Below are 56991 nucleotides of genomic sequence, written 5' to 3' on the forward strand. Positions count from 1 at the left end.
CGGCCGGCGATGGCCTTGCCGACCATCTCCTCCGACTCGCCGGCGCCGTACATGTCGGCGGTGTCGATGAGGTTGACGCCGGCGTCGAGGGCGGCGTCGACGATGGCGGTGGCCTCGTCCTGGGTGGTGCGGCCGATCGCGCCGAAGTTCATGGCGCCGAGCGCGAGGGTGCTGACCCGGACACCGGTACGGCCCAAGGTGCGGTACTGCATGAGGGGTTCCTGACGTAGGAGGAAACGATGCGGCTCTGGCATCATGGATAAGCGGAACGTTGTTCCGATACCGTTCACGATAAGGAACCGTGTTCCGTTTCGCAAGTCGAGAAGTGGAGGAAGGGGCGCGTGAACGACAGCGACGACGGCAAGGGCCGGGCGGCCCCGCGCAAGCGGGCCGACGCCCGGCGCAACGAGCGGGCGCTGCTCGACGCCGCCGCGGCGGTCTTCGTGACCTCGGGCGTCGAGGCGCCGATCCGCGACATCGCGGCCAGGGCGGGCGTCGGGGTGGCCACGATCTACCGCCACTTCCCGACGCGGGCGGAGCTCATCATCGCCGTCTACCGGCACCAGATCGAGGAGTGCGCCAAGGCCGGGCCCGTCCTGCTGGCGAGCAGCACGAGCCCGCACGCCGCGCTCGGGCGGTGGATCAACCTGTTCGTCGACTTCCTGGTCACCAAGCACGGGCTCGCCGCCGTGCTGCAGTCGGACGACGCCGGCTTCCAGCAGCTCCACGGCTACTTCCTCGAACGCCTGCTGCCGGTGTGCGCGGAGCTGGTCGCGGCGGCGGTCGAGGCCGGCGAGATCCTTCCCGATCTGGAGGCGTACGAGCTCATGCGCGGCGTCGGGAACCTGTGCATCGGCGCGGAGAGCGACCCCCGCTACGACGCCCGGCGCCTCGTCGGCCTCCTGGTGGAGGGGCTGCGCCGCCGCTAGCCAATACCCGGAATCACGTTCCGGATCCGGTCAGCTCCTGGAGCTCGGAGTCGAAGAACAGCGCGGCGTCGAAGCCCATCCCAGCGAAGTGGCCGGCCAGCTCCAGTGACAGCACGCCGTGCATGCGCGTCCAGAACGCCAGGGCGCGGCGCAGGACCGGAGCGGGGGCGGGATGGCCCGCCGCCCACTCGCGGTGGCTTTCAAGGTGCTCGTCGAACGGCGCCCGCTCATCGTGGAGCTCCAGCGCCGCGCAGGCGTCGAGCAGGACCTGCATGATCTCGTTGGCGATGAGCGTGACGTCGTCGGGCGCGTGGTAGCCGGGCACTGGCGTGCCGTACATGAGGAAATAGCGCTGCGGGTCCTCCAGGGCCCAGCCGCGCAGGGCGTGCGCCAGCCCGGCCAGGCCGGCGCCGGAGCCGGCGGCCGTGCGGAAGGTGTCGGCGAGGCTGCGGTAGGCGTCCCTGATGAGCTCGGTGAGCAGGTCGTCGCGGCCGGCGAAGTACCGGTAGAGCGCGGGGCCGCTCATGCCCATCCGCTTGGCGATCGCGTTGAGTGACAGCGCCGAGGCGCCGGCCGAGGCGATCTGCTCCCACGCGTGCTGCTTGATCTCCGACCGTACCTGCGTGCGGTAACGCTCGCGCGGAGCCTTCGCACCCGTGTCCGCCATGGGCTCTCACCTCTCAGGAGCTACATCTTCAAGCGTTGGTTAGAAGCTATCACGCTTCCGCTTGACCTCCCGGCTCGCGACGTTATAGCTTCTAACCAACGCGAGAGCTTGTAACGCAACGGAGGTCGCCATGAAGGAAGGGCTCGTCGAAGTCGTGCTGCCGGGCAAGGTGGAGCCCGAAGGGCTGCGGATCCGGCACGGAGCCGTCCCCGCCCCCGGCGCCGGCCAGGTCCTGATCCGGATGGAGGCCACCGGCGTCTCCTTCGCCGAGCAGCAGATGCGCCGGGGCCGCTACTACGACCAGCCGCCCTACCCGTTCGTGCCCGGGTACGACCTGGTCGGCACGGTGCTCGCCACCGGCGAGGGCGTCGACCCCGGCCTGGCCGGCACCCGCGTGGCCGCGCTGCTCAAGGTCGGCGGCTGGGCCAGCCACGTGCTCGTCGACGCCGCCGACGTGGTTCCGGTGCCCGGCGGCCTGCGCCCGGCCGAGGCCGAGACCGTGGTCGTCAACGGCATCACCGCCTGGCAGATGCTCAACCGCAAGGCACGGGTGCGCGGCGGGCAGACCATCCTGGTGCACGGCGCCAACGGCGGCGTCGGCTCCGTCCTCGTCCAGCTCGCCCTGGCCGCCGGCGTGCGGGTCATCGGCACCGCGTCCGCGCGCCACCACGACGCCCTGCGCGAGCGCGGCGTCCTGCCCATCGACTACCGCACCGAGAACGTCGCCGTCCGCGTCCGCGAGCTCGCCCCCGGCGGGGTGGACGCCGTCTTCGACCACGTCGGCGGGCGCGGCGTCGTGGACTCCTGGCGGCTGCTCGCCCCCGGCGGCACGCTGGTCTCCTACGGCAGCGCCTCCACCCGCGACGACGAGGGCTCCAAGTCGTGGCCCGTGCTCAAGCTGCTCGCCAGGACGTGGCTGTGGAACGTCCTGCCCAACCGCCGCCACGCCTACTTCTACAACGTCTGGGGCGGCCGGGCCCTGGCCAAGGACCGGTTCCGCGCCCGGCTGCGCGCCGACCTCACCCAGGTCTTCGCGGCGCTGCAGCGCGGGGACATCACCGCCCAGATCGCCGCCGAGCTGCCGCTCGCCCGCGTCGCCGACGCCCTGCGGCTGGCCGAGTCCGGCACCGTCGCCGGGAAAGTCGTCCTGAACCCGTGATCAACCATCCCGAGAGGATCCTCATGTCCAGCACCGCCGCCGTCACCGTCTTGCTCGCCGCCGGCCTCCTCGTGAGCCCGGCCGCACCCGCCCAGGCCGCCGATGCCCAGCAGTGCCGGGGCCAGGGCGTGGATCCCGGTGCCCGCATCCGCTACCAGGCCGACATTGTCATCAAGGCGCCGCTGAGCAGGGTCTTCAAGGTGCAGACCGACGTCGAGCGCTGGCCGGAGTGGCAGAAGCCGGTCCTGACCGCGAAACGGCTCGACCACGGCGCGCTGCGCGCGGGCTCGCGGTTCCGCTGGACCACCCCCGCGCCGGCCACGCCCACGACCCCGGCCACCACCCTGAAGATCACCTCCACGGTCCAGCAGCTCAAGCGCGACTCCTGCGTCCTGTGGACCGGGCCCGCGATCGGCGCGGGGCTGCGCATCGACCGAGGCGTCCACCTGTGGACGTTCACCAAGGTCAAGGGCGGTGTCCGCGTCCACACCGAGGAGACCTGGACCGGCGACCAGGTCGAGGCCGACATCCCCACCGCCACCCGGGCGCTCGGCGCCGGGCTCGACGCGTGGCTGCGCGACCTGAAGGCCGCCGCCGAGTGATTCTGCCGCCCGGTCAGGCGTCGCGGCCGGGCCAGTCGCGATAGCGGATCTCGCCCAGGACGGCACCGTCGTCCGGCACCAGCGTGTGCTCGCCCACCTCCGTGCCGAAGTAGCGGGCGTGCGGGTCGGTGACCACCTCGCGCGGGTCGCCCCAGGACGCCAGCGCCTCCCGGAAGAACTCGTCCATGCGGAACCGCTCCGGCCCGGCCACCTCGATCCGCCCGTTCAGCGGCGGCCCGGCCGCGACCCGGCCGACGGCCCTGGCCACGTCGTCGCCCGCCATGGGCTGGAAGAGGACGGGCGCGATGCGTACCTGACCGTCCTGGGTGGACTCGTCGGCGATGCCGCGGACGAACTCGAAGAACTGCGTGGCGTGCACGATCGAGAACGGCAGGCCCGACTTCTCGATCAGCCGCTCCTGGGCGAGCTTGGCGCGGAAGTAGTCGTTCGCGGGCGTGCGGTGGGTGCCGACCACCGACAGCGCCACGTGGTGGCCGACGCCGGCGGCGGACGCGGCCTCGATCAGGTTGCGGGTGGAGGTCTCGAAGAACTCCATCACCGCGCCGGCCTCGAAGGACGGCGAGTTCGACACGTCGGCCACGACGTCGGCGCCCGCCAGCGCCCCGGCCAGGCCCTCCCCGGTCAGGGCGTTCACGCCGGTCCGCGGCGAGGCGGCCACGGCCTCGTGCCCCTGCTCCCCCAGCCAGGAGACCAGCTTCGACCCGATCAGGCCGGTCCCTCCGATCACCACGATCTTCATGGCGGCACCTCCTCGTCACTACGGAGGCTAGGCACCCCCGAAGTGGAGGAAAAGCGGGTCAACGATAGTTTTCCCGACGAGAAGATGGCACCTGACCTGGGTTTACTCCAAGCATTCGCTCAGGTTGACACCGTAGCGTGACCGGGTGTCCATCAACCTGGCAGACCTGAGAGGCGACGGCGGGCCGCGGGCCGGCGTCCTGACGCAGCCACCGCCGTCGGCCGGCAGGCAGACCTGGCTGGACGCGCTGCGCGGCGTGGCCGTGCTCGCCGTGCTCTTCGAGCACCTGCTCGACCCCCTCTTCCCCGAGGTCCGCGCGGCCGTCAGCCCGCGGTTCGACTTCGGCCAGTACGGCGTCATGCTGTTCTTCCTGGTCAGCGGCTACGTGGTGCCGGCCTCGCTGGAGCGGCGGGGCAGCGTCACCGGCTTCTGGATCGGCCGCGCGTTCCGCCTCTACCCGCTGTGGGCGGTCGTGGCGGTCGCCGGGACGGTGTTCGGCCTCGCGCAGGTGTACGCCGGGCTGCCGGTCGCGCTGGCCGAGCACCCGGTCACCGCCGGGCTGGCCCACCTGACCATGCTCCAGGACTTCTTCCAGGTCGTCAGCGTGGTCAACGTGTTCTGGACGCTCTCGTACGAGATGGTGTTCTACCTCCTGGTCACGGCGCTGTTCGTGGTCGCCCCGCACCGGCCGCGCACCACCGGCGTGCTCGTCGTCGCGGTGGCGGGGGTGCTCGCCGGCGGGCTGCTCCCGGCCGGCGCGCTGTCACACGCGCTCGGCGGCGACGCCGTCGTGCTGCTCGCGACCGGCGTGCTGGTGGCCGGGATGGCCGCGATCCTCGGCGGCACCCCTCGCGTACGGGTGTGCGGCGCGATCGCCGTCGCCGTCCTGGCCGTCGTGCTGCTCGGCTGGAACAGCCGGGTCGGGGCATGGCAGAGCCTGGCCATCGTGGCCACCATGTTCGCGGGGACGGCGCTCAACCGGCTCGACCACGGGCGGCTCCACCGCGGGGCCCGGTGGGTGGTCGCGATGGTGCCCGTCGTGTGTGTGGTGGCCGCGCTCTGGTTCGGGCCCGGGTGGGGGATGTCCGAGGAGGAGGCGGTGGCGTTCAGGTGGAGCTGGTCGGCGGCCGTGGTGGCGGCCTGGCTGACCTTCCTGGGATTCCGGACGCTCCGGCCAGGCTCTCTTCGCGTGCCCCGACCTGTCCGGCTCCGCCTGCCGCGGCCGGCCGGCTTTCCCGCGCCGGGGCCGGCCGCGCTGCTCGTGCGGCTCGGGGTGCTCAGCTACTCCGTCTACCTGCTGCATCCGCTCGTCGTGCAGGTGCTGCGGCGGCTGGTGCCGGACCCCGCGCAGGTGCCGCTGACCGGGCGGATCGGCCTGTCGCTGGCGGTGGCGTCCGCTGTCGTCGGCGCCGCCACGCTCACCCACCGGTTCGTGGAGCTGCCCGCGCAGGCGCTCGGCCGTCGCGTCGTGCGCGCGCACGCCCATCGGGGCTGAGGCTCACCCCGTCAGGCCGGACGCGGTGGCGACCAGGCCGCCGTCGATGACCAGGTCCTGCCCGTTGACGTACGACGCCTCGTCCGAGGCGAGGAAGGCGACCGCGGCGGCGACGTCCTCGGCGGTGCCCAGGCGGCCGGCGGGCACCGCGGCGAGCACGGCGGCGGCGGCCTCGGCGGAGATGTTGTCGTGGAACATCGGGGTCTCGATGTAGCCGGGGCTGACCGAGTTGACCCGGATGCCCCGGGGCGCGAGGTCCGCCGCGAGCGTGTGCGCCAGGTTGTGCACCGCCGCCTTGGTCGCCGCGTACACGGAGGCTCCCGGCAGGCCGCGGTGCAGCGTCCACGACGCGTTGATGACGATCGCGGCGCCGTCCGCGAGCAGTGGCAGCGTCTTGTGGACGGTGAAGAACACCCCCTTGAAGTTGGTGTCCACGATGCGGTCGAACTCGGCCTCGCCCACCTCGCCGACTGCCCCGAACGAGGCGACGCCCGCGTTGGCGAACACCACGTCCAGCCGCCCGTGCCGGTCGCGGATCGCGGCGGCCAGCGCGTCCAGGTCGTCGAGGTCGGCCACGTCGGCGCGCACCGCGACGGCGCGGTCACCTCCGTCGAGTTCCTTGAGGGCGGTGTCCAGCCGGGCCTGGTCCCGGCCCGTGATGACCACCTGGGCGCCCTCGGTGAGGAACCTGTGAGCGGCGGCCAGGCCCATGCCGCTGGTGCCGCCGGTGATGAGCGCGATCCTGCCGTCGAAACGTGTCTTCGTCATGGGGCTCAGCCTGCCGACCGGCCCGCCGGCCATACAGTGCGTGCTCAGCCTGGGTCTGTCACCACCACCTTGGCCAGCCGGTCCTCCGTGCCGGGCAGCGGGTTGTACAGCTCCAGGTGCCAGCCCGGCCGGTCGGCCACGGTCAGCGTGGTCATCTCGAAGAACAGCTCCCCCGCCTCGGGGTGCCGCACCGCCTTCACCGCCTGGACGGGCGCGCCCACCTCGTGCCGGGCCCAGAGCCGTGCGAACTCCGGGCTCACCGAGCCGAGGTCGGCCACCAGCCGCGCGAACTCCGGATCTCCGGGCGCGCGCCCCGCGTCGGCGCGGAAGGCGGCCACCACGGCCGGCGCGACGGCGTCCCACTGCACGTGCATCCCCCGGTAGCGGGCATTGGTGAAGAACGAGACCAGGCAGTTGTGATCGACGTCGTCGTAGCCGAACACCGCCCGCGTCGCCGCGTTGATCGCCAGCAGGTTCCAGCGGCTGTCGCGCAGGATCGCCGGGCGCGGCGACCACGCGTCCACCAGGCGCCGCAGCTCCGGGGTGACCTCGCCCGCCGGCGCCTCGCCGGCGGGCGGCGGGTTGAGGCCGGCCAGCAGGTACAGGTGCGCGCGCTCGGGCCCGCTCAGGCGCAGCGCCCGGCCGATCGCGTCGAGCACCTCGGACGAGACGTTGATGTCGCGGCCCTGCTCCAGCCACGTGTACCAGGACACGCCCACCCCGGCCAGCACGGCGACCTCCTCGCGGCGCAGCCCCGGCGTCCTGCGCCGGCCCGCGCCCACCATGCCGACGTCGGCGGGGGCCAGCCGGGCCCGGCAGGCACGGAGGAAGTCGCGGAGCTGCTCGCGGCGGTGCCGCCGCGTCTCAAGGGACTCGCTGGTCATAGGTCACGGTAACGGAGCCGGGTTATAGTCGGGGCAATTGCCGTATCTCGCACTGTCGAGCTTCTGCTGGCGAAGGTGACGGTCATGTCCTTGGGCGATCTGTACGAACCGCTCCACCAGCACCACGCCGACCCCTACCCCTTCTACGAGCGGGCCCGCCGCGAGGAGCCGCTGTTCTACTCCCCCGCCATCGGCGCCTGGGTCGTGACGAAGATGGCCGACGTGCGCCGGATCCTGCGTGACGGGGCCCTGTTCTCCTCGGCCAACACCCTGCGTCCCTACTCGCCGTTCCCTCCCGCGCTGCTCGCGGAGCTGGAGAAGGGCTACCCGAACCTCGGCTCGTACATCACGATGGACGGCGAGGAGCACCGGCGGCGGCGCGCGCCCGCCGCGGCGGCGCTCACCCCCGAGCGTGTCGCCGCGATCGAGCCGTACATCACCGAACGCGCCACCTCCCTCATCGACGGCTTCGCCAAGGACGGCGGCGTCGAGTTCATGGCCGGGTACGCCAACCGGCTGCCCGTGGACGTGATCGCCCGGCTGGTCGGGTTCGCCGAGCAGGACGCCACGGCGTTCGGCGACGACAGCCGCGCGGCGGCGGCCATGGGGATGGGGCACCGGTTCGGCTCCGAGGAGGAGCAGATCGCGTGCGCGCAGGCGTGGGTGCGCTTCCAGCGGCTCATCGAGCGGTACGTGACCGAGCGCCGCGCCGCACCCAGGGACGACGTGATCAGCGACTACGTCGCCGCCTTCGCCCCCGGCGACGAGCCCCTGGCCTTCGAGGAGATGGCCGAGCTCATCGGCATGATCCTCGGCATCGCCCTGCCCGGCCACATCACCACCTCGGCGCTGCTCGGCAACGGCCTGCTCCGGCTGCTGTCGGAGCCCGAACAGTGGCGGCTGCTGTGCGAGCGGCCCGACCTCGCGCCGAACGCGACCGAGGAGATCGCCCGCTACGACACCCCGACGCACATCTTCCTGCGGGTCTCCACCGCCGAGGCCACCGTCGGCGGTCGGGACTTCCCCGCCGGCACCGAGTTCGCCCTCTGTCTCGCCTCCGCCAACCGGGACGAGGACGCCTTCGAACGGGCCGAGACGTTCGACATCACCCGGCCCCAGCACGCGAACGTGGTCTTCGGCCAGGGCGCCCACTACTGCCCGGGGGCCGGGCTGGCGCGCCGCCAGGTCGAGATCTCGCTGCGCCTGCTCGCCGAGCGGCTGCCCGGGCTGCGCCTCGTACCGGACCAGCGGATCGAGTACCGCGGCACGCTCGACCACCGCGGCCCGCTCACCCTCCAGCTGGAGTGGTGAGGATTCAGGGCTTACGAGCGGTTCGGGGCTTGCGAGCGACCCCGCCCGCGATGCAGATGCCCGCCAGGTCGAGCGGCCGCTCGACGGGCTCCTCCGGCCGCCACTCCGGCAGGTGCACCACCCCCGGCTCGACCAGCTCCAGCCCGTCGAAGAAGCGGGTGATCTCCTCCAGGTCGCGGGCCCTGCCGGTGCCCAGCATCGACAGCAGGACCCCCTCCAGCGCCCGCACTTCGGGCGCGCACGAACAGAAGTGCGTGAGCTGCAGGTAGCTGCCCGGAGCCAGCCGCGCCTTGTACGTGTCCACCAGCTCCGCCGGCCGCTCGTCGTCACCGAGATGGTGCACCACGGCCACCAGCAGCAGCCCGATCGGGCGCGAGAAGTCCAGGAACCCCTCCACCTTCGGATGGTGGAAGATCGCCTCGGGCTCGCGCATGTCCGCGGTGATGACCCGCGTCTTGTCGTTGGTCTGCAGGAGCGCGCGGGCGTGCGCGAGCACGATGGGATCGTTGTCGACGTAGACGACGCGCGCGTCCGGGTTGATCCGCTGCGCGACCGAATGGGTGTTGTCCATCGTCGGCAGCCCGGAGCCGACATCGAGGAACTGGTCGATGCCCTGCTCCGTCATGAACTTCACACCCCTGAACAGCATCGCCCGGTTGTTCCGGGCGCCCCCGCCGCCGTCGGGGAAGTGCTTCATGCCCTCCATCGCGATGGCCCGGTCGACCGCGAAGTTGTCCTTGCCGCCGAGGAACGCGTCGTACACGCGGGCGATGCTGGGCTTGCTGGTGTCGATCTCCGGAGGCAGGTAGTCCGGGTCCTGGTGGGTCCAGATCCGCTCCATGGACGCCTCGCTCATGGTCACCTTCCGGCCGTGACTCAGTGATCGACATCTGACGCGTTTCGGGAGCATAGCGAGCATGTCGTGAATGCACAGCTTCACGTGAAACTTTCACCGCACGGGCCACTTCCGGGCCTTGGGAACGAAAGTGCCGGGCCGGGCAGGCGAGCTTGGGAGCGGATCATGCCGGGCAGGCGAGGCTAGGCGCGAAACGTACCAGGTCGGCGGGCCTGGGCGCGGAAGGTGCCGGGCGGGTGGCCCGTCCAGCGGCGGAAGGCCCGTCTGAACGCGCTCGCCTCCGAGAAGCCCAGCCGCCTGGCCAGCTCCTCGACGGACTCCTCGCCGCGGCGCAGGCCGTCGAGGGCGGCGTCCCGCAGGAGCTCCTCCTTGATGCGCCCGATCGACGTGCCCTCGGCGCGCAGCAGCCTGCGCAGGTGCTGCGTGCTCACGTTGAGCTGGGCCGAGACGTCGTCGGGGCCCGGCCAGCGGCCGCGCAGCCCGCGTTCGAGAATCGTGCGCACCCGGTCGGCGACGGACGAGCCGTAGTCGCGCGTGGCCAGCCACACGTAAGGCTGGTCGCCCAGGTAGCCGGCGAGGTCCTCCTCGTTCCTGATGACCGGCGCGCGCAGCAGGTCGCGGTCGAAGGCCAGCGCGAGCCGGTCGGCCCCGAACACCGGATGCCGCCCGAACACCGCCTCGTAGTCGGCCGCGTACGGCGGCGCCGGCCAGGGCAGGCGCAGCTCCCGCAGGCCGACCCGCCGCCCGGCGAGCCAGCCGGCCAGGCGGTGGACGAGCGCGGCCAGCAGCTCGGCGGCCAGATGGTCGGGGTCGTCGAGCCCGCTCACGTCGATCTCGACCTCGGCGAGCGCCCCGACCGCCGACACCCGCAGAGGCGGCACGCCGGGCAGGGTCACGCTCGCCTCGGCCAGCCGCAGCAGAGCCCCCTCCAGGTCGGGCACGTGGATCGCCGAGCGCAACACCAGCCGGAAGGTGCCCAGCGGCACGGGCGCGCCCAGCCCGAACAGCTCATCCCCCGTCAGGATCCACAACTCCTGCGTCAGCTCCGCCACTTGGGCGAGCGTCACGTCCTCACACCGGGCCGCGCCCGGCCGGATGCCGGTACGGCGCAGCAGCGACCCCACGTCGAGGCCCTGCCGCTCACCGACACGCACGAGCCGCCTGACCACGTCGCCCGGCTGCGTCGAGCTGCTCACCGGCCCACCCTACGTCGCCGGCCGCCGCACGCGGATCGGTCGCGCTTTCCCCGCCCCCTCACGTCCCTGGCCGCTGTGCGCGGATCGGTCATGGTTCTCGCGCGCGACGGTGCTGGGGCGGACCCGGTGCCCGTTCGTACCGTTCGGGCATGACGATCTCATCTCGCTCTTCTCGCCACCGGCTGCTCTGGCTGGGGCTCGGGCTGGCGTTGCAGGTGTTCGCGGTCGGGGGGCGGTGGGACCTGCCGTTGGCGGCGTGGGGCTTCCAGGTCTTCCTGGTGAGGTTCGTGCGGACGGGGCGCCCGTGGCCGGGGCTCGCGCTGGTGTGGTTGGTGGGGGTGGCTGGCGGGTTGTTCTGGGCCGTGCAGCTCGCGGTGCCGATCACGCCTCTGGTTCTGGCGGGGGTGGTCGTGCTCGGGTCGGCGGCGGTCGTGCCCTTCGCGGTGGACCGGCTGGTGGCGGCCCGGTTGGGGCCGTTCTCCAGGTTGCTCGCCTTCCCGGCCGCGTTGACGGCGGTCGCGTTCCTGATGGGCACGTACAACCCGTTCGGCACCGCGTACGGGCTGCTGGCCGTCACCCAGCACGACGACCTGGCGCTGCTTCAGGCGATCTCCGTCGCCGGGCCCTACGCGATCGCCTTCCTCATCGGCGCCGTCGCGACCGCCGCCAACCACCTGTGGGAGCGCGGCGGGCCCCGGCCGGCCGTCGCGGTGGCGGCCGTGCTGGCGGCGGTGGTCGTGGGCGGCCAGGCGCGGCTGGCCTTCGCCCCCGCGCCGAGTTCGCCGACCGTACGGGTCGCGGGCATCAACCCGGCCACGGCCTCCCTCGACGCGGCCCGGCGGCTGCTCGGCGCCGAGCCGACCGACCTGCGGGCCGTGTCCCGGATCGACGCGGCCACGGTACGGGCGGCCTCGGCCCTGGTCAGCGGCCAACTGTTCGCCGACACGCGGGAGGCGGCACGAGCGGGCGCGAAGATCGTGTTCTGGTCGGAGAACGCGGCGAAGATCCGCGCCGAGGACGAGCCCGCGTTCTTCGCCGAGGCCGCCCGGCTCGCGCGCGAGCAGGGCATTTACCTGAACCTCGCCATGAACGTCTACCTGCCCGCCGCCCCCTACGGCCGCGACCAGACCGTGCTCATCGGGCCCGGCGGGAACGTGCTGTGGACGTACCAGAAGCACCACCCCATCCCCGGTCTGGAGAGCTACCGTGCCGGCACGGGCCCCGTGCCCGTCGTGGACACCCCGTACGGCCGCCTGTCCAACGTCATCTGCTACGACGCGGACTTCCCCGCGACGATGCGCGTCGCCGCCGACATCATGCTCGTCCCCGGCGGCGACTGGCCGGAGATGGGCCGCATCCACACGAAGATGGCGAGCCTGCGGGCGATCGAGAACGGTTACGCGCTCGTCCGGCAGGACTTCAACGGCTCCTCCCAAGCCTTCGACCACCAGGGGCACGTGCTGTCGCAGCAGGACACCACGCCTGGCGACAACCGCCCGTGGATCGTGGACGTTCCCATGCGCGGCGCGGCCACGCCGTACCGGATGGTGGGGGACATCTTCGCCTGGCTGTGCGCGGCGCTGACGCTCGGCGTCGTCGGGGCCGGAGTGCGGCGATCGGTCGAGCGCCGCCGTCAAGGCGTGCGACGGTCGAGGACCGTCGCCGGAGCGGGGGTGGGGTGATCGGAGATCGCCTGACTCCTTGCGTCCGGGCTGATCACTCTTCTAAGTTAGGCACCCTAACTTAGGAAGGCTCACCCATGAAGACCGGCGGGCGCACGGCCAGCTTCACGCTTCGTGACGTGATCGAGGCCGGCACCCGCATCGGCCTCGAACGGCTCAGCATGCAGGGCGTCGCCGACGCGCTCGGCGTCACCACGGCGGCCGTCTACCGGCACGTGCCCAGCCGTTCCGCGCTGGAGAGCCTGGTCGGGGAGGCCATCCTCGACGAGCTGACCCTCGTCGACGATCCCGCCGAGCCGGCCGCCGCCCACCTCGCGAGCTTCGCCCTGCAGCTGCGCCGCTTCACGCTCAGCCGCCCCGGTACGGCCCAGTACATGCAGCGGCTGTTCCCGCGCGGGCCGTCCGGGCTGCGCCTGCTGGAGCACCAGATCAACGCCCTGGGCCGACGCGGCTACGACCCGCCCGCCGCCGTCGCGCTCTCCTCCGCCGTCGCCACCCTGGCCATCGGCGCCACCGTCGCCGAGCAGGAGCGGGCCGCCCTGCTCGGCACGCCCGCCGTGGAGGAGGCGCTGGCCGTGATGGCGGGCTCCGAGCTGCTGCGGCAGGCCGGTGCCGGCATCCCCGCGCACACTCCGGAGGACTACTTCGTGTTCATGCTCACCGCCGCCGCCGAAGGGCTTGTCGCCCAGCTCCCGCCCGGCCGCCCGCTCCCCATCCCGCAGGCGGCACCCTGAACGCCACCGAGCACTCCCCCGAGCACTTCGCCGAGCACTTCATTGAGCACGACGCCGAGGAGACCCCGTGCCCCAGCCGATGAGCCTGCTCCCGGAAGACCCCGCCGAGGTCGGGCCCTACCGGCTGGAGGGCCGGCTCGGGGCGGGCGGGCAGGGCGTGGTCTACACGGGGCGCGGCCCCGGCGGCGCGCTCGTCGCCGTCAAGCTGCTGCACTCGCACCTCATGGCCGACGACGACGCCCGGACCAGGTTCCTGCGGGAGGTGCGGACGGCCGAGCGGGTGGCGCCGTTCTGCACGGCCCAGCTGCTGGACTCCGGCTTCGTGGGGGCCCGGCCGTACATCGTCAGCGAGTACGTGGACGGGCCCTCACTCCAGGACTCCGTCAAGGAGAGCGGGCCGCGCGGCGCGGCGGCCCTGCAACGGCTGGCCATCAACACCGCGACCGCGCTGGCCGCCATCCACGCGGCCGGAGTCGTGCACCGCGACTTCAAACCCGGCAACGTGCTGCTCGGACCCGACGGCCCCGTGGTGATCGACTTCGGCATCGCCAAGGCCCTCGACCTCAGCCAGTCGGTCGCCAGCAGCCAGCCCATCGGCAGCCCCGCCTACATGGCACCCGAGCAGATCGCCGACGACGACGTGGGGCCGGCCGCCGACCTGTTCGCCTGGGCGGCCACCATGTACTACGCGGCCACCGGGCGGCGCGCCTTCCCCGGCGAGTCCATCCCCGCCACCCTGCACTCGGTCCTGCACGGCTCGCCCGACCTGAGCGGGGTGGAGGGGCGGCTGCGCCGGCTCCTGGAGAAATGCCTCTCCAAGGACCAGTCGCTCCGCCCCACGGCCGCCGAGGTAGCCGACCACCTCCGCACCCTCCCCCCCCCCCCCCCCCCCCCCGGGGGGCCCCCCCCCCCCCGGGGGGGGGGGGGGGGGGGGGCCCCCCCCCCCCGGGGGGGGGGGGCCCCCGCCTCGCGGCGCCCGCCGAGCGAGGGGCGTTTGGCTCGCGGCGCCCGCCGAGCAGGGGGTGCCCGGCGCGCGCCGCCCGCGGGCCCCAGCGGTCGCGGCCGGCACGCTGCTTCGCTTCGCCCGCGCCGACAGCGGCCACGCGCTGCGAGCACCAAGCGCCCGCGGCCCGAGCCCGGCCCGAGCCCGGCCCGAGCCCCCCGAGCCCGGCCCGAACCCGGGCCGGGGGCGCGCCGGGCGGGGTCAGCCGGTGACGGCGGCGTCGAAGACGTGCCGGCCGGGGCCGGCCTCGGCGACGGGCAGGCCGGGCAGGTCGACGACGGCGGTCGTGTTCTGCGGGACCTGGACGGTGACCGTCAGCCGCTCCCCGTCCACCCGCCAGCCCACCTCGGCCTCCCCGTAAGGGGTGAGGTGGGTGGCGCGGGCGGAGGTGAGACCGCCGCCGGGGCGCGGCCGGACGGCGATCCTGCGGTAGCCGGGCTCGGCCGGCGCGAGCCCGGCGACGGTGCGGTGCATCCAGTCGGCGACCGCGCCGAGCGCGTAGTGGTTGAACGAGGTCATCTCGCCGGGATTGACGGAGCCGTCGGGCAGCATGCTGTCCCAGCGCTCCCAGATCGTGGTGGCGCCCATGGTGACGGGGTAGAGCCACGACGGGCAGGCGCGCTGGGTGAGCAGCTTGTACGCGGTGTCGTACGCCCCGACCGAGCACAGGGCGTCGCAGATGAGCGGGGTGCCGACGAAGCCGGTGCCGATGCGGTGGTCGTCGGCCTCGACGAGCTCGACGAGGCGGCGCCCGGCGCGTTCCCGCTGCTCCTGCCCTTCCAGCAGGCCGACGGTCAGGGCGAGGGCGTAGGCGGTCTGGGTGTCGCAGGCGAGCCGTCCGGACGGGGTGACGAACTCGCGGCGGAAGGCGGCCCGTACCTGCCCGGCCAGCGCGGCGTAGCGGGTGGCGTCGCCGTCGTGGCCGAGCAGCGCGGCGGTGTCCGCGACGACGCTCGCGGTCCAGGCGTGGTAGGCGGTGGCGACGAGCGCGTGGTCGGTGCGGGCCTTGCCGGGGTCGTCCGGCGGCGCGGCGGGGTCGAGCCAGTCGCCGAACTGGAAGCCCTGGTCCCACAGGTGGTCGCGGGTGAGCGAGGCGACCTGGTCGACCCACGCGGTCATGCTCGGGTACTGCCGCTCCAGCAGGCCGAGGTCGCCGGTGCGCTGGTAGAGCGTCCAGGGGACGAGCACGGCGGCGTCGGCCCACGCGGCGGTGGGGGAGACGCCGAACACGAGGGGCACCCACGGCACGTAGTGCGGCACCGTGCCCACCTCGGCCTGCTCGGCGGCCAGGTCGGCGAGCCACGACGTCAGCGGCCCGGCGCAGTCGTAGAGGAAGGCGGCGGCGGGGGCGAAGACCTGCAGGTCGCCGGTCCAGCCGAGCCGTTCGTCGCGCTGGGGGCAGTCGGTGGGCACGTCCACGTAGTTGCCGCGCATGCTCCAGATGACGTTGTCGTGCAGCCGGTTCAGCAGCGGGTCGGAGCACTCGAACGTGCCGATGGGCCGCATGTCGGTGTGGCAGACGACGGCCCGCACGTCGTCCGGGTCGCAACCGTCGACCTGGGCGTAGCGGAAGCCGTGGGTGGTGAAGCGCGGCTCCCACTCCTCGGGTTCGGCGTCGCCGCGCAGGGTGTACCGGTCGAGCGCGTCGGCGTGGCGCAGCGGGCGCAGGGCCAGCGCGCCGTTCTCCAGCACCTCGGCGTGCCGCAGCGTCACGGTGTGCCCGGCGGGGCCCTGGACGCGGATGCGCAGCCGGCCGACGAGGTTCTGCCCGAAGTCGAGGATGGTCTCGCCGTCGGGGCCGGTCAGCACCTCGGCCGGGCGCACCGTCTGGGTGCGGCGCACGGGCGGGCCGGTCGGGGCGACGAGCAGCGACGCGTCGTGGGTCAGGGCGTCGGCGGGCAGCCAGGCGGAGTCGTCGAAGCCGGGCTCCGACCAGCCGATGGGCAGCAGGCGGGCGTCGTACTTCTCGCCGTCGTACAGGCTGGTGGCGGTGATCGGGCCGCTGGCGCAGCGCCAGGCGTCGTCGGTGACGACCACGTCGGTACTGCCGTCGGCGTAGGTGATCTCCAGCTGGGCGATGAGCGCGGTACGGTCGCCGTAGACGCCGGTCTTGCCGCCGCCGAAGCCGATGCGGCCTCGGTACCAGCCGTCGGCGAGGGTGGCGCCGATGGTGTTGCCGCCCTCGCGCAGCAGCTCGGTGACGTCGTGGGTACGGTAGCGCAGGCGGTGCCCGTAGCTGGTCCAGCCGGGGGCGAGCACGTCGTCGCCGACCACCCGCCCGTTCAGCTCGGCCTCGAACAGGCCGTGGGCGGTGATGTAGAGGCGCGCGTGCGCGACCGGGCCGCGCAGGGTGAAGTCGCGGCGCAGCAGCAGCGCGGGCCCGTCGGGGGCGCCCAGCAGCTCCAGCGGCGGCGCGGCGGCCGCGGCCTGCCATTCCGCGGGCCGCAGCAGCCCGGTCTCCACGGACGACCAGGTGCTCCAGTCGCTGGCCGAGCCGTCGGCGCCGTGGACGCGGACCCGGACGCCGCGCCGCTCGCGCGAGCCGAGGGGCGTGCCCGGCCACGGCACCAGCACGGAGGCGGCGGACTCGACGAGGCCGGTGCCGGTGCCGTCGCTCAGCTCGATCTCGTAGGCGGCCTGCCGCCAGCCGGGGAGGTCGGTGGTGACGGTCCAGGACAGGCGCGGCTCGGGCTCGCCGATGCCGAGCGGCTCGGAGTGGTGCTCGAAGGCGGGCGCGGTGACGTTAAGCAAGGTGCTCCTTAGCCCTTGATGGCGCCGGCGGTCATCCCGGCGACGATCTTGCGGTTGAAGAAGACGAACAGGATCAGTGGTGGGATCGTGATCAGGACGATGTCCATGAACAGCAGGTTCCACTGGGTGTTGTACTGGCTCTGGAAGTTGTAGAGGGTGACCTGCACGGTGGCGTTCTCGTCGCCGGGCAGCAGGTAGAGCGGGTTGACGAAGTCGTTGAAGATGTTGACCGAGCTGACCAGGATGACCGTGATGGTCACCGGCCGCAGCAGCGGGAAGATCACCCGGAAGAACAACCGGAAGCCGCTGCAGCCGTCGATCTGGGCGGCCTCGTCCAGCTCGCGCGGGATGGCCGCGATGAACGCCCGGAACAGCAGCATCGCGAACGACAGGTGGAAGGCCACCTCCGCCAGGATCATCCCGGGCAGCGTCTTGAACAACCCGAGCGCCTGCAGCAGCCAGATGGTCGGCACCACGGCGGGCGGGATGATCAGCCCCGACAGCACCAGGAAGTCGGCCAGTTTGGCGACCTTGCCGGGGCGTCTTTGGAGCACGAACGCGGCCATGGCGCCGAAGATCACCAGGAGGGTGACCGAGGCGACGGTGATGATGGTGCTGTTGACGTAGGCGCGCAGCAGGATGTAGTCGCGGGCCTCGATCACCGCCACGAAGTTCTCCACGACGGGCCAGCTCGTCGGCCAGGCGAAGTCGAGGTCGACGGCCTGCGTCTGGTCCTTGACGGCGGTCAGCAGCATGAGCGCGAACGGGACCAGGAAGATCACGGTGGCCAGCACCAGCGCGACGGCTTCCGCGCTGAGCCTGCGGAGTGCTCTCATGCGGCGACCTGCCTCTTGCCGAGGTAGTAGTTGAGCGGGACGGCGATGGCCGTGACGACGAGGAACAGGATCACGTTCCCGGCGGTCGAGAGGCCGAAGAAGCCGGCCTGGTACTGCTTGTAGATGATCGAGGCGATGGTGTCGCTGGTGAAGCCGGGGCCGCCGCGGGTCATCGTCCAGATGAGGTCGAAGGAGCGCAGGCCGCCGATGAACGACAGGATGATCACCGAGTAGGTGGCCGGCCAGCTCAAGGGGAGCGTGACGTGCCGGAAGCGGTGCCAGGCGCCGCCGCCGTCCACCGCGACGGCCTGGTAGTACTCGGTCGGGATCGACATGATGCCGGCGATGTAGATCACGGTGGCCAGGCCGACGCCCTTCCACACGTCCACCAGCGCCACCGACAGCAGCGCGGTGGCGGCGTCGCCGAGCCAGTCGCGGCCGTCGATGCCGACCAGCGCCAGCGCCTGGTTGACCAGGCCGGTCTGCGGCTTGAGCAGCATCGCGAAGGTGATGCCGACCGCGACCGTGGAGACCAGGGTCGGGAAGAACACCACCGAGCGCAGGAACCCGCGCACCTTCAGCCTGCTGGTCAGCAGCACGCCGAGCAGCAGCCCGAGCACGACCTTCAGGCCGCTGGTGACGACCGCGTAGATGATGGTGTTCTGGAAGCCGATGCGCAGGTTCTGCTCGGCCAGGAAGTCGCGGAAGTTCTGCAGCCCCACGAACTCGCTGTCGAACAACGTCCAGCGGGTCAGCGCGAAGTAGAACGCCATCGCCGTCGGCACCAGGAAGATCACCACGAAGACCACGGCGGCCGGCAGGTACAGCGCGTACGGGTAGGCGGACCTGCGCCGGGCCGCCGGGCGGGCGTGACCCTTCCCGGTGGGCGTGCCGGGCCCCGTGCGGGGCCCGGTCTCCTGCTGCGTCACCACCCCGCGAGCCCCAGCTGCTTGGCCTGCTTCTCCACGTCCTTGTCGTACTGGGCGGCGCCCTCGGCGGGCGGCGTCAGCCCGGAGCCGACGGCGACCGTGATCTGCTCCAGCGACGGGCCCTTGACCGGCGAGACGAACTCCAGCGCGGGCGCCGTGCGGCCCTCGTCCACGTACACCTGGAGGTCCTTGGCCGCCTGGATGGCGTCCTCGGGCAGCTTGGCGCCGCTGATCCGGTACGGCCCGGCGGGCGGCACGGCCGCGTTGACCGCCTCGGCCCCGGCCGGCGAGGCGACGAAGGCCAGGAACTTCTTGGCCGCGTCGAGGTTCTCGGTGGTCTTGGGGATGTAGATGCCGGCCGGCTCCCAGATCGTGGCGCCGTTCTTGGCGGCGTCGGTGCCGGGGATGCCGAAGAAGCCGACGTCGGTGGCGGCCTGCGGCATGGTGGCCACCAGCGGCGGGAGCTGGGCGCTGAGCATCGGGTAGTGCGCGCCCTTGCCCTCGACCAGCAGCTTCATGCCCTGGTCGTTGGTGGCCGAGCCGAAGCCCTCCTGCATGTAGCCCTTGGCGTGCACGTCGGCCAGGTGCTGGAAGCCCGCCGTCGCGGCCGGGGTGGTGGCGAACTTGGCCTTGTTGGCCGTGTAGTCCCGCGCGAAGGTCGGCACCGCCGCCTGCACGTTGTAGTAGTCGCCCAGCACGAAGAGCTGGGAGGTCCAGGTGTCCTTGTACGTGCCGATCACCGGCGCGATCCCGGCCGCCTTGATCTTGGCGTTGTTGGCCATGAACTCGTCCCAGGTCTTCGGCACCTCCAGCTTGAGCTGCTCGTAGACCTTGCGGTTGTAGAGGATGCCGCCGCCCATGGCGGTGCCGGCGGGCACGCCGTACACCTTGCCGTCCTGGCTCACCACGGGCAGGAAGTCCTTCTGCACGTTCTGCAGCACGGGGTCGCCGGTCAGGTCGACGAGGGTCTGCGCCGGGTTGAGCGCCTGGAGCAGCGACCCGGAGTTGTACCAGAACACATCCGACATGTCGCCCGTGGAGAGGCGGGTCTTGATGATGTTGTCGCCCTCGCTGCCGCCGGGCCGGGTCTCGGTCTCGATCTTGATGGTGGGGTTGGCCTTCATGAAGGCGTCGGCGAGAGCCTTGGCGGTGTCCACCGTCGCCTGGCTGTTGTCGACGAGGAACTTCAAGGTGACGGAGCCGTCCCCGGCTCCCGACCCGGCGCCGGAGCCCGAGCCGCACGAGGTCAGGGCCGCCACCGTGAGAGCGGCCAGAGCCGCTCCCAGTACGCGGTGCGAGGTCTTCACAACGCCCCTCCGGATTCGTTGAAACGTTTTAAGAGCCCCCCGATGGCAGTTAACGTAGGCGTTACCTGATAGGGCGTCAAGGGTCATTTTGGGGAACGAACCCCAATCGTGATGCGTGACCACCGTGGTAACCACCGGCACCTGCTGGGATGGGATGAATAACGTTGCCCATACCGTTCCGCGCGTGCGGCCCGTACAATCCGAGGGGGCTTGTCGGGGTCGAGGAAAGGCAGCACATGGTCGCGCGAGACCGCCGCAGGGTGACCATCACCGACGTGGCCAGGCACGCGCAGGTGTCCACCACCGCCGTGTCGAAGGTGGTGCGCAACGCGTACGGGGTCAGCGAGGCGATGCGCGTCAAGGTGCAGGCCGCCATCGACGAGCTCGGCTACCGCCCCCACCACGCCGCCCGGGCCATGCGCGGCCGCACCTTCACCATCGGCGTGCTGCTGCCGCACATCCGCAACCCGTTCTTCGCCGACATCCTCGACGGCCTCACCGAGGAGATCTCCGCCAGCGGCTACCAGGCCATCATGGTGCAGAGCGGCGGCCGGGACCCGGCCGCCGAGCGCCGCGCCGGCGACGCCCTGGTGGACCGGCAGGTCGACGGCATCCTCTGGGTCGCGCCCTGCTGCGCCAAGGCCCAGCTCGAACAGCTGGCCAAGGACACCCCCACCGTGGTGCTCGGCCGGCACGACCGCTCCGCCGTCTACGACTGCGTGCTCGACGACGACGAGGTGGGCGCCGAGCTGGTGGTCGAGCACCTCATCGCGCTCGGGCACCGCCGTATCGGGCACATCACCCAGAAGGACGACCTGCCCGGCCGCGCCGCCGCCCTGCTGCAGACCATCCGGGCGCGAACCTACGAACGCGTCATGACCGAGCGCGGCCTGGCCGCCCACATCGCCGTCGCCGCCACCTCCTACAGCGAGGAGGGCGGCTACGAGGGCGCCCGCCAGCTCCTGGCCCGCGACCCCCGGCCCACCGCCATCTTCGCCGGCGCCGACGGAGCCGCCTTCGGCGCGCTCGCCGCCGTCCACGAGGCGGGCCTGACCGTGCCCGGTGACGTCTCCGTGGCCGGCTACGACAACGCCCGCATGAGCGGCCTCGCCCACATCGCGCTGACCAGCGTCGACCAGGACGGCGCCATCATGGGCAAGACCGCCGGCCGGCTGCTGCTCGAACGCATCGACGGCCGCACCTCCGCCGTGCGCTTCTCCGTCACGCCGACCCTCGTGACCCGCCGCTCCACCGCCCCGCCACCACGATCTTGACCGGAGGCGGTCGAGACCGCGAGAGTACGGTGAGCCGACCTCAAGATCGAAAGGTGTCCTGTGGCCGCCCCACTCGCCGCGTTGCTGCTCGCCTCGTTACTCGCCGCCCCCTCTGCCGCCCCCTCTGCCGCCCCGTCCGCCGCCCCCTCTGCCAGTCCGTCCGCCGCCGCCCTGCCCGCCTGCCCCCAGATCTTCGGGCACGGCGGCTACCCCACAGGCGCCAACGCCTGGGAACGCGACCAGGTCCGCCAGCCCAACAACCCCACGGCCATCCGCCAGTACAAGAGCTGGGGAGCGGCGGGCGTCGAAGCCGACCTGCAGCTCACCAAGAACGGCACCAAAGGCGTCATGTGGCACAACACCTCCACGTGGGGCCTGACCGGCACGAAGAAGAACATCACCGAGATCTGGTGGGCCAGCGGCGACACCAAGCTCCAGGGCCGCACCATCACGCGCGGCCCGTTCACGGGCGAGACCGTCCACACCTTCCGCGAGTGGCTGGCCGCGATGCGGTCGGCCGGCATGATCGGGCTGGTGGAGATCAAGCCGGAGGCCCGGCAGTCGCTGTTCAACTCCGACGCCGCCATCAAGGCGCGGGCCTGGGCCGAGGTCCTCGACCCCGTCCGGGAGAACTACCGGTCACAGGAGATCATCCTGTACTCCCACGACAGCGGCATCGCCGCCGAGCTCAAGAGCCGGGTGACGGCCGCCGGCATGACGCAGGTGCTCAGCGGCGGCCCCGTCTGGCCCGACGTCACCAAGTGGGAGGAGCCGCCGCCCTCCTGGACCCTGAACGAGAGCGCCTGGAAGGCCGCGCTCCAGAGCGGCGCCCGGCGCATCGCCACCGACTACCCGGCCCAGCTGCGCTCCTGGCTCGTCGGCAAGTGCCAGTGAGGGGTTCACAGGGCCAGCTCGACCCGGTACTGCCGTAGCCAGCGGTCGAGCTGGAGCAGCCGCTCCAGCGCCGACCGGCTCGCCGGGGACGGCGGCCCGGCGGCGATCTCGCGGGCCCGGTCCCAGTCGACCAGCGCGGCGGCGGGGGAGTCGGGGTGCTGGAGCAGCTCCGCCACCCGCCCGTGCAGCGCCCGGTCGTAGGAGGGGTCCTGGGTGGCCGGGTACGGGCTCTTGACCCGCTGCAGGATGCTGTCGGGCAGCAGGTCGGCCCCGGCCGCCCGCAGCAGGCTCTTCTCCCGCCCGTCGAACGTCTTCATCGCCCAGGGCACGTTGAAGACGTACTCCACCAGCCGGTGATCGCAGAACGGCACCCGCACCTCCAGCCCCACCGCCATGCTCATCCGGTCCTTGCGGTCGAGCAGGATCTGCACGAACCGGGTCAGGTGCAGGTAGCTGACCTCCCGCATGCGCCGCTCGTGCCCGTCCTCGCCCGGCAGCCGCGGCACCTCGGCCAGCGCCTCCCGGTACCGCTCGTCCCGGTAGCCCCGCAGGTCGGCGAGCCGCGCCACGTCCTCCCTGAGCAGCAGCTCGGCGCCGGCGTGCACGGCCGTCGCCGGCGAGGCCAGCCACGGGAACGTGCCGGACTCCACCGCCTCCCGGTCGTGGAACCACCGGTAACCGCCGAACACCTCGTCGGCCGACTCGCCCGACAACGCCACCGTGGAGTGGCCCCGGATCGCCTTGAACAGCAGGTAGAGCGAGCTGTCCATGTCGCCGATGCCCATCGGCAGGTCACGGGCGCGCAGCACGGCCGCCCGCACCGCCGGGTCCATCAGCTCGGCCGAGTCCAGCACGATGTCCGTGTGGTCCACGCGGGCGTGCCGGGCGAGCTCGTGCACGTATGGGGTGTCGGGGGTGGAGCGGGTCAGGTCGGGCTTGAAGTTCTCCGTGTAGCCGGCGAAGTCGACCGAGAACGAGCGGACGGACCCCAGCCCCTGCTCCCGCAGCAGCCTGGCGGCCAAGGCGGTGATCAGGCTGGAGTCCAGGCCGCCCGACAGCAGCGCGCACAGGGGCACGTCGCTGATGAGCTGGCGGGCGACGATGTCGTCCAGCAGGCCGCGCACGGTCTCGACGGTCCGGCGGACGTCGTCGGCGTGCTCGCGCGCGTCGAGCCGCCAGTAACGCCGCTTGCCGATGCCGTCCCGGCTCACCTTGACGACCTGGCCGGGGCGCACCTCGTACATGCCGGAGAAGATGCCGTGCTCCGGCGTCTTGACGAACGACAGCAGCTCGCGCAGCCCGCCGGCGTCGAGCACGCGCTGGGCGAGCGGGTTGGCGAGGATCGCCTTCGGCTCCGAGCCGAACAGCACGCCGTGCGGCGTCGGGTAGTAGTAGAGCGGCTTGATGCCCATGCGGTCGCGCACCAGCAGCAGCTCCTCGGAACGGGCGTCCCAGACGGCGAAGGCGTACATGCCGTTGAGGTGCCCGGCCAGCTCCTCGCCCCATTCGAGGTAGGCGCGCAGCACGACCTCGGTGTCGCTGCGGGTGCGGAAGCGGTGGCCGCGGGCGGACAGCTCGGCCCGCAGCTCCTCGAAGTTGTACACCTCGCCGCTGTAGCTGAGGACGGCCGTCTCCCCCTCCTCGCCCTCGGCCACCATGGGCTGGCGGCCACCGGCGAGATCGATGATCGCCAACCGGCGGTGGCCGATGGCGGCGTGCGGGGCGATCCACAACCCCCGGTCGTCGGGCCCGCGGCAGGCCATCGTGTCGGTCATCTCCTGCGCGATCTCGCGTTCCTGCCGCAGGTCGCGCTCGAAGTCCACCCATCCGCTGATCCCGCACACGCCGGTCCCCTCCCCGTCCCCGGCCCGTAGTCGTTCCCTCCGCCGGGTAGATCGTTTTAAAGCGCGGGGTGAAGGTGTCGTATCGGGGGCCCGGCCGATCGTCTTCGAGGTGAGGACTCTGGAAAGGAGCGCGTCATGTACCCCGCACTCAACACCATCGACATCGTGGTGTCCGACCTGGACGCCTCGATCGCCTTCTACGCCCGGCTCGGCCTGGAGTTCAAGGTGGACGAGCACTCGCCCGAGCACGCCGGCTGCGACCTGCCGAACGGGCTGCACGTCATGCTGGACACCGAAGGCTTCCGCACGCCGTTCCTGTCGGGCTGGAGCGCCCCGGCCGGCGGGCCGCGCACGCTGCTGTGCTTCGAGCTCGACGGGCCCGCCGCGGTCGACGCCAAGTACGCCGAGCTCGTCGCGGCCGGTCATCGCGGGATCGCCGAGCCGTTCGACGCGTTCTGGGGAATGCGTTACGCGACGGTCGCGGATCCGGACGGCAACGGCGTCGACCTGTACGCCGCGCTCCCGGCAAGCTGACCACCACGAGACCGGAGGAGGACGATCGTGAAGTACGTGCTGATGTTCGTCGAGACGGAGCAGTTCGCCCAGAAGCTGGAGGCGATGGGCGAGCTGGAGCGGCAGGACGCCTACGAGGCGGTGGGCCGGTGGTTCGCCGAGCACGCCGACAGGATCACCCATCACACGCACCTGGCGCCGGTGCACACCGCCACCACGATGCGGCTCGACCAGGGGGAGCCGGTGGTCACCGACGGGCCGTTCGTGGAGGGCAAGGAGGTGGTGAGCGGGTTCGCGGAGATCGAGGTGGCGGACCTGGACGAGGCGCTGCGGGTGGCCCGCTCGTGGCCGGCCTGCCCGATCGTGGAGATCCGTCCCGTCGCATGAGCGGTGGGACTGCCGCGAGCGCCGCGCCGGCGGGCGGCGCTGATGAGTGACGTGCCGGACGGGCGGGAGGTGCTGGCGCGGGTGGTGCGCGAGCACGCGGGCCGGCTGGCCGCGTCGCTGGTGTCGCTGCTGGGCGACTTCTCCGCCGCCGAGGACCTGGTGCAGGACGCGGTCGAGACCGCGTTGCGGCGCTGGCCGGTCGAGGGCGTGCCGGACCGGCCGGACGCGTGGCTGTTCACCGTGGCCCGGCGGCGCGGCCTGGACGTGCTGCGCCGTGAGTCCAACTACCGGGCCAAGCTCGCCCGGCTCACCTGGCCGGGGCCGGCGGAGCGGGACGACCGGCTACGGCTGATCTTCACCTGCTGCCACCCGGCGCTGTCGCGGCCCGCGCAGATCGCGCTCACGCTGCGCGTGGTGTGCGGGCTGTCGGCGGCGCAGATCGCCGCGGCGTTCGTGGTGCCCGAGTCCACGGTGGCGCAGCGCATCACCCGCGCCAAGCGGAAGATCGGCGAGGCCGGCATCCCGTACCGCGTCCCGCCGGAGGAGGAGCTGCCGGGCCGGCTGGGCGAGGTGCTGGCGGTGGTCTACCTGCTGTTCAACGAGGGGTACCTGTCCACCACGGCCGAGCGGGCGCAGGCGCCCGACCTGGTGGAGGAGGCCGAATGGCTGGCCGCGCTGCTGGTGAACCTGATGCCGAAGGAGCCCGAGGCGGCCGGGCTGCTGGCGCTGATCCGGCTGCACCGGGCCCGCGGCGCCGCCCGCTTCGACGGGCGGGGCCGCCTGGTGCTGCTGGCCGACCAGGACCGCTCGCTCTGGGACCGCGCCGCCATCGCCGCGGCCACCGCCCTGCTCACGCGTACGGCCCGCGCCCACCGCCGGCCCGGCCCGTACCAGCTCCAGGCGGCGATCGTGGCCTGCCACGCGGAGGCCGCGTCGTTCGCCGAGACCGACTGGGCGCAGATCCTCGTGCTGTACGACATGCTCCTGCACGTGGCGCCGTCGCCGGTCACGCGGCTGCACCGGGCCGTCGCGCTGCGGCACGTCCGGGGCCCGGAGGCGGCCCTGGCCGAGCTGGACGATCTCGGAGGCGCGCTGGAGCGCTACCCGCTCTTCCACGCCACCCGGGCCGAGCTGCTGCGCGACCTGGGGCGGGACGCGCAGGCCCGCCAGGCCGACGAGCGGGCGCTGCGGCTGACCGCCAACCCGGCCCAGCAGGAGCTGCTGGAGCGGCGCCTGGGCTGGGACTGACCGCTCCCGGGAGCATCGCCGCGCGGCGCCGGAGCGTACGGTGACGAGCGGAGGTGCGTGGCCATGAGTAAGGGCAAGCTGCGGCGCAAGCCGTACGAGAAGCGGTTGTTCCGGTTGCAGGCCGAGCTGGTGAAGCTGCAGGAGTGGGTCAGGGCCGAGGGACACCGGCTGGTGGTGATCTTCGAGGGGCGGGACGCGGCCGGCAAGGGCAGCACGATCAAGCGGGTGACGGAGTACCTCAACCCGCGCGTGGCCAGGATCGTGGCGCTGCCCGCGCCGACCGAGCGCGAGCGTACACAGTGGTACTTCCAGCGCTACGTCGAGCACCTGCCGGCCGCCGGGGAGATCGCGCTGTTCGACCGCAGCTGGTACAACCGGGCCGGCGTCGAGCGGGTGATGGGGTTCTGCACGCAGGAGGAGTACACCCGGTTCCTGCACCAGTGCCCGATCTTCGAGCGGCTGCTGGTGGAGGACGGCGTCTTGCTGCGCAAGTACTGGTTCTCGGTCAGCGATACCGAGCAGGAGCGCCGCTTCCGCGCCCGGCTGGAGGACCCGATGCGGCGCTGGAAGCTGTCGGCGATGGACCTGGAGTCGATCACCCGCTGGGAGGAGTACTCCCGCGCCAAGGACGAGATGATGGTGCACACCCACATCCCCGAGGCGCCGTGGTACGAGGTGGAGGGCGAGGACAAGCGGCGGGCCAGGATCAACATGATCTCCCACCTGCTGTCCACGATCCCGTACCACGAGGTGCAGCGCACGCCGCTGGAGATCCCGCCCCGGCCCGCCCCGACGGGCTACCGGCGCCCGCCGAGGGTGGAGACCCCGGTGCCCGACGTGACCGGCGATCTCCACTGACGGCTTGCCGTTCGACTGACCAATTGGTTAGCATCCCGACCATGCGGTCAAACGACGACGCCGATCTCACGGCGCGCGCCCGGATCAGGAACGCGGCTCTGGAGCTGTTCGGTGCCGAAGGCGTGGGCCGGGTCAGCCTGCGCGCCGTCGCCGCCCGCGCGGGCGTCTCGCACGCCCTGGTGCTGCACCACTTCGGCACCAAGGAGGGGCTGCGCAAGGAGTGCGACGCGTACGTGATCGCGCTCGTGCGCGGCGGCCCCGGCATGGAGGCGCTGGACGACACCTCCAGCCTGGGCGCCCTGTTGGAGGCGGGCGCCGGCGTGCGCCGCTACCTGGCGCGCGCCTTCCTCGACGGCACGCCGGAGGCCGCCGCCCTGTTCGACGAGCTCGTCGAGACCACCGGGCGGTGGCTGGAGCAGGGCGTACGGGAAGGGTGGGCCCAGCCGGGCGAGGACCCGCGGGCGCGGGCGGCGATCTACGTGACCTGGCTGCTGGCGCCCCTGGCCTTCGGCGAGCACCTGTCGCGGGCGCTGGGCGTCACCGACCTGCACGACACCGACGCCACCCTGCGCTACTCCCGCGCCGCCGTCGAGATCTTCACCCGCGGCGTCTTCACCGACGAGCGGGCTCTGGAGGCCTGGGACGCGGTCAGGGAGCGGCGCCGCTCACCTTGACCGCGCCCATCCGCCCCGTTCCCCCATCCTGGAGTGATCCTTGACCGACCTCATCGGCCTGCTGACCGCCGCCGACCGGGACGCGTTCCTGACCGGCCTGGCCGGGCACGGCCCCGTCAGCCCCGGCACCTACCTGGACGGCACCCCCATCTGGCTGGTCACCGGCCATCCGGAGGCCGTCACCGTGCTCACCGACCCGCGCTTCAGCAGCGACGTCACCAAACAGGGCAAGATCGACGTGGCCGCCGCGGCCGGGCTGCCGGCGGACGTGGCGCCGTACCTGATGCACACCCTCGGCGCCTACGACCCGCCCGGCCACACCCGGCTGCGCCGCCTCGTCTCGCGCGAGTTCACCGCCCGCCGCGTGGAGCGGCTGCGGCCGCGCATCCAGCAGATCGCCGGCGAGCTGCTGGACGGCCTGCCCGGGGAGTTCGACCTGATCGAGCGGTACGCCTACCCGCTGCCGATCCAGGTCATCTGCGAGCTGCTCGGCGTCCCCGGCACGGACCGGGACACGTGGCGGGCCTGGGCCGCCGACCTCGGCGCGCCGGACCCGGCCAGGATCGCCGCGGGCGCCAGGGGGCTCGTCGGGTACGTCCGCGACCTGGTCGCCGCCAAGCGCCGCGCACCGGCCGACGACCTGCTGTCCGGGCTGGTCAGGGTACGGGACGAGGACGGCGACCGGCTCGGCGACGAAGAGCTGATCGCGCTGTCGATCAGCATCCTGCTCGCCGGCCACGAGACCACGGTGGGCCTGATCAGCCAGAGCGCCTGGCTGCTGCTCACCCGCCCCCTCGACCGCGGCGACGCCGCGACGGCGGTGGAGGAGTTCCTGCGGTACAGCGGGCCCGCCGAGCTCGCCGTCCTGCGCTACACCCTGGAGCCGGTGCAGCTCGGCGGCGTCACCATCCCGGCCGGGGAGGCCGTCCAGGTCGTGTACGCCGCGGCGAACCGCGACCCGCGCCGCTTCGACCGGCCCGCCGAGCTCGACCTCCACCGCCTCGACAACGCGCACCTCGGTTTCGGCCACGGCATCCACTACTGCCTGGGCGCCGCGCTGGCCCGAGCCGAGACCCGGATCGCGCTCACCACCCTCTTCGACCGCTTCCCCGCCCTCACGCCGGCCGGCGAGGCGGGCTGGCAGCCGGGCTTCAAACGAGCGCTCACCGGCCTGCCGGTCCGCACGTAGCCTCGACTCGACCGGCCCGCCGGTCCGCACCTGACTACCTGCCGGACCACCTGCCGGTTCGCCCCAGACTACTCGAACAGGGACGGATCGCCCGTGCCCCGGCGCAGGATCTCCGGCTCGTCCTGCGAGAGGTCGACGACGGTCGTCGGGGTCGCGCCGCACTCGCCGGCGTCGATGACGGCGTCCACCGCGTGGTCGAGCCGCTCCTTGATCTCCCAGCCCTGCGTCGGGGGCTCGCTCTCGCCGGGCAGCAGCAGGGTGCTCGACAGCAGGGGCTCGCCGAGCTCGGCCAGCAGCGCCTGCGTGACGACGTGATCGGGGATCCGGACGCCGACCGTCTTCTTCCTGGGGTGCAGCAGCCGCCGCGGCACCTCCTTGGTGGCCGGCAGGATGAACGTGTACCCGCCGGGCGTCGCCGCCTTGACCAGCCGGAACACCGCGTTGCTCACCCGTACGAACTGGCCGAACTGGGCGAAGTCCCTGCAGATCAGGGTGAAGTGATGGTTGTCGTCGAGGCTGCGGATCTCCCTGATCCGGTCGATGCCCTCCTTGTTGCCCAGCCGGCACCCCAGGGCATAACACGAGTCCGTCGGGTACGCGATCAGCCCGTCCGCGTTCAGCAGCTCCACCACCTGACCGATCAGGCGGGGCTGGGGGTTGTCCGGGTGAAGGTCGAAGTATCTGGCCACCCTTCGGATCTTAGAAGCGTGACGGTGATGGGGCAGCATCGCCCGATTCGCCCGGTGTCACGCGGGCGGGCGGGACGGGGCGGGGGCGGCCTGCAAGTACGCCAGCACCGCCATCACCCGCCGGTTCTGGTCGTCCGACGGCGGCAGGCCGAGCTTGGCGAAGATGTTGTTGGCGTGCTTGCTGATCGCCTTGTCCGTCACCTGGAGGCGGGCGGCGATGGCCAGGTTCGACAGCCCCTCCGCCATCAGCGCCAGCACCTCGCGCTCGCGCGGGGTGAGCGTGGCCAGCGGCTCGTCCCGGCCCCGGCGGGTCAGCAACTGCGTGATCACCTCCGGGTCCATCGCGGTGCCGCCCCCGGCCACCTGGCGCACCGCCTCGACGAATCGGTCCACGTCCCCCACCCGGTCCTTCAGCAGGTACCCGACGCCGCCCGACCGGTCCGACAGCAGCTCCCTCGCGTAGAGCTGCTCCACGTACTGGGACAGGATCAGCACCGGCAGCCCCGGGACCCGCCGGCGGGCCTCCAGCGCGGCGCGCAGGCCCTCGTCGGTGAAGCCCGGCGGGAGCCGCACGTCCACCACGGCCACGTCGGGGCGGTGCGTGACCAGCGCCCGCAGCAGCATGGGGCCGTTGTCGACCGCCTCGACGACGGTGCAGCCGTGCGCCGTCAGCAGGCGGACCAGCCCGTCCCTCAGGAGTGCGAGATCTTCGGCGATGACGACGCGCAAGGGACCTCCATGGTGAGTTCGGTGGGGCCGCCGGGAGGGCTGCTCACGGTGAGCGAGCCGTCGAAGGCGGACAGACGATCACGTATCCCGCGCAAACCAGCGTCGGAACGAGGGTCGGCGCCGCCGCGGCCGTCGTCGCCCACGGTGAGGCGGAGTACGCCGGACGAGTGGCGCAGCCGCACCCAGGCGCGCGAGGCGCCGCTGTGCTTGGTCACGTTGGTCAGCGCCTCCGCGACGGCGAAGTACGCGGCCGACTCGACCGGCGGTGGCAGCCGGCCGGGCAGGTCGAGGTCGAGCTCGACCGGCATCGGGCAGAGCAGCGCGGACGCCTCGATGGCGCCAGTGAGGCCACGGTCGGCCAGGACCGGCGGGTGGATGCCGCGTACCAGGTCACGCAGGTCGGTCAGGGCCTGACCGGCGACCTCGCGCGCCTCGTCGATCATCCGCAGCGTCTCGCCCGGGTCGCGGGAGCCGCGCGCCAGGCCGAGCTGCATGCGGATGGCGATCAGCTTGGCCTGCGCGCCGTCGTGCAGGTCGCGCTCGATCCGGCGCAGCTCGGCGTCCCGCGCGTCCACGAGCGCCGCCCTCGACGCGGTCAGCTCGCGGATCCGGGCGTCCGGCGTGGCGGCCGGGGTGAGCAGCAGGCGCGCCAGGCGCGCCTGGCCGGCGCGGAACAGGGCGACGGACAGGAGGAGGACCACGGCGATCGCCACGATGGACAGGGAGAGGGCGAACGTGTTCAACGGGCTGCGCTCCACCGGGTTCAACCGGAACCACACGTAGTCCAGAGCGGCCAGCATGCCCCACGCCACGACCAGCGGAGCCGGCCCCGCCACGCTCTGCACCGCCAGCCACAACAACACCCGCCGCCCCGCGCCGCCCACCTCGTCCCGGCTGTCCGAGCGGGCGCGTGAACGGGCGGCCCGGTCGTGCGTGTGAGGCTCCCGGCGCAGGATCCGGTCGGCGCGGCGGCGGTGGAAGGCGGACAGGCGGTGGGCGAGGCCGAGCGCCCGGTCCAGCGGAGCCGTCCGGGAGCCGGTCACCGGCCTCAGGGTCGCGCACACCGCGACCAGCACCAGCAGCGCGAGCGCGGCCACCCCCGTGGCGGCGTTCAGCACGAGGTCGGCCGGGCCCGCCAGCGTTCTGCGCGCCTGGGCCGCCAGCCGGCCGGCGAGCGGGCGGGTCGCGGTGGCGGGCGCGGGTGGTGTCCGGATCACCCTTGCAGTCTGCCCCGCTCGCGGCGGTGCGGGGGTAGGGCTGGCCCCACCCCGGAGGGTGGAGATCGTCCACCGGCCGGGTGGGCGCAGACCCATGGAGGCCGGGCCGCCGGCCCGACAGGCTCGTCACGAAGATCCGAGACCGTCGACGAGGGAGAGTTGTGATCGAAGTGAGGGGCCTGACCATGCGGTACGGCCGCACGGTCGCCGTGGACGACCTGACCTTCACGGTGAAACCCGGCCTGGTGACCGGGTTCCTGGGCCCGAACGGGGCGGGCAAGTCCACGACCATGCGGGCCGTGCTCGGGCTGGAGGTCCCGCAGGCGGGGGAGACGCTGGTGGACGGGCGCGCGTACGTGTCGCTGCGCCGCCCCATGCGCACCATGGGGGCGCTGCTCGACGCCGGCGCGGTGCACGGCGGCCGGACCGCCCACGCCCACCTCGCCTGCCTGGCCCGCAGCAACGGCATCGGCGCCGGCCGGGTGTCGGCGGTGCTGGAGCAGGTCGGCCTGACGGCCGTCGCGAACCGGCGGATCCGCGGCTTCTCCCTCGGGATGAAGCAGCGGCTCGGCATCGCGATGGCGCTGCTCGGCGACCCGGCGACGCTGATGCTGGACGAGCCGCTGAACGGCCTCGACCCGGAGGGCATCCGCTGGCTGCGCGGCCTGCTGCGCTCGCTCGCCGGCGAGGGCCGCACGGTGCTGCTGTCCAGCCACCTGATGAACGAGCTGGCGCTCACCGCCGACCACGTCATCGTGATCGGCCGGGGCCGGCTGATCGCCGACACCGCCATCGACGCCCTGGCCGGGCACTTCCAGGGGGACGTGCTGGTCCGCGCGTCCCGCCCCGACCGGCTCGCCGCGCTCATGCGGGAGCGCGGGGCGGCGGTGACGGCCGAGGACGGCGGCGCCCTGTCCGTCCGCGGCCTGACCGCCGCCGAGATCGGCGTGCTGGCGCTGTCCGCCGGGATCGCGCTGGCGGAGCTGTCGCCCCGCGCCGCGTCCCTGGAGGAGGCGTTCATGCGGCTCACCGGCGACAGCATCGAGTTCACCGGAAACAAGGGGGTCGGGCGATGACCGACGTGATCGCCTCCGAATGGCTCAAGCTGCGCTCACTCCGCTCGAACCTCTACCTCCTGGCCTGCTCGTTGGCCGCCGTCCTCGCGTGTGCCGGGATCGCGTTCATGATCGGCCGCGGGTTCGACAACCAGACGCCGGAGGAGCGGCTGGCCTTCCCCGGCAACGGGGACGGCCTCGGCAACGGCATCGCGGTCGCCTACTTCGTGTTCGCCCTGCTGGGGGCGCTGGCGATCACGTCCGAGCACGCCACGGGCATGATCCAGCCGAGCCTGGTGGCGGTGCCGCGCCGGCAGGTGCTGCTGCTGGCCAAGATCCCGGGTGTGGCCGGGGTGGCGCTGGTGGCGGGCCAGGTCCTGGCGTTCGCCATGCACGCGGCCTCCATGGCGGTGCTCGGCGACCGGGCGGGTCGGTTGCTGCGCGAGGGGGTGACGCTGGGGACGCCGCTGTCGGAGCCCGGCGTGCTCGCCTCAGTGATCGTGGCGGGGTTGTCGATGGCGGCGGTCGCGCTGATCGGGCTGGGGGTCGGGGCCGCCGTCCGGTCCACGCCGGGCGCGCTGGTCGTGCTGACGGTGCTCATCGTGGTGCTGCCGGTGGTCGCCAGGACGCTGCCCATGCCGCTGCGGGCGCGGGCCGGCTCGTTCATGATCGAGAACCTGCCGCTCCAGATCGCGGGGACCGGCGGTGGAAGCCTGCCGCCCGCCGTGGCCGCGGGCCTGCTCGTCGGGTACGTGGTCGCGGCGCTGACGGCCGGCGCCACCGTGATCGCGCTGCGCGGACGCCGGATCAAGGCGCTGGCGATCGGCGTGACCACGGCCGTCCTCGTCGTGGCGGCACCCGCCGTCGCGGCGGACACACCGGGCGCGGGCGCGGGTGCGCTGCGCTGGGGCGGGTGCGCGGACAAGGGCGCCGACAAGGGCACGGACAAGGGCGTGGGCAAGGGACTCGTGAAGGACCTGCGGTGCGCGTCCATCGCCGTGCCGGTGGACTGGTCCCGCCCGTACGGACGGAAGATCGAGCTGACCGTCGGCCTGCTGCCGGCCACCGGCGTGCACCGCCGGATCGGCACCGTGTTCGCGGTCCCCGGCGGCCCGGGCGGCTCGGGCGTGCAGGACCTGAGCACGAACGCGGGCAGCTTCGCCGAGCTGCGCGACCGTTTCGACGTGGTCGGCGTCGAGCCCCGCAACACCATCGACAAGGGCGTGCTGCCGTCCGACTGCCTGGTCTCCGGCCCGTGGATCACCTGGCCCGAGACCCGCGAGGAGTACGCCGAGCTGGGCCGGCGCAACCGGGCGGCGGCCGAGCGCTGCCGCGCCGCCGACCCCGAGTTCTTCGACCACATGGATTCGGCGTCCGTGGCGCGGGACATGGAGGCGATCCGCGTCGCGCTCGGCGAGGAGCGGCTGAGCTTCATCACCAACTCCTACGGCAGCATGCCGGGGATCGCCTATTCCCGGCTGTTCCCGGAGCGGGTGCGCGCGATGGTGCTCGACGGCGCCGCCAACCCGTACGTGGACCGGGCCCGCGGCAGGTTGCCGCACGAGGAGTCGTTCGGCCGCTTCGCCGCCTGGTGCGCGCGGGCGAGCACGTGCGCGCTGCACGGGCAGGACGTCGGCGAGGTGTGGCGGGCGCTGGTGGCCCGCGCCGACCGCGTGCCGGTGCCGGTCAAGGGCGAGTCGCCGCGGGCCGCCTACAGCGGGCTCGACATCAAGGAGGCGGCCGCGCCCAGCGTCATCTCGCCGGGGCCCGCGCCGGACTTCCCCCGCTGGACGCAGCTCGCCGAGGCGATCGCGCGGGCCGTGGGCGGTGACGCGTCAGGGTTCGCCGGTTACGTCCGGCAGAGCACGAACAGCCTGAAGGTGCCCTCGTTCACCGGGATGAACATGACGCACTGCCTCGACGGCCTGGGCTTTCGCGACTATGAGGAGTACCGGGAGCTGCGCCGCCAGGGCGAGCGCCTGCTGCCGAACCTGGCCGGCATCGAGCTGTGGCACCCCCTCGCCTGCGTCGGCTGGCCGGTCGCCGCGACGAACCCGCCCGCGCCGCTGCCCGCCGGGAAGCTGCCGCCGTACCTGGCCGTCGGCTCCTGGACGGACTTCGGCGGCGGCGCCGACCTCGTGCGGCGGATCCCCGGTTCGGGCGGCGTGCAGTATCTGGGGCATGGCCACGGCCTCTACAACGCGGGCGTTTCCTGCGTCATCGCGCACGTCAACCGCTACCTGATCAGCCTGCGCCCGGCTGCGATGGGCACGGTCTGCCCCGGCCCCGCGAGCTGACGCGCGCCGAAGGTTCCAGGAAGGTTTCGGAGTCTTGACAGGGGGAGGGGTCGGCCTCAGTATCTTCACCACTAACTTTATTCCTAAAGAAAGTCCCCCACATGGCAGCCACAGACCGCGGCGACCTCACCAGAACGGCGATCCTCGCCCTCCTGGGCACGGTCGGCCCGCTGAGCCGCAGCGAGATAGCCCGCGAGCTCGACGTCAGCCCCGCCACGGTCACGCAGCTCACCAAGGAGCTCATCGGGCACGGGATGCTGGAGGAGCTGGACCTGAAGCCGTCGCGCGGCGGACGCCCGGCGCAGCGGCTCGGGCTGGTGGGCAGTGCCGGGCGGGCGCTCGGCGTGAAGGTGACGGCCGACCACCTGGTGCTGGTGGACGTGCGGCTCGACGGCGAGGTGCTCGGCTCCTGGGAGAGACCCCACGACCCGGCAGCGCCCGACGCGCTGGAGCACCTGGCGGACGCGGTCGAGTCCGTGGTCCGCGAGGTTCCCGGGGCGCCGCCGCTGCTGGGCGTCGGGGTCGGGGTGCCGGGGAACGTGGACGACCAGGCCGTCGGCACCGTCAACGCACCCACGCTCGGCTGGCAGGCCATGCCGGTGGGGGAGCGGCTGCGGCGCCGGCTCCACCTGCCGGTCCTCGTCGAGAACGACGTGAACGCGCTGGCCGCCGCCGAGCGCCTGTACGGCCGGGGCCGCACGCACAGCGACTTCCTCGTCCTGACGATCGGGCGCGGCGTCGGCGCGGCGATCGTCGCCGACGGGCGGGTGTACCGGGGGGCGCGGGGCGGGGCGGGCGAGTTCGGCCACCTGCCCGTGGACCCGGAGGGGCCGCCCTGCGGGTGCGGCGCCCGGGGATGTCTGGAGGCGTTCGTCGGCTCGGCCGGGCTGCTGGCGGCCGCCCGCGCCAAACGGGGCCTGGCGCGGGCGGACGCGAGCGATCCGCTCGGCGCGGTGGCCGCGCTCGGCCGGGCGGCGGCGGGCGGCGAGCAGGCCGCCCGGGAGGTGTTCGCCGAGGCCGGGGCGATCCTGGGCCGCGCTGCCGCCGGGCTGATCAACGTCGTGGACCCCGAGGTCGTGGTGGTGCTGGGCGAGGGCACGGCCGACTGGCCGCTGTGGCGGGCCGGCTTCGAGCCGGCCCTGCGCGCGCACCTCTATCCCGGTCGGCGCGACATCGCGGTCGAGGTCGAGAGCTGGGACGACACGAGCTGGGCCCAGGGGGCGGCGGCCCTGGTGCTGGCGACCCCGTTCGACTCGGCGGGAGCGGCGGGTGAGCAGGGCCGCCTGGTCCGCGCCCGCCTGATCGGAGCCACCCCATGAGCGTCCAGCAGGCCAGGCCCGTGACGCGGGCGGGCGCGCCGCCCGCGCACGCGGGGCCGAAGCGGCGGCGCGGGTGGCGGTACGCCGGCACGGTCGCGTTGTTCCTGCTGCCCAGCCTGGTCCCGCTGACCCTCTACACGCTGATCCCGATGGTCGGCTCGTTCTGGACGAGCCTGCACGAGTGGGACCTCATCACCGACATGCGCTGGGTCGGCCTCGGCAACTACGCCGAGCTGATCGGCGACCCCGACACCCAGGCCGCGTTCCTGCACACGCTGTACTTCATCGCCGGCTACCTGCCGCTGGTCTACCTCGGCGGCCTGGGCCTGGCGGTGCTGCTGAACCGGGCGATGCCCGCGCGCGGCCTGCTGCGCGGCGTGTACTTCCTGCCGGTGATCACGAGCTGGGTGGTCGTGGCGCTGATGTGGAAGTGGCTGCTCAACCCGGCCAGCGGCATCGTCAACTGGGCGCTGGGCCTGGTGGGCGTGAGCGGGCCGGGCTGGTGGACCGACCCCGACTGGGCGATGCCGTCGATCATCCTCGCCTCGGCCTGGAAGGACCTGGGCTTCGTGATGATCATCCTGCTGGCGGGGTTGCAGGCGATCCCCCGGGAGTACCAGGAGGCCGCCATGGTGGACGGCGCGACGGCGTGGCGCAGGTTCAGGCACATCACGCTGCCGCTGCTGTCGCCGTCCACGTTCTTCGTCGTGGTGATCTCACTGATCAACGGCTTCCAGGTGTTCGACCAGGTGCAGATCATGACGGGCGGCGGGCCGGGCGGCGCGACGCAGGTGGTGGTCTCGCAGATCTACGACCTGACCTTCCGCTACGGCCGGGCGGGCGCCGCCTCGGCGCTGTCGTGGCTGCTGTTCGCGCTGGTGCTGCTGGTGACGATCGTGCAGATCCGGGGCCAGAAGAGGTGGGTGACCTATGGGTAGGGTCCTGAGGTACCTGCTGGTGGGGATCGGCGCGCTGGTCATGCTGTTCCCGTTCGGCTGGGCGGTGATCACCTCGATCACGCCGAGCGACGCGGTGCTGGCCGTGCCGCCCGACTTCACTCCCGACGGCGCGAGCCTCGACGCCTACGGGCGGCTGCTGGAGACGCTGCCGTTCTGGCGGATCGTGCTCAACAGCGCCTGGATCGGCGCCGCGTCCACCACGTTGCAGCTCGTGACCAGCGCGATGGCGGCCTACGCGTTCGCCCGGCTGCCCTTCCCGGGGCGGGGCGGGTTGTTCGCGGTCTACCTGGCGACGCTGATGATGCCGCTGCCGGTGCTGGTCGTGCCGCTGTTCATCGAGATGCGCGCGTTCAACCTGGTCGACACGTACTTCGCGTTGCTCGCGCCGACGATCGCCTCGGCGTTCGGGGTGTTCCTGCTGCGGCAGGCGATCAACCAGGTGCCGCGCGAGTTCGACGAGGCGGCCGTCCTCGACGGCGCCGGACATTTTCGGATCTTTCTGTACGTGGTGCTGCCGCTGATCCGCCCGGCCCTGGCCACGTTCGCCATCTTCGGCTTCATGGCGAGCTGGAACAGCTACCTGTGGCCGCTGATCATCATCAAGTCGCCGGAGTTCATGACCCTGCCGCTGGGCCTGGCGACCCTGCACGGCCAGTTCACCACGCAGTGGGACGTGGTCATGGCGGGCTCGGTGGTCAGCGTCGTCCCGATCCTCATCCTGTACGTCTTCGCGCAGAAGCACGTCATCGCCAGCGTCGCGCAGAGCGGGCTCAAGTAGAAGGAATCCCCCCATGTCACGACACGTCAAGATCGCCGGCGCCGTCGCGGTGGCCGCGCTGCTCGCCACCGCCTGCTCGCAGGGATCGGCCACCAGGGGCACCACCGCCGACGCCGGCGGCAAGGTGACGCTGCGGTACTTCACCTTCTCCGCCGCGCCCGACCACGTAAAGGACCTCGCCGCGATCGAGCAGGCCTTCGAGAAGGAGAACCCGGACGTGGACGTGGTCGTCGAGACCGCGCCGTTCGACCAGTACTTCACCAAGCTGCAGACCAGCATCGCCGGCGGCACCGCGCCCGACACCTTCGAGCTCAACTACGAGAACTTCGTCACCTACGCCAGCGCCGGCTCCCTGCTGGACCTCGGCACCGTTGCCGGTGACGTGGACACCTCCGCGTACGCGCCGGAGTCGCTGAACGCCTTCAAGCGTGACGGCAAGCAGTACGCGCTGCCCGCCTCGTTCTCCACGGTCGTGCTCTTCTACAACAAGGACCTGTTCGACAAGGCCGGCGTGCCCGTGCCGACGGCCGACTGGACGTGGCAGGACGAGCAGGCGGCGGCCGAGAAGCTGACCGACAGGAAGAAGGGCGTGTACGGCGACTTCCAGCCGGTGCAGTTCTTCGAGTTCTACAAGACGCTCAAGCAGGCGGGCGGCGCATTCCTGACGCCCGACGGCAAGAAGTCGGCCTTCAACAGCCCGCAGGGCGTCAAGGCCGCCACGTGGCTGGTGTCCAAGGTGGGCAAGACGATGCCGACCGAGGCCGAGATCGGCGGCACGGCCGACTACGACACCAACCTGTTCAAGTCCGGCAAGCTCGCCATGTGGCACAACGGCATCTGGCAGTTCGCGGGCCTGAAGGACGTGCCCTTCCAGTGGGACGTCGTCGTCGAGCCGGGTGACGTGAGCAAGGCCAGCGCCGTCTTCCACAACGCGGTCGCGGCCTCCTCCACCACCAAGCACGGCAAGCAGGCGTGGGCGTGGGCCCGATTCCTGTCCGCCTCCCCGGTCGCGGCCACCACCCGCATCCGGTCGTCGTGGGAGCTGCCGCCGATCTCCGACCAGCAGGTGCTGTCGGGCTACCTCAAGGACCCGAAGCCGGCCAACCGGCAGGCGGTCTTCGACTCGCTGAAGTCCATCGCGCTGCCCCCGGTGATCAAGCGCCAGCAGGAGATGCAGGACGCGGTCACCAAGGAGCTCAGCGAGGCCGCCGCCGGGCGCAAGAGCGTGCAGGACGCGCTCAAGGCGGCCGCCACCGAGGTCGACGCGCTGCTCGGCTAGCCGTTCCCCGTCTCCGCACAGGACTTCCACGCACAGGACTTCCACGCACCAGGACTTCTACGCACCAGGAGAGATCCGTTGTCCCTCGTCGCGCACAGCCTCGACGTGATCAAGCGTTTGCAGGCGCCTTCAGGGGCCTACCCGGCCTCGCCCACCTTCTCCGCCTACCGCGGCTACTCCTGGCTGCGCGACGGCGCGTTCATCGCCGAGGGGGTGAGCAGGCACGGAGACGCGGCCGGCGCGGACGCCTTCCACGCCTGGTGCGCCCGGGTCGTCGGCGACCGCGCGGGCCAGGTGGACGTGCTGGTGTCCCGCGCGGCGCGCGGCGAGCCGGTCACGGCGGCCGAGATGCTGCCGACCCGCTTCACGCTGGACGGCGTGGACGGCGACGACGACTGGTGGGACTTCCAGCTCGACGGGTACGGCACGTGGCTCTGGGCGCTGCGCGAGCACGTCGCCCGGCACGGCAGGGCGGTGCCCGGCACCGACAAGGGCGTCAGGACGGCGGCCCGCTACCTGACCGCGTTCTGGCACCTGCCCTGCTACGACTGGTGGGAGGAGCACGTCGAGCACCGGCACGTGGCCACGCTCGGATCCATTCACGCGGGCCTGCGGGCGGCGATCGCGCTCGGCGTGCTCAGCGGCGCGGAGTCGGCGGCGGTGGCCGAGGCCGTCGAGGGCGTCGCCGCGCTCGTGGCCCGCGAGGGCGTCCACGAGCGGGGATACCTGCGCAAGTGGCTCGGCAGCGACGCCGTGGACGGCAGCCTGCTGGCCTGCGTCGAGCCGTTCGGCCTCTACCCGGCCGGGCATCCGGTCGGCGAGGCCACGGTCGCCGAGGTGGAGCGGCAGCTCGCCCGCGACGGCGGCGTGTACCGCTACCTCGAAGACACCTTCTACGGCGGCGGCCGGTGGCTGCTGCTGGCCGGGTTCCTCGGCTGGAACCACGCCCGCGCCGGGCGGCGGGAGCAGGCCGCCCGCTACCTGGAGTGGATGGCGGCCCAGGCGACCCCGGCGGGCGACCTGCCCGAGCAGGTGTCGGACCTGCTGCTGGCCCCCGGCCGGCGGCAGGAGTGGCTGGAGCGGTGGGGGCCGGTGGCCACGCCGCTGCTGTGGTCGCACGGCATGTACCTGATCCTCGCCGACGAGCTGGGGGTGACGGCGTGATCCGGCACCGGCCCCACGGCTCGGGCCACCCGTACGCCGAGACGGAGGACCAGCGCGTCCCGGCCAGGCCGCTGGACGGCGAGAGCGTGGAGCTGCGGGTGCGCGCGTCCGGGCGGGTCTCCGCCGTGGTGTGCGAGTGGTCCGTGGACGGCGCCGCCCCGGCCGAGCTGCCCCTGACCAGGGCGGACGATGATCCGGCGGGGGAGGGCGGTGCGGTGGACGGCGGTCACCTGGCCGCCGCCCAGGCCCGTGCCGCCCGCGCCGCCGCCGGCTCCTGGACCGTCCGCACCCCGGCCCTGCGCGCCGGCCGCCGCTACGCCTACCGCTTCCGGGCGACGGCCGGCGACGGCGCGACCCGTACGACGAGGTGGTTCGAGGTGACGGCGGCGGCCTGGTCCGGCAGCGGCGGCAAGCTGGAGGTGACGGGCGCCGACCGGGTCGTGCCGGGCAGCGTGCGCTGGCTCGCCGACGGCGACGGCCCGCTGCGGGTCCGCTTCGAGCTGCGGCTGGACCCGAGGGAGCACGTGGTGGGCTTCGGCGAGCGCTTCGACGCCGTGGACCAGCGCGGGCGCACCCTCGACGCGGTGGTCTTCGAGCAGTACAAGGCGCAGGGCCGGCACGGGCGCACGTATCTGCCGATGCCGTACGCGATGGTGGTGGGCGGCCCGGCCAGCTGGGGCTGGCACGTCAGGACCGCGCGGCGCACCTGGTACGACGTCGGCGTGTCACGGCCGGGCCGGGTCGTGGTCGAGGCGGAGACCGGCCGCGACGGCGAGCTGAGCGTCGGCTTCTACGACGGCCGGCGCCCGGCGGACGTGCTGAACGCGTTCCTTGACGAGGTGGGCCGCCCGGCCGAGCTGCCGGACTGGGTGTTCCGGCTGTGGGCCAGCGGCAACGAGTGGAACACGCAGGAGCGCGTGCTGGCCGAGATGGACCGGCACCGCGAGCACGGCATCCCGGTGGGCGCGCTGGTCATCGAGGCGTGGAGCGACGAGACGACGTTCACGGCCTTCAGAGGCGCTGTGTACGAGCCGTCGGAGCAGCCGCACCGGCTGGCCGACTACACCTTCCCGGCCGACGGGCCGTGGCCGGACCCCAAGGGCATGGTGGACGAGCTGCACCGCCGGGGCGTCAAGGTGCTGCTCTGGCAGATCCCGCTGCAGAAGATGCGCCCGCACCCCCGCCACCAGGCGGCCGTGGACGCCCGGCAGCTCGTCGAGCGCGGCTACGGCGTGCGTGAGGCCGACGGCCGCCCCTACCGCAACCGCGGCTGGTGGTTCCCGCTGGCGCTCATGCCCGACCTGTCCTCCCCGGAGGTGCGCGACTGGTGGACGGCCAAGCGCCGCTACCTGGTCGAGGAGGTCGGCGTGGACGGCTTCAAGACCGACGGCGGCGAGCACGCCTGGGGCCACGACCTGCGTTACGCCGACGGCCGGGACGGCGCGGCCGGCAACGGGCTGTTCCCGGTGCACTACGCCCGCGCGTTCGGCGACCTGCTGCGTGCCTGCGGCAAGGCGCCGGTGACGTTCAGCCGGGCGGGGTTCGCCGGCTCGCAGCCGCACGGCGCGTTCTGGGCGGGGGACGAGGACTCGACGTGGGAGGCGTTCCGCTCCTCGATCAGGGCCGGCATCACGGCCTCGGCCTGCGGGATCCTCTACTGGGGCTGGGACCTGGCGGGCTTCTCCGGGCCGGTGCCGGACGCGGAGCTGTACCTGCGGGCGGCGGGCGCCTCGGCGTTCATGCCGATCATGCAGTACCACTCGGAGTTCAACCACCACCGCACCCCCGTCAGGGACCGCACGCCGTGGAACGTGGCCGAGCAGACGGGCGACGAGCGGGTGATCCCCGTGTTCCGGCGGCTGGCCGAGCTGCGCGAGCGGTTGGTGCCGTACCTGGCCGAGCAGGCGCGGGCGGCGGCGGCCGGCGGGGCGCCGCTGATGCGCGGCCTGTTCTTCGACCACCCCGACGACCCCGAGGTGTGGCGGCACCCGCTGCAGTTCCAGCTCGGCGACGCGCTGCTCGTGGCGCCCGTGACCGAGCCCGGTATCACCGAGGCGTCCGTGCACCTCCCACAGAGGGCGGGCGGCTGGGTGGACGTCTGGAGCGGGCGCGAGCTGGCCGGCGGGTGCACGGTGCGCCTGCCCGCCCCGCTCGACCGCCCGCCCGTGCTGTGCGCGGCGGCGCACTGGGCCCGGCTGGCCGCCGTGTTCACCGAATGAGAGTGCTCATCGTCTGAGAGGAGCCCGCCCATGACCCGGTCACGGTCCGTCGGCGCCGCCACGGCGCCCGCCTCGCTCGCCTCCACGATCGCCGGCGCCCCCCTGGGCGGCGTCTACCACGATCCGGCCGGAATCGACGACCTCTACTCCAGCGAACGGACCGAGCGGCTCCCGCGCGACCCGATGGCCGGCGACCGGGTCCGGATCAACGCGACGACCTGGCCGGTCGAGCCCGGCCAGACCGTCTGGGTCACCTGGAGCAGGAACGGGGCCGAGCAGGCCCCGGTGGGCGCCGCCTGGGACTACAACAGCGGCGGCAACAGCTACTGGAAGGCCGACCTGGGGCCGTTCGCCCGGGGCGACCGGATCTCCTACACGGTCAACGCCGACGTGAACGCGGGCGGGCAGCAGAGCACCGGCCCGTTCGCGTTCACGGTCACGTCGTGGAGCACCGTGACGGACGTGACCGGGTTCGTGGACAACGGCACGTCCGTGGACGTCACGACCGGCGACAGCGCGGGCGACTTCACGCCGCGGATCCGCTTCGCCTTCCCCGTGCCCGGCCGGTTCCGCACGCAGATCGCGCCCAGCGGCTCGGGCTTGACCATCTCCGGCGCCCCGGGATACACGGTGACGGACTCGGCGAGCACGCTGACGATCGCGGCCGGGCCGCTCGTCCTGAAGATCCAGAAGGCGCCGTACCGGCTGTCGGTCCACCGCAGCGACGGCACGCTCATCACCCGCCAGTACGACCCCGCGGCGTTCCGCACCATCGGCTGGGCCAGCGACGGCGCCACCACCATCACCAAGATCGAGGACCACTTCCTGTCGCCGCCCGGCGAGCGTTTCGAGGGCTTCGGCGGCCGCTACGACCGGCTCGACCAGCGCGGCACCGACGTGCACCACTACGTCTACAACCAGTACCGCGACCAGGGCGCCACCCGCCGCACGTACCTGAGCGTGCCGTTCTTCCTGAACTCGGCCGGGTACGGCGTGCACCTCACCGGCACCCGCTACGCCCTCTTCAACCTCGGCACGCACCTCGGCGACCTGGCCGGCTTCACCGTCGACACCGGCGGCGGCCTCGACGCGACGCTCGACTACCACGTCTTCACCGGCACCCCCGCCGAGATCCTCGACGGCTTCACGGCCGTCACCGGCCGGCCCCAGCTCCCGCCGAAGTGGGCGTTCGGGGTGTGGATGTCGGCCAACGAGTGGAACACCCAGGCCGAGGTGAGCGCCGAGCTGGCGAACGTGGAGACGTACCGGGTCCCGCACACCGCGATGGTGCTGGAGCAGTGGAGCGACGAGGCCACCTTCTACGTCTGGCACGGCGCCACATACCCGGCCAAGCCGGGCGACAGCAAGCTCGCCTACGGGGACCTGACGTTCCCGCCGGGCACCGCGTGGCAGGACCCGAAGGCCATGGTCGCCGACGCCCACAGCAAGGGCATCAGGGTGATCCTCTGGCAGATCCCGGTGCTGAAGGAGCACTTCGACACCAACCCGTCCACACCGCCGCAGCAGCACCTCAACGACAAGGCGTACGCGCAGGAGCACGGCCACGTCGCCAGGAACGCGACCGGCGGCCCCTACCGCATCCCGACCGGCCAGTGGTTCGGCGACAGCATGGTGCCCGACTTCACCAGCGCCGCCGCGACGGACTGGTGGATGAGCAAGCGCGACTACCTCATGGACGAGGTCGGCATCGACGGCTTCAAGACCGACGGCAGCGAGGCGATCTTCGGCAGGGGCGTGCGGTTCGCCGACGGCCGCAGGGGCGACGAGATGCACAACGCCTACCCGGGCAGCTACACCGGCGCCTACAACGCCTACGTCAGGAGCCGGCGGCCCGACGGCACGATCTTCAGCCGGGCCGGCACGACCGGCGCCCAGACCACGTCGATCTACTGGGCGGGCGACCAGAACTCCAGCTTCACCGCCTTCCAGGAGGCGGTGCGCGCCCAGCTCAGCGCCGGGCAGTCGGGCGTGCCGTACACGGCGTGGGACCTGGCCGGCTTCACCGGCGACTTCCCGAGCGCCGAGCTGTACCTGCGCTCGGCCGCGCAGGCCACGTTCTCGCCGATCATGCAGTACCACTCGGAGAAGGCCAGCCCCGGCGTCTCCGAGGCCCGCACCCCGTGGAACGTGCAGGCCCGCACCGGCGACACCCGCGTACTGCCCGCCTTCCGCAGGTTCGCGAACGTGCGGATGAACCTGATCCCGTACCTCTACACCGAGGCCAGGGCCGCCGCCACGACCGGCGTGCCGATGATGCGCGCCATGAGCCTCGCCTTCCCCGGCGACGCGGCGGCGGCCGGGCACGACCAGCAGTACCTGTTCGGCGCGCAGCTCCTCGTGGCGCCGATCACCACGCCGGGCGCCACCGCCAAGAGCCTGCACGTGCCCGCCGGCGAGTGGTACGACCTGTGGAACGGCGGCCGCTTCACCGGCCCCGGCACCAAGACCTACCACGCCGGCCTCGACACCGTCCCCGTCTACGCCAGGCCGGGCGCGATCATCCCGCTCAACCTCGACGCCGGCTATCGGCTGGGCGGCGAGATCGGCAACAGCGTGGACACGTACACGAACCTGACCTTCCGCATCTACCCCTCCGGGTCGTCCTCCTACGCCTACTTCGAGGACGCGGTGACCGCCACCCGCACGATCACCTGCGCCGAGAACTGGGCCGGGCACACCGTGACCGTCACCGTGCCCGCCCTCACCACGACCAGCACGCTGCAGGTCATGAGCACGAAGCCGGCGTCGGTGACCGGCGCGAGCGCGCGGGCGAGCCTCGCCGGCCTCCAGGCCGCGCCCGAGGGCTGGTGGTGGGACCCGGCCCAGCAGCTCACCCACGTGAAGCTGGCCGCCGCGACCGGCGACCGCACCGTCACGCTGAACGGCGTGGACAAGGCGGCCTACGAGTCCGAGTTCGCCATCGGCACCGGCACCACCACCGGCGGCGACCACGCCGGCTACACCGGCACCGGCTTCACCGACGGGTTCGCCACCCCCGGCGACGCCGTGACGTTCGGCGTCAACGCCGACGCGGCCGGCGAGCACCTGCTCCGGTTCCGCTACTCCACCACCGTGGCCGCCACCCGGACCGTCCACGTGGACGGCGCCGCCGTGGGCACGCTCGCGCTGCCCGCGCTCGCCGACTGGGACACCTGGGGCACCGCCACGCTGGCCACCTCGCTCACCGCGGGCCCCCACACCGTCACGATCGCCTACGACGCCGCGGACACCGGCGGCATCAACCTCGACCACCTGGTGGTGGCCCGGCCATGAGGATCCGCACGATCGCCCTGCTGGCCGCCCTGTCCTTACCCCTGCTGGTGGCGCCGTTCGCGACCGGGACGGCGATCCAGCGCGTGCAGTTCACCAACGGCTCCGCCTACCTCGTCGTGGAGTTCCTCGACGACGACCTCGTGCACGTCGAGCTGGCCGGCGGCACCTCGCCGGGCACCGACGCGCCCCTGTTCAGCACGCCGCAGGTCGCCAAGACCGACTACGCGGGGCCGTCGAGCTTCCACCAGACGGGCAGCCTGCTCACCACCGCGGCCATGCAGGTCGAGGTGACGCCCGGCACGCTGTGCGTGAAGGTGTCCGACCCGGTCCGGCCGCTGTACGAGGCGTGCCCGCGCAACCTGGCCCAGCCGTGGAAGGGCCTGACGATCACCAAAGGGGCGATCGAGAACGCGTACGGGCTGGGCGAGCAGTTCTTCACCGGCGGCAACGCCGACGGCGACTGGGTGGGCCGCACCCGCAGCCCGGGCGGCCCGTACGGCAACGCCATGACCTTCGACGGCGACAACGGCCCGGTCGGCAACGCGCAGATCCCCGTCCTGTTCGCGGTCGGCCCCGCGAACCTGAACTACGGGCTGCTGCTCGACCAGGTCTACAAGCAGGAATGGAACCTGACCGGCGACCCGTGGACCGTCGACACCTGGGGCGACCAGCTCAGGTGGTACACGATGACCGGCCCCGACCTGCCCGACCTGCGCCAGGACTACATGGAGCTGACCGGCCGGCCGCCGGTGCCGCCGAAGAAGGCGTTCGGGATGTGGATGTCGGAGTTCGGCTACGACGGCTGGAAGGAGATCGACGAGCGGCTGTCCGGGCTGCGCGCCGCGAAGTTCCCCGTGGACGGGTTCGTCCTCGACCTGCCGTGGTTCGGCGGGGTGACCGCCCACTCCGACAACACCAGGATGGGCACCCTCGCCTGGGACACCACCGCCTTCCCCGACCCGGCGGGCACCATCGCCGCCTACCAGGCCGAGCAGGGCGTCGGCCTGATGACGATCGAGGAGTCCTACGTCGGCGGGAACCTGCCCGAGCACGCCGACCTGGCCGCGCGCGGCTACCTCGTCCGCGCCGGCTGCGCCGCCTGCGCCCCCACGCACCTGACCACCAACGACTGGTGGGGCCGCGGCGGCATGATCGACTGGACGCAGAACGCCGCCGGCGACTACTGGCACACGCTCAAGAGACAGCCGCTCATCGACGCCGGCGTGCTCGGCCACTGGCTCGACCTCGGCGAGCCCGAGATGTACGACCCCGGCGACTGGACCTCCGGCATCCTGCCCGGCAAGCACGCCCACGCCGACTACCACAACCTCTACAACCTCAAATGGGCCGAGAGCGTCGCCCGCGGCTACGCCGAATCGGGCACGAAACGCCCGTTCATGCTGGCCCGCTCCGGCGCGGCCGGGATGCAGCGGCACGGCGTGGCCATGTGGTCGGCCGACATCGGCTCCAAGCTGACCGCGCTCGCCCAGCAGCAGAACGCCCAGCTCCACATGTCGATGTCCGGCATCGACTACTACGGCTCCGACATCGGCGGCTTCCGCAGGGAGATGCTCAACTCCGACCTGGACGAGCTCTACACGCAGTGGTTCGCCGACGGCGCCTGGTTCGAGGTGCCCGTGCGCCCCCACACCGAGAACCTGTGCAACTGCCTGCAAACCGCACCCGACAAGATCGGGCACACCGCCAGCAACCTCGCCAACCTCCGGCAACGCTACGAGCTGACGCCCTACTACTACTCGCTCGCCCATCGCGCCCACCGGTTCGGCGAGCCCGTCGTGCCGCCGCCCGCGTACTACTACCAGAACGACCCGAACCTTCGCGAAGCAGGACACGAGAAGCTCATCGGCCGGGACCTGCTCGTCGGGGTGATCGCCAGCGCCGGGGAGCGCGAACGCGACATCTACCTGCCCGCCGGCACCTGGTACGACTACGCCACCGGCGACAAGCTCACCAGCACCGGCCAATGGTTCACCGACCGGCCGCTGTGGGTCGGCGGCGTCTTCCGGCTGCCGGCCTTCGCCCGCGCCGGCGCGATCCTGCCCAAGATGCACGTGGACGGCCGCACCATGAACGTCCTGGGCCGGCGGACCGACGCCACCACCAGGAACGAGCTGATCGCCCGCGTCTACCCCGACCCCGCCGCCACGAGCTTCACCCTCTACGAGGACGACGGCGCCTCGACCGCCTACCAGGGCGGCGCCGTCCGCACCACGCGGCTCGGCCAGCAGCTCGCCGGCAGCACCGCGACCGTCACCATCGCCGCCGCCGACGGCACCTACGCCGGCGCCCCGGCCGGGCGGCAGAACGTCGTCGAGCTGGTCACCGGCACGCAGGCGTCGGCCGTCACGCTCAACGGCGCCCCGCTGACCCGGCACGCCACCAAGGCCGCCTTCGACGCCGCCGACAGCGGCTTCTACAACGCCGGCGGCAACCTCGTCGTCGCCAAGTCGGCCGAGACGCCCGTCACGACGGCCAAGACGTTCGCGTTCACGCTCGGCCAGCCGCCCGTCTCGGCCACGTTCACCTGCCACGACGGCACCACCACCCCCGGCCAGTCCGTCTACGCGGTCGGCGGCGCGCCGCAGCTCGGCGCGTGGTCGGTGGCCTCCGCCGTCAAGCTCTCCCCGACCGCCTACCCCACCTGGACGGGCACGATCACCCAGCTCCCGCCCGGGACCACGATCGAGTGGAAGTGCGTCAAACGCCAGGAGGCCCACCACCCCGACAAGGCCGACCAGTGGCAACCGGGCGGCAACACCGTCCTGACGACCCCGGCGAGCGGCGACGCCGGCACCACGACCGGCACCTTCTGACGGCCTCCGGCGGTCTGGTCAGCCCGCCGGGCGGCGTTACCGCTGGACCGGGGCGGGTGCCGGGGTCAGGGCCGCGTCGAAGTACGGGCTCAGCAGCGGGCCCAGCGTGACCGCCATCAGCCGGTCGCCGGGCCCGATGGCGCGGCGCGCGCCGTCGAACGGCACCCCCAGCGTGCTGACCGCGCCCGTGACCCGGGACCGGACGACGATCTTCAGCATGTCGTCGATGCCGTTGCGGCGCAGGAACCCGTCCGCGAAGTCCCGCTCCGGCCCGGTCGCGCCCAGGCGGAGCCGCCCGAGCGTCGCCACGCCGTGCCGGGTCAGGCTGGCGACCCCCTCGGGGGAGGCGAACGGGTTGGTGCAGCGCCAGCGCTCGGCGTACTCCGCCACGAAGGCCGGCCGGAACATCGTCAGGTACTGCTCCTCGCCCTGCCCCTCCGGCACCAGGTACGCGGGGTTCTCGGCCACGAACGCGTCGACCCACCCGAGATGCACGGCCAGGGCGTCGGCCAGCACCGGATAGAGCGCCCCCTCCCGAGCCGCGGCCACCTGCTCCAGCACCTTGATGAGCTTCCGGTATTCCAGCTGTTCCACGGGGACCGCCATCGTTCTTCGCCTCGGGAGCAGCCGGTCAGGTGGGCTGCGTCGTTCTCGCCCTCCCAGGATCGCGCAACGGGCGCCCGGCCGCCCATGACTTGACCAAGGAACCCCCCTCCTTCCGCACAATGAGCCGCGCGATCGCCCCGGCCCGCGTCACGCGCGCCCGGGCACGCGCGGGCGGGGCAGCGCCGGGTCCGCCACCTCCAGGTCGAGACGCACGAGGCTCGGGCGGTGCCGCGAGCCCAGCATGCCCAGGCTGGTCACGAGGAGCCCGCCCGAGACGACGGCGATCGCGGTGGGCCCGTCGAGCCCGTCGGCCTCGGTCGCGAGCACGGTCGTGGCGCCGTCGGGGGTGATGCGGACGACGGTGTCGCGCGGGTGGACGGCCAGGTAGAGCGTGCCCGCGGCGTCGAAGGCGAGGTCGTCGCCGGGGATGCCGGTGTGCACCTGCTTCACCTCGCCGGGCCGCCCGTCGTCGAGGGCGATGCGCAGCACGCTGCCCTGCGCGGTGTTGGTGGCCCACAGAGCGCCGTCCCAGACCTTGAGCCCGTTCACGCCCGTGGACAGGACGGGGTCGTCCGGCGCCAGCGGCTCCAGCAGACGCTCGCCGCCCAGCCAGAGGCGCAGCGTGTCGTCGCCGGGCGCGCAGCACAGGATCTCGCCGTTGACGGAGTCGGCCGCGAACAGCGTGCCGTCGGCGGCGAAGGTGATGCCGTTGAGCCCGGCGCGGGCCTGCGCGGCGGCGAAACGCACCCAGTGCCCGGGCGCCTCGCGCCGCCAGATCCCCGCCACGTGCTCGGTCGTGCCGCGCACCGCCGCGTACAGGTGGTCCTCGGCGTCGGCGGCGAGCCCGACCACGAGCGCGTCGGCCGCGTGCGGGACCACCCGCTCCGGCTCCCACCCGGAGGACCAGACGGTGCCCGCCAGCAGCAGCGTCACGCAGATCGTGCCGTCGGCGAGTACCGCGATGTTCTCCGCCAGCTCGCCGGCGCCGTGGTCGAAGGTTGCGAGGATCATGCGTCCCACCCTGCACCCTGCGGGCCCGCGACGGGGCGGCGTTCGCGCCCAGCGATCCCGGCGAGCGGTGCGGCGGCGTCCGTCCCGGGGGATCCGGCGTGCGGTGAGGCGGCACTCACCGCACGCCGGCGACCCGCCACGGGCTCACTCCATCACGGGTCACTCCGCCTTGGCGGCCTCCAGGACGGGCACGGCCGCCGCCCGGCGCGCCGGCAGCGCCGACGTCGCCAGGGCCGCCACCGCCGCCCCCGCCGCGACCACCGGGAACAGCCACCACGGCGGATCGGGCCGCAGGTAGGAGCTACCGCTCATGATGTGCAGCATCCCGAGCGTGCCCATCGCGATCGCGAGGCCGAGGAGCGTGCCGAGGACGACCACGGTGGCCGCCTCCCACCGGATGATCGTGCGCAGCTGCCGCGTGGTCGCGCCCACGGCCCCGAGCAGCCCGAACTCGCGGGTCCGCTCGGCGACGCTCATCGACACCGTGGTCGCCATCCCGAACAGCGCCAGCAGGAGGGCCATGCCGACGAAGACGTACGTGGAGCGCAGCGCCCGGGTCTGCGACTGCGACGCGGCGTCCACGTACGCGTCGCGGTCGAGGACCCGCACGCCCGGCACCCCGGCCACGGCGCGGTTCAGCGCCTCCGCGGTGCCGCCCCGCACGAGCACCGCCCGGGTGACGGCGTTGGTGTCGAGCCGGTCCATGGTCTCCGGCGACACGAGCGCCTGGTCGGCGAACAGGTGGGACGGGTCGTGATAGGTGCCCGCGACCTTGAGCGTGGTGCGGCCGTGCCCGCCGCGCACCACGATCTCCTGGCCGCGCCGCAGCTTCTGCCCCTTCATGACGGCCGACGACAGCGCGATCTCGCCGGTGGCGAGGGCGGGCGGCCGGCCGCCGAGCTTGAGCACGTCCCGCAGCCCCTTCTGCTCGGCGCCGCTGACGAGGAAGGCGAACGGCTCGGGCCGTTCGTCGGACGAGCCGCCCGGCGCCGGTGACACCAGCGTGACCTCGGTCTGCGTCAGGACGGCCGCCCGGGACACCCCCGGAGCCCCGGCCACCTTCGTGACGACGTCGCGGGCCACCGGCGCGGGCGCGCCTTCGGCGGTCCTGGCGGTCGAGGTGATCGCGTGCTCGGCCACCATCACCTCCCGTCCCGCCTCGCGGAACCGCCCGTTCACGGAGATCGTGACCAGCGCCACCGAGGCGACCAGCGCGACCCCGAGCGTCAGCGACGAGGCGGCGGCGGCGACGCGGCGCGGGCTGCGGGTGACGGTGGCGTGCGCCAGCCGCCCGGTCTCCCCGCTGACCAGCGTGCCGACGCGTCCGACCAGCCCGCCCAGCGGTCTGACGAAGAACGGGGTGAGCACGGCCAGCCCGGTCACGGCCATCAGCGAGCCGAACAGGACCATCAGCGCGATGACGAACGTGCGGTCGGGGCCGGGCGGCTCGGAGGCGCGGATGGCGGCCGCGACCGCGTACCAGGCCACGGCGCCGATCAGGATCGCGCCGCCGAACAGCAGCCGGGGCAGGCGCCGCTCGCGGGGCTCGGCGACCGTGCTGCGCAGCGCCTGGACGGGCGAGACGCTGCGCGCGCGGTAGGCCGCCTGCCAGGCGGCGCCCTGGGTGACCAGGATGCCGGCCAGGGCCGGCAGGGTCAGGGCGATCCAGCCGGTCTGGGGGTCGGAACCGGAGACGTCGAAGCCGTCCCGCGCGAACAGCCGGATGATCAGCTCGGCCACCGGGAAGCCCGCCAGCACGCCGCCCACCGAGGCGATCGCGCCCAGCACCAGCGCCTCCAGCCGGATCAGCCGGGCGATCTGGCGGGGGGTGGCGCCGATCGCGCCGAGCAGCGCGAGCCGGCGGGTGCGCTGCCGGACCAGGGTGCCGAACGTGTTGGCCACCACGAACATCCCGACGAAGATCGCCACGGAGGCGAGCATGCCGACGATGCCGGCGATCGTGGTGCCCTCGCCCGAGGCGGCGGCGAGCTGCGCCTGCCGTACGGACGCGGCGGTGCGTACGGTGACGGCCTTGCCGAGGTCGCGGGCCAGCTCGCCGCGCAGTTGCTCGGCGGGCACGCCGGGGGCGGCCTTCACCCACACGCTCTGCCAGGTGCCGGCCGGCAGCATCGCGGCGCGCTGCACGGTCTCGGGCGGCGCCAGCACCAGGTCACCGGCGGCCACCGCGCCCCGTCCCTGGACGTTGACGATGCCGGAGACCCGCACCTGCCGCGTCTCGTGGGGCAGCGTCAGCGTCATGGTGTCGCCGACGTTCAGCTCGCCGGCGCGCGCCAGGTGCCGGACGACCGCCACCTCGCCGTCGGCGGCCGGGGCGCGCCCGGCGTCGAGCTGGTAGGGGTTGAGCTGCGGGTCGGACACCCAGGGGCGCAGCAGCGTACGGCCCTCGGCGGCGGCCATGATCGCCTGCCCGCTGGTGCGGGAGGCCGTCACCGCCACGCTGGCGTCACCGGCCGCCGCCGCCACGCCGGGACGCGAGGTGAGCTGGTCGAGCCTGACCCGGCCGTCGGGCGCCCCGTAGACGTCCTCCGGGTCCACCGCCCCGCCCTGCACCAGTACGTCCGCGCGGGAGTACTCGCTGGCGTCGCCGCCGGAGACCGCCTCCTGCGAGCGCAGGGCGAACTGCAGCGAGCCCGCGATGAGCGCGATCGAGCCCAGCGCGGCGAGCAGTGTGGCGACCAGCCGCACCCATCCCTCGGCGAAGGACCGGCGCGCGATGAGCCACAAGGGGTTTCCCATCACGTCACCCTTCGAGCTTGCGCATGCGGGCGTGCACGGCGTCGACGGAGGGCTCGGCCAGCTCGTCCACGATCGCCCCGTCGGACAGGAACAGCACCCGGTCCGCGGTCGCGGCGGCGACCGGGTCGTGCGTCACCATGACCACCGTCTGCTGGTGCTCGTCCACGGCCGTGCGCAGGAAGCTCAGCACCTCGGCGCCGGCGCGGGAGTCCAGGTTCCCGGTGGGCTCGTCGGCGAACAGCACCTCCGGCCTGGTCAGCAGCGCCCGAGCCACGGCGACGCGCTGCTGCTGGCCGCCGGACAGCTCGGTGGGCCGGTGGCGCAGCCGCTCGCGCAGCCCCAGCGCGTTGACGACCGTGTCGAACCAGCCCGGCTCGACGCGGCGGTTCGCGAGCCGGGCGGTGAGCCGGATGTTCTCCTCCGCGGTCAGGATCGGCAGCAGGTTGAACGACTGGAAGACGAATCCCAGCCGGTCGCGGCGCAGCTCGGCGAGCCCGGTGCGGGACAGGCCGGTCAGGTCCACGTCGCCGATGACGACGGTGCCGGACGTCACGGTGTCCAGGCCGGCCAGGCAGTGCAGGAAGGTCGACTTCCCCGACCCCGACGGCCCCATGATCGCGGTGAACTGGCCCCTGGCGAACGTCGCCGAGACCCCGCGCAACGCGCTCACCGCGCTGTCGCCGCTGCCGTAGGTCTTCACCACCCGCGTCGCGACCATGACCTGATCGGAGTCGCGCTCGACGGCCGAGGTCGCGATCATCGGGATCCTCCGGTACGGGCGCGCGCAGGGGACGCGCGGTGGTGGGTCGACTCGGGCATGGGGGTGTCCTCCTCGAAAAGCCTCTGACTACTCTGGTGAGATAATCTCACCTGAGACTATATTGGCTGGCACTAGGATGTGCGCATGCTCCACGACCTGCTCGAACGTCTCCTGTCAGGTTCCGGCGGCCCGTCCGCCGATCACGTGGGGCTCGGCATGCTCCTGGCAGACGCCCATCATCAGAGCAGGGAACGGCTCGACCGGGCGCTGCGCCCGCTCGGCATCAACATCCGCGGATTCGGCGTCCTGCTGGCCCTGCCGATGTACGGCCCCGTCAGCCAGCGCGACCTGACCGCCCACATCGGCATCGACAAGTCCACCATGGTCCGCATCATCGACGAGCTGGAGGATGCCGGGCTCGTCTCCCGCCGCCGGGCGCCGCAGGACCGGCGCGCGTACTCCATCGTGCTGACCCGCCGCGGGGAGCAGGTGCTGGCGGAGGCGCGGCAGATCGCCGAACACGTCGGCGACCAGCTCTTCGGCTGGCTCACCGACCCCGAACGACGCCACCTGATCGACCTGCTGCGCCGCCTGGCCGAGCACGCCACCCCGGCCGAGGAACGCTCGGCGGGCTGACCCGTACCCCGCCCATCGGCGCGCCGATCTCGGTAGATTCGTCCGGAAGGACGCAATCGAGAAAGGGCGGAGATGCCTGAGGAGCACAGCGCGCGTGACACGGGCCGGCGGATGCCGCCGTACGGCTGGATGCTGGTGCTGGCCGCGGCCGTCCTGCTCGTGGACCAGGGCTCCAAGCTCTGGGCGGTCTCCGCGCTGGCGCAGGGGCGGGACATCGCCGTGATCCCGCAGCTCATCGAGCTGCGGCTGCTGCTGAACTCCGGCGCCGCCTTCTCCATCGGCGAGGGCGCGACGTGGGTGTTCACGCTAACGACGGCCGCCGCGGTCGCGGGCATCCTGTACGCCGGCCGCCGCCTGCGCTCCACGGACTGGACCGTCGTCCTGGGCGGCCTGCTCGGCGGCGCCGCCTCCCACCTGCTCGACCGCCTGTTCCGCCCGCCGGGCTTCGCCCACGGCCACGTCGTGGACTTCATCGACTACGGCGGCCTGTTCGTCGGCAACGTCGCCGACATCGCCCTCACCCTGAGCTGCGCCCTCCTGGTGTTCCTGACGTGGCGCGGCATCCCGCTGTCCCCGAAGCCGCAACAGCCGTCGTCGTAAACGGCCGCGTGGTGAGGGCGGCGGTCAGGTCAGCGCCTGCTCGATGAGGCCGGCGGCGCGGGTGGTGCCGCCCTCGGCGCGGGCGTCGGCCTGCAGCCGCGCCGACCGGCGGGCCACCTCGGGGTCGGCGACGAGCTCCAGCAGGGCGGCCCGCAGCGCCGGCGCCGTGGCCTCCGCCGTGTCGAGGCGACGGGCGACGCCCAGCTCCACCAGCCGGTCGGCGTTGACGAACTGCTCGGCCCCCTGCGGCACCGCGATCATCGGAACGCCGGCCAGCAGCCCCTCGCCGCACCCGCCCATGCCGGCGTGCGTGACGAACGCGTCCGCCTGCTCCAGGATCGCCCGCTGCGGCACCCAGGAGTGCACCTCGACGTTCGCGGGGATGTCGCCCAGCTCGGCCGCGTCGACGTACTTGCCGATCTGCAGCACCACGTGCCAGCCGGCCAGCCCCCCGAACGCCGCCAGGCACTGCCGGTAGAACTCCGGCTGCCGCGTGTAGGCGGAGCCCAGCGAGATCAGCAGGACCTGCTCCGCGTCGGCGGGACGGGCCCAGCCGTCCTGCTCCCTGGCCGGCCCGAAGCACGGCCCGACGAACGTCACCCTGTCGGCGTCGACCCGGTCGGCGTGTGGTTGCATGGCCCGCGGGATCAGCGCCAGGGCCCGCTCGGGAACGCCGGAGAACGTGTCCACGTCGGTCGTGGACGCCCCCGACCCGGCCAGCCACCGCTCGAACGTGGCCCGGTAGACGTCGGCGCCCGGCAACTGCCGCAGGTGTGCCGCCACCTCCTCGTCGTACCCCTTCCACGCCACGTACGTCGGCGACAGCTGCACCAGGGGCCGTCGCTGCGCCTCGGCCAGGGCGCGGGCCGCGTAGGCGCCGATGTCGTACAGGTAGAGATCGGCCGGGTCGCGGTCGTAGGCCGCGCGGAGCTGCGGCAGAGCCTGCATGGCGTCGTCGAGGAAGAGGCTCATCGCGGCGATGGGATCGTCGGGCCAGTCGTTGTCGGCGACCGGCAGCACCGACGTGCAGGGAACGAGCTCGGCACCGGTGGCGGTGACCAGCTCACCGACCGCCGGATCGTTGGCGTAGGTCACCCGGTGACCGCGCGACACCAGCTCACGGATGATCTCCAGGCTGGGCAGGACGTGGCTGACGGCCGGGATACCGACCATCGCGATGTGGGACATGGGCGATCACTCGTTCCAGAAGCTCGTGGCGGCGGGGTGTGATGGCGGGCCGTGGGCATGGGGACGTCATGCGGAGTGAAGCGACGTAGCGCATCGGCTTGGGGACGTCAGGCGGGGCGCGGGGCCGGCGCGACCGCCTCCAGATCGGCGACGCCGCCCGACATGATCGTCCGCACATGTTCGGTGATGTGCTCGACCGGCCAGTCCCACCACGCCACGGCGAGCAGCCGGGCGACGTCCTCCTCGCTGTAGCGGGTGCGGATGAGCCGGGCCGGGTTCCCGCCGACGATGCCGTAGTCGGGCACGTCGGAGGTGACCACGGCGCCGGTGGCGATGATCGCGCCGTGCCCGATGCGCACCCCCGGCATCACCGTCGCCCCGTGACCGAACCACACGTCGTGGCCGACCACGGTGTCACCCCGGCTCGGCAGGCCGGTCAGCAGATCGAAGTGATCCGCCCAGGAGCCGCCCATGGTGGGGAAGGGGAAGGTCGAGGGGCCGTCCATGCGGTGGTTGGCGCCGTTCATGATGAACCGCACCCCCGTGCCCAGCGCGCAGAACCTGCCGATGACCAGCTTCTCCGGCCCGTAGTGGTACAGCACGTTGCGCGTCTCGAACGCGGTCGGGTCGTCGGGGTCGTCGTAGTAGGAGTACTCCCCGACCTCGATCAGCGGGGACGTGACCAGCGGCTTGAGCAGCACCACCCGCGGCTGACCCGGCATGGGGTGCAGGACGTCCGGGTCGGCGGGAACGAGCGGATTCATGCGGAGAACCTTTGTTAATGCGACAACTTCTACATTAAGATCCTGTCATGCCTCCGCTCCCCGAGCAACCCGACAACCGCGCCACC

49 protein-coding genes and 1 pseudogene (1 of these 50 only partly in view) are annotated in these 56991 nt (G+C 72.8%); 29 read left to right on the forward strand and 21 right to left on the reverse strand.

Going from position 1 to position 56991, the window contains the following annotated elements; genetic code table 11:
* Window positions 1–212: aldo/keto reductase (locus HCN51_RS36490; protein ID WP_168016109.1), on the reverse strand; the 212-nt coding region annotated here is incomplete at its 3' end.
* 129 nt (window positions 213–341) lie between these two features.
* On the opposite strand from HCN51_RS36490, the gene HCN51_RS36495 reads away from it, so the two are divergent.
* Window positions 342–929 (forward strand): TetR family transcriptional regulator, encoded by a 588-nt coding sequence (locus HCN51_RS36495; RefSeq protein WP_168016111.1) that lies wholly within the window; start codon window positions 342–344, stop codon window positions 927–929.
* A gap of 13 nt (window positions 930–942) precedes the next feature.
* Here HCN51_RS36495 and HCN51_RS36500 read toward each other — a convergent pair whose 3' ends face one another.
* Window positions 943–1596, reverse strand: coding sequence for a TetR/AcrR family transcriptional regulator (locus tag HCN51_RS36500; RefSeq protein WP_168016113.1), 654 nt, complete (start codon window positions 1594–1596; stop codon window positions 943–945).
* Window positions 1597–1726: 130 nt separating this feature from the next.
* Between HCN51_RS36500 and HCN51_RS36505 the strand changes: the two genes are divergently transcribed.
* Together HCN51_RS36505 and HCN51_RS36510 are read left to right on the forward strand one after the other, a co-directional pair.
* The gene (locus tag HCN51_RS36505) at window positions 1727–2755 is read left to right on the forward strand and encodes a medium chain dehydrogenase/reductase family protein (protein ID WP_168016115.1); all 1029 of its coding nucleotides are present in this window, start codon (window positions 1727–1729) and stop codon (window positions 2753–2755) included.
* 23 nt (window positions 2756–2778) lie between these two features.
* Window positions 2779–3357 carry an SRPBCC family protein gene (locus HCN51_RS36510; protein WP_168016117.1) on the forward strand — a complete coding sequence of 193 codons (579 nt, stop codon included), beginning with the start codon at window positions 2779–2781 and terminating at the stop codon, window positions 3355–3357.
* A 13-nt stretch (window positions 3358–3370) separates the two neighbouring features.
* Here the strand turns inward: HCN51_RS36510 and HCN51_RS36515 are convergent, their stop codons facing one another.
* Window positions 3371–4117, reverse strand: a complete 747-nt coding sequence (locus tag HCN51_RS36515) for an SDR family oxidoreductase (protein WP_168016119.1) — start codon at window positions 4115–4117, stop codon at window positions 3371–3373.
* A 145-nt stretch (window positions 4118–4262) separates the two neighbouring features.
* Between HCN51_RS36515 and HCN51_RS36520 the strand changes: the two genes are divergently transcribed.
* Window positions 4263–5612, forward strand: a complete 1350-nt coding sequence (locus HCN51_RS36520; RefSeq protein WP_168016121.1) for an acyltransferase family protein — start codon at window positions 4263–4265, stop codon at window positions 5610–5612.
* A gap of 3 nt (window positions 5613–5615) precedes the next feature.
* Here the strand turns inward: HCN51_RS36520 and HCN51_RS36525 are convergent, their stop codons facing one another.
* Both HCN51_RS36525 and HCN51_RS36530 read right to left on the reverse strand, forming a co-directional pair.
* Entirely contained in the window at window positions 5616–6380 is a 765-nt protein-coding gene (locus tag HCN51_RS36525; RefSeq protein ID WP_168016123.1) for a glucose 1-dehydrogenase, read from the reverse strand.
* A gap of 44 nt (window positions 6381–6424) precedes the next feature.
* A complete protein-coding gene (locus tag HCN51_RS36530) occupies window positions 6425–7264 on the reverse strand; it encodes a helix-turn-helix transcriptional regulator (protein ID WP_168016125.1) in 840 nt (279 codons plus the stop codon).
* Window positions 7265–7348: 84 nt separating this feature from the next.
* Between HCN51_RS36530 and HCN51_RS36535 the strand changes: the two genes are divergently transcribed.
* Window positions 7349–8575, forward strand: coding sequence for a cytochrome P450 (locus tag HCN51_RS36535; protein WP_168016127.1), 1227 nt, complete (start codon window positions 7349–7351; stop codon window positions 8573–8575).
* A gap of 4 nt (window positions 8576–8579) precedes the next feature.
* On the opposite strand, the gene HCN51_RS36540 is transcribed toward HCN51_RS36535, so the two are convergent.
* Together HCN51_RS36540 and HCN51_RS62570 are read right to left on the reverse strand one after the other, a co-directional pair.
* Window positions 8580–9431 (reverse strand): SAM-dependent methyltransferase, encoded by an 852-nt coding sequence (locus HCN51_RS36540; protein ID WP_240973628.1) that lies wholly within the window; start codon window positions 9429–9431, stop codon window positions 8580–8582.
* 182 nt (window positions 9432–9613) lie between these two features.
* A complete protein-coding gene (locus HCN51_RS62570; protein WP_168016129.1) occupies window positions 9614–10627 on the reverse strand; it encodes an AraC family transcriptional regulator ligand-binding domain-containing protein in 1014 nt (337 codons plus the stop codon).
* A 149-nt stretch (window positions 10628–10776) separates the two neighbouring features.
* Here HCN51_RS62570 and HCN51_RS36550 point away from each other — a divergent pair, with 149 nt between their 5' ends.
* The 3 genes and pseudogenes from HCN51_RS36550 to HCN51_RS63120 all read left to right on the forward strand — a co-directional run.
* Window positions 10777–12309 carry a carbon-nitrogen hydrolase family protein gene (locus tag HCN51_RS36550; protein WP_168016131.1) on the forward strand — a complete coding sequence of 511 codons (1533 nt, stop codon included), beginning with the start codon at window positions 10777–10779 and terminating at the stop codon, window positions 12307–12309.
* A 77-nt stretch (window positions 12310–12386) separates the two neighbouring features.
* Window positions 12387–13043 carry a TetR/AcrR family transcriptional regulator gene (locus tag HCN51_RS36555; RefSeq protein ID WP_168016133.1) on the forward strand — a complete coding sequence of 219 codons (657 nt, stop codon included), beginning with the start codon at window positions 12387–12389 and terminating at the stop codon, window positions 13041–13043.
* A 79-nt stretch (window positions 13044–13122) separates the two neighbouring features.
* A pseudogene (locus tag HCN51_RS63120) lies at window positions 13123–13848 on the forward strand (serine/threonine-protein kinase); the annotation flags it as partial.
* A gap of 399 nt (window positions 13849–14247) precedes the next feature.
* Here HCN51_RS63120 and HCN51_RS36565 read toward each other — a convergent pair.
* From HCN51_RS36565 to HCN51_RS36580, 4 genes are read right to left on the reverse strand one after another with little or no spacing between them, the layout of a single operon-like run.
* A complete protein-coding gene (locus HCN51_RS36565) occupies window positions 14248–16797 on the reverse strand; it encodes a glycoside hydrolase family 78 protein (protein WP_168016135.1) in 2550 nt (849 codons plus the stop codon).
* Between the two features lie 8 nt (window positions 16798–16805).
* Entirely contained in the window at window positions 16806–17633 is an 828-nt protein-coding gene (locus HCN51_RS36570) for a carbohydrate ABC transporter permease (RefSeq protein ID WP_168016137.1), read from the reverse strand.
* Window positions 17630–18562, reverse strand: a complete 933-nt coding sequence (locus tag HCN51_RS36575) for an ABC transporter permease subunit (protein ID WP_206068306.1) — start codon at window positions 18560–18562, stop codon at window positions 17630–17632. The genes HCN51_RS36570 and HCN51_RS36575 overlap by 4 nt, the downstream gene beginning before the upstream one ends.
* Window positions 18559–19869, reverse strand: coding sequence for an extracellular solute-binding protein (locus tag HCN51_RS36580; RefSeq protein WP_206068307.1), 1311 nt, complete (start codon window positions 19867–19869; stop codon window positions 18559–18561). The genes HCN51_RS36575 and HCN51_RS36580 overlap by 4 nt, the downstream gene beginning before the upstream one ends.
* A 236-nt stretch (window positions 19870–20105) precedes the next feature.
* Between HCN51_RS36580 and HCN51_RS36585 the strand changes: the two genes are divergently transcribed.
* Window positions 20106–21143 carry a LacI family DNA-binding transcriptional regulator gene (locus tag HCN51_RS36585; RefSeq protein ID WP_206068308.1) on the forward strand — a complete coding sequence of 346 codons (1038 nt, stop codon included), beginning with the start codon at window positions 20106–20108 and terminating at the stop codon, window positions 21141–21143.
* Between the two features lie 60 nt (window positions 21144–21203).
* A complete protein-coding gene (locus HCN51_RS36590) occupies window positions 21204–22037 on the forward strand; it encodes a glycerophosphodiester phosphodiesterase family protein (RefSeq protein ID WP_206068309.1) in 834 nt (277 codons plus the stop codon).
* A 5-nt stretch (window positions 22038–22042) separates the two neighbouring features.
* Here HCN51_RS36590 and asnB read toward each other — a convergent pair whose 3' ends face one another.
* Window positions 22043–23881, reverse strand: a complete 1839-nt coding sequence (gene asnB / locus HCN51_RS36595; RefSeq protein ID WP_168016141.1) for an asparagine synthase (glutamine-hydrolyzing) — start codon at window positions 23879–23881, stop codon at window positions 22043–22045.
* Between the two features lie 135 nt (window positions 23882–24016).
* Between asnB and HCN51_RS36600 the strand changes: the two genes are divergently transcribed.
* From HCN51_RS36600 to HCN51_RS36625, 6 genes are all read left to right on the forward strand, one after another.
* The gene (locus tag HCN51_RS36600; protein WP_168016143.1) at window positions 24017–24415 is read left to right on the forward strand and encodes a VOC family protein; all 399 of its coding nucleotides are present in this window, start codon (window positions 24017–24019) and stop codon (window positions 24413–24415) included.
* A gap of 27 nt (window positions 24416–24442) precedes the next feature.
* A complete protein-coding gene (locus tag HCN51_RS36605; protein ID WP_168016145.1) occupies window positions 24443–24781 on the forward strand; it encodes a YciI family protein in 339 nt (112 codons plus the stop codon).
* Between the two features lie 42 nt (window positions 24782–24823).
* On the forward strand, window positions 24824–26029 hold the full coding sequence (locus HCN51_RS61680) for an RNA polymerase sigma factor (RefSeq protein ID WP_168016147.1): 1206 nt from the start codon (window positions 24824–24826) through the stop codon (window positions 26027–26029).
* Between the two features lie 63 nt (window positions 26030–26092).
* Window positions 26093–26887, forward strand: coding sequence for a polyphosphate kinase 2 (gene ppk2, locus HCN51_RS36615; protein WP_206068310.1), 795 nt, complete (start codon window positions 26093–26095; stop codon window positions 26885–26887).
* A gap of 41 nt (window positions 26888–26928) precedes the next feature.
* Window positions 26929–27561, forward strand: coding sequence for a TetR/AcrR family transcriptional regulator (locus tag HCN51_RS36620; protein WP_168016151.1), 633 nt, complete (start codon window positions 26929–26931; stop codon window positions 27559–27561).
* A gap of 40 nt (window positions 27562–27601) precedes the next feature.
* Window positions 27602–28750, forward strand: a complete 1149-nt coding sequence (locus tag HCN51_RS36625) for a cytochrome P450 family protein (RefSeq protein WP_206068311.1) — start codon at window positions 27602–27604, stop codon at window positions 28748–28750.
* Between the two features lie 68 nt (window positions 28751–28818).
* Here HCN51_RS36625 and HCN51_RS36630 read toward each other — a convergent pair whose 3' ends face one another.
* From HCN51_RS36630 to HCN51_RS58385, 3 genes are read right to left on the reverse strand one after another with little or no spacing between them, the layout of a single operon-like run.
* Entirely contained in the window at window positions 28819–29439 is a 621-nt protein-coding gene (locus tag HCN51_RS36630; protein ID WP_080039959.1) for an L-threonylcarbamoyladenylate synthase, read from the reverse strand.
* 57 nt (window positions 29440–29496) lie between these two features.
* Window positions 29497–30168, reverse strand: a complete 672-nt coding sequence (locus HCN51_RS36635; RefSeq protein ID WP_080039958.1) for a response regulator transcription factor — start codon at window positions 30166–30168, stop codon at window positions 29497–29499.
* Window positions 30132–31385, reverse strand: coding sequence for a sensor histidine kinase (locus HCN51_RS58385; RefSeq protein ID WP_346433920.1), 1254 nt, complete (start codon window positions 31383–31385; stop codon window positions 30132–30134). Before HCN51_RS58385 ends, HCN51_RS36635 begins: the two co-directional genes overlap by 37 nt.
* 161 nt (window positions 31386–31546) lie before the next feature.
* On the opposite strand from HCN51_RS58385, the gene HCN51_RS36645 reads away from it, so the two are divergent.
* The 10 genes from HCN51_RS36645 to HCN51_RS36690 all read left to right on the forward strand — a co-directional run bounded on the left by HCN51_RS36645 (window position 31547) and on the right by HCN51_RS36690 (window position 48583).
* A complete protein-coding gene (locus HCN51_RS36645) occupies window positions 31547–32461 on the forward strand; it encodes an ATP-binding cassette domain-containing protein (RefSeq protein ID WP_168016153.1) in 915 nt (304 codons plus the stop codon).
* Window positions 32458–34737 carry an alpha/beta fold hydrolase gene (locus HCN51_RS36650; protein WP_168016155.1) on the forward strand — a complete coding sequence of 760 codons (2280 nt, stop codon included), beginning with the start codon at window positions 32458–32460 and terminating at the stop codon, window positions 34735–34737. The genes HCN51_RS36645 and HCN51_RS36650 overlap by 4 nt, the downstream gene beginning before the upstream one ends.
* A 101-nt stretch (window positions 34738–34838) precedes the next feature.
* Window positions 34839–36056, forward strand: a complete 1218-nt coding sequence (locus tag HCN51_RS36655; RefSeq protein ID WP_168016157.1) for an ROK family transcriptional regulator — start codon at window positions 34839–34841, stop codon at window positions 36054–36056.
* Window positions 36053–36994 carry a carbohydrate ABC transporter permease gene (locus tag HCN51_RS36660; protein WP_168016159.1) on the forward strand — a complete coding sequence of 314 codons (942 nt, stop codon included), beginning with the start codon at window positions 36053–36055 and terminating at the stop codon, window positions 36992–36994. Before HCN51_RS36655 ends, HCN51_RS36660 begins: the two co-directional genes overlap by 4 nt.
* Complete coding sequence (locus HCN51_RS36665) at window positions 36987–37793, forward strand: carbohydrate ABC transporter permease (RefSeq protein ID WP_168016161.1); 807 nt, start codon at window positions 36987–36989, stop codon at window positions 37791–37793. The genes HCN51_RS36660 and HCN51_RS36665 overlap by 8 nt, the downstream gene beginning before the upstream one ends.
* Before the next feature lie 13 nt (window positions 37794–37806).
* A complete protein-coding gene (locus HCN51_RS36670) occupies window positions 37807–39072 on the forward strand; it encodes an ABC transporter substrate-binding protein (RefSeq protein ID WP_168016163.1) in 1266 nt (421 codons plus the stop codon).
* 78 nt (window positions 39073–39150) lie between these two features.
* Complete coding sequence (locus HCN51_RS36675; protein ID WP_168016165.1) at window positions 39151–40236, forward strand: glycoside hydrolase family 15 protein; 1086 nt, start codon at window positions 39151–39153, stop codon at window positions 40234–40236.
* Entirely contained in the window at window positions 40233–42455 is a 2223-nt protein-coding gene (locus HCN51_RS36680) for a TIM-barrel domain-containing protein (RefSeq protein ID WP_168016167.1), read from the forward strand. Before HCN51_RS36675 ends, HCN51_RS36680 begins: the two co-directional genes overlap by 4 nt.
* A gap of 30 nt (window positions 42456–42485) precedes the next feature.
* On the forward strand, window positions 42486–45749 hold the full coding sequence (locus tag HCN51_RS36685) for a TIM-barrel domain-containing protein (RefSeq protein WP_168016169.1): 3264 nt from the start codon (window positions 42486–42488) through the stop codon (window positions 45747–45749).
* The gene (locus tag HCN51_RS36690) at window positions 45746–48583 is read left to right on the forward strand and encodes a TIM-barrel domain-containing protein (RefSeq protein WP_168016171.1); all 2838 of its coding nucleotides are present in this window, start codon (window positions 45746–45748) and stop codon (window positions 48581–48583) included. The genes HCN51_RS36685 and HCN51_RS36690 overlap by 4 nt, the downstream gene beginning before the upstream one ends.
* A gap of 36 nt (window positions 48584–48619) precedes the next feature.
* Here the strand turns inward: HCN51_RS36690 and HCN51_RS36695 are convergent, their stop codons facing one another.
* The 4 genes from HCN51_RS36695 to HCN51_RS36710 form a co-directional block, all read right to left on the reverse strand.
* On the reverse strand, window positions 48620–49177 hold the full coding sequence (locus HCN51_RS36695; protein ID WP_168016173.1) for a hypothetical protein: 558 nt from the start codon (window positions 49175–49177) through the stop codon (window positions 48620–48622).
* Between the two features lie 159 nt (window positions 49178–49336).
* Window positions 49337–50200: an SMP-30/gluconolactonase/LRE family protein gene (locus tag HCN51_RS36700; RefSeq protein WP_168016175.1), complete on the reverse strand. Its 864-nt coding sequence runs from the start codon at window positions 50198–50200 to the stop codon at window positions 49337–49339.
* Between the two features lie 159 nt (window positions 50201–50359).
* The gene (locus tag HCN51_RS36705) at window positions 50360–52957 is read right to left on the reverse strand and encodes an ABC transporter permease (RefSeq protein ID WP_168016177.1); all 2598 of its coding nucleotides are present in this window, start codon (window positions 52955–52957) and stop codon (window positions 50360–50362) included.
* Window positions 52958–52961: 4 nt separating this feature from the next.
* Complete coding sequence (locus HCN51_RS36710; protein WP_080039945.1) at window positions 52962–53717, reverse strand: ABC transporter ATP-binding protein; 756 nt, start codon at window positions 53715–53717, stop codon at window positions 52962–52964.
* A 144-nt stretch (window positions 53718–53861) separates the two neighbouring features.
* Between HCN51_RS36710 and HCN51_RS36715 the strand changes: the two genes are divergently transcribed.
* Together HCN51_RS36715 and HCN51_RS36720 are read left to right on the forward strand one after the other, a co-directional pair.
* On the forward strand, window positions 53862–54353 hold the full coding sequence (locus HCN51_RS36715; protein WP_080039944.1) for a MarR family winged helix-turn-helix transcriptional regulator: 492 nt from the start codon (window positions 53862–53864) through the stop codon (window positions 54351–54353).
* A gap of 72 nt (window positions 54354–54425) precedes the next feature.
* On the forward strand, window positions 54426–54953 hold the full coding sequence (locus tag HCN51_RS36720) for a signal peptidase II (protein ID WP_206068314.1): 528 nt from the start codon (window positions 54426–54428) through the stop codon (window positions 54951–54953).
* 24 nt (window positions 54954–54977) lie between these two features.
* Here the strand turns inward: HCN51_RS36720 and HCN51_RS36725 are convergent, their stop codons facing one another.
* Window positions 54978–56141 carry a macrolide family glycosyltransferase gene (locus HCN51_RS36725; RefSeq protein WP_240973630.1) on the reverse strand — a complete coding sequence of 388 codons (1164 nt, stop codon included), beginning with the start codon at window positions 56139–56141 and terminating at the stop codon, window positions 54978–54980.
* 107 nt (window positions 56142–56248) lie between these two features.
* The gene (locus HCN51_RS36730) at window positions 56249–56905 is read right to left on the reverse strand and encodes a CatB-related O-acetyltransferase (RefSeq protein ID WP_168016179.1); all 657 of its coding nucleotides are present in this window, start codon (window positions 56903–56905) and stop codon (window positions 56249–56251) included.
* Window positions 56906–56952: 47 nt separating this feature from the next.
* Between HCN51_RS36730 and HCN51_RS36735 the strand changes: the two genes are divergently transcribed.
* On the forward strand, window positions 56953–56991 hold the start of the coding sequence (locus HCN51_RS36735; RefSeq protein ID WP_168016181.1) for a TetR/AcrR family transcriptional regulator. 708 nt of this gene lie beyond the right edge of the window; only the first 39 of its 747 coding nucleotides appear in the window; it begins with the start codon at window positions 56953–56955; the stop codon falls past the right edge of the window.

Origin of the sequence: Nonomuraea composti (assembly GCF_012034275.1) — a bacterium.
In the GTDB taxonomy this organism is placed as follows: domain Bacteria; phylum Actinomycetota; class Actinomycetes; order Streptosporangiales; family Streptosporangiaceae; genus Nonomuraea; species Nonomuraea composti.

What these genes read in the sequence shown, in the direction of transcription:
- HCN51_RS36515 (WP_168016119.1), bottom strand. Translation starts at nt 4,117, where the DNA reads ATGAAGATCGTGGTGATCGGAGGGACCGGCCTGATCGGGTCGAAGCTG.
- HCN51_RS36655 (WP_168016157.1), top strand. Translation starts at nt 34,839, where the DNA reads ATGGCAGCCACAGACCGCGGCGACCTCACCAGAACGGCGATCCTCGCC.
- HCN51_RS36730 (WP_168016179.1), bottom strand. Translation starts at nt 56,905, where the DNA reads ATGAATCCGCTCGTTCCCGCCGACCCGGACGTCCTGCACCCCATGCCG.
- HCN51_RS36620 (WP_168016151.1), top strand. Translation starts at nt 26,929, where the DNA reads ATGCGGTCAAACGACGACGCCGATCTCACGGCGCGCGCCCGGATCAGG.
- HCN51_RS36570 (WP_168016137.1), bottom strand. Translation starts at nt 17,633, where the DNA reads ATGAGAGCACTCCGCAGGCTCAGCGCGGAAGCCGTCGCGCTGGTGCTG.
- HCN51_RS36600 (WP_168016143.1), top strand. Translation starts at nt 24,017, where the DNA reads ATGTACCCCGCACTCAACACCATCGACATCGTGGTGTCCGACCTGGAC.
- HCN51_RS61680 (WP_168016147.1), top strand. Translation starts at nt 24,824, where the DNA reads ATGAGTGACGTGCCGGACGGGCGGGAGGTGCTGGCGCGGGTGGTGCGC.
- HCN51_RS36700 (WP_168016175.1), bottom strand. Translation starts at nt 50,200, where the DNA reads ATGATCCTCGCAACCTTCGACCACGGCGCCGGCGAGCTGGCGGAGAAC.
- HCN51_RS36710 (WP_080039945.1), bottom strand. Translation starts at nt 53,717, where the DNA reads ATGATCGCGACCTCGGCCGTCGAGCGCGACTCCGATCAGGTCATGGTC.
- HCN51_RS36715 (WP_080039944.1), top strand. Translation starts at nt 53,862, where the DNA reads ATGCTCCACGACCTGCTCGAACGTCTCCTGTCAGGTTCCGGCGGCCCG.
- HCN51_RS36550 (WP_168016131.1), top strand. Translation starts at nt 10,777, where the DNA reads ATGACGATCTCATCTCGCTCTTCTCGCCACCGGCTGCTCTGGCTGGGG.
- HCN51_RS36530 (WP_168016125.1), bottom strand. Translation starts at nt 7,264, where the DNA reads ATGACCAGCGAGTCCCTTGAGACGCGGCGGCACCGCCGCGAGCAGCTC.
- HCN51_RS36525 (WP_168016123.1), bottom strand. Translation starts at nt 6,380, where the DNA reads ATGACGAAGACACGTTTCGACGGCAGGATCGCGCTCATCACCGGCGGC.
- HCN51_RS36725 (WP_240973630.1), bottom strand. Translation starts at nt 56,141, where the DNA reads ATGTCCCACATCGCGATGGTCGGTATCCCGGCCGTCAGCCACGTCCTG.
- HCN51_RS36505 (WP_168016115.1), top strand. Translation starts at nt 1,727, where the DNA reads ATGAAGGAAGGGCTCGTCGAAGTCGTGCTGCCGGGCAAGGTGGAGCCC.
- HCN51_RS36690 (WP_168016171.1), top strand. Translation starts at nt 45,746, where the DNA reads ATGAGGATCCGCACGATCGCCCTGCTGGCCGCCCTGTCCTTACCCCTG.
- HCN51_RS36535 (WP_168016127.1), top strand. Translation starts at nt 7,349, where the DNA reads ATGTCCTTGGGCGATCTGTACGAACCGCTCCACCAGCACCACGCCGAC.
- HCN51_RS36720 (WP_206068314.1), top strand. Translation starts at nt 54,426, where the DNA reads ATGCCTGAGGAGCACAGCGCGCGTGACACGGGCCGGCGGATGCCGCCG.
- HCN51_RS36540 (WP_240973628.1), bottom strand. Translation starts at nt 9,431, where the DNA reads ATGAGCGAGGCGTCCATGGAGCGGATCTGGACCCACCAGGACCCGGAC.
- ppk2 (WP_206068310.1), top strand. Translation starts at nt 26,093, where the DNA reads ATGAGTAAGGGCAAGCTGCGGCGCAAGCCGTACGAGAAGCGGTTGTTC.
- HCN51_RS36660 (WP_168016159.1), top strand. Translation starts at nt 36,053, where the DNA reads ATGAGCGTCCAGCAGGCCAGGCCCGTGACGCGGGCGGGCGCGCCGCCC.
- HCN51_RS36555 (WP_168016133.1), top strand. Translation starts at nt 12,387, where the DNA reads ATGAAGACCGGCGGGCGCACGGCCAGCTTCACGCTTCGTGACGTGATC.
- HCN51_RS36665 (WP_168016161.1), top strand. Translation starts at nt 36,987, where the DNA reads ATGGGTAGGGTCCTGAGGTACCTGCTGGTGGGGATCGGCGCGCTGGTC.
- HCN51_RS36585 (WP_206068308.1), top strand. Translation starts at nt 20,106, where the DNA reads ATGGTCGCGCGAGACCGCCGCAGGGTGACCATCACCGACGTGGCCAGG.
- HCN51_RS36650 (WP_168016155.1), top strand. Translation starts at nt 32,458, where the DNA reads ATGACCGACGTGATCGCCTCCGAATGGCTCAAGCTGCGCTCACTCCGC.
- HCN51_RS36705 (WP_168016177.1), bottom strand. Translation starts at nt 52,957, where the DNA reads ATGGGAAACCCCTTGTGGCTCATCGCGCGCCGGTCCTTCGCCGAGGGA.
- HCN51_RS36685 (WP_168016169.1), top strand. Translation starts at nt 42,486, where the DNA reads ATGACCCGGTCACGGTCCGTCGGCGCCGCCACGGCGCCCGCCTCGCTC.
- HCN51_RS36500 (WP_168016113.1), bottom strand. Translation starts at nt 1,596, where the DNA reads ATGGCGGACACGGGTGCGAAGGCTCCGCGCGAGCGTTACCGCACGCAG.
- HCN51_RS36670 (WP_168016163.1), top strand. Translation starts at nt 37,807, where the DNA reads ATGTCACGACACGTCAAGATCGCCGGCGCCGTCGCGGTGGCCGCGCTG.
- HCN51_RS36510 (WP_168016117.1), top strand. Translation starts at nt 2,779, where the DNA reads ATGTCCAGCACCGCCGCCGTCACCGTCTTGCTCGCCGCCGGCCTCCTC.